This window comes from Pigmentiphaga litoralis (assembly GCF_013408655.1).
GTDB classification, from domain to species: domain Bacteria; phylum Pseudomonadota; class Gammaproteobacteria; order Burkholderiales; family Burkholderiaceae_B; genus Pigmentiphaga; species Pigmentiphaga litoralis_A.
The window spans coordinates 978427-1031874 of record NZ_JACCBP010000002.1 but is presented as its reverse complement, the minus strand read 5'-3'; the positions used below and the strand labels follow the sequence as shown (position 1 = coordinate 1031874).

The following is a 53448-nucleotide window of genomic DNA, read 5'->3' as shown; positions in this document are numbered from 1 at the left end:
TTCGACTTGCATGTGTAAGGCATGCCGCTAGCGTTCAATCTGAGCCAGGATCAAACTCTTCAGTTTAATCTCTAACTATTTGTGTACTACGAGGTTAAGTCGTGAAACTCTTCCCCGCGGCACGTTCGCTGCGTACTCTCAAAGAACTTGAAGGTTGGATATGATCCTTCCTACAAATTTACTTCTATGAGCACTTGATTTCATTGGGCTAGTCGCTTGCGCAATCCGAGGATCGCACCGCTCAACACGCGCACTGGCTTCAAGTGCCCACACTTATCGGCTGTTTAATTTTTAAAGAACGGGTACTGCGGTATTCGGTGTTGCTAACTTCGGTACTGCAAATCTTGTACTGCTGAACCACTTGCTTTGCTGCGTCGCCGACTCAACTTTCGTTTCGTCGTTTGCTGCAGCAAGCCTGCTATTCTAAACCATCTTTTCGCGTCGTGCAAGTCGCCTTGCTTTGCTGCGTGCGCCGCGTGTTTCGCTGCGCTGGCTCGTTTACTTCCTAGTGCGTTGCCGTTGAATTTCTTCATCAGCACAGAAGCGAGATTATGAAGGAGTTTTTTACGCTTGTCAAACCGTTGAAACATTCAAAGTTCGGAAAATCAAACTGCGAACACTCAACTACCAGACATCTTCATTACCGCACTGCTGCTCTTCAGAACCCGCTGCACCGCTGCTGCCTAGGCAGATCGCGTTGCGTTTTGCGTTTGTTCCGTCGAGCCAATGAATATAGCACGGAAAAATTCCGGCTTGCAAGCGGACCGGAACAAATTTCGTTGGCGCCATATATCAAGCGCCCGACGCCGAAAGCAGCACGCCATCTGAAGGATGCCATCGGGTCCTTAGAGCCATCAGCTCCTTATATATAGGCAGAGCACACCCGCGCGGATGACCTTCCCGGCCACTGCAGACACCGCACAGTTGTAATCGCTTCCAATTATCCGCAAAAGTCACTGCTGAGCTGGCCCAGGTAAATCTCGCAAAATCTCCTGAACGCCTTTATTTACGCCGCTTTGTAATTCCTTCCGCGAACGCTCACGCGTGCGCGAGGCACCGGACCACGTCACGCAAGTCAGAAAAGTTCCCGGCGTTTTGCCACAGTTTCCCAGCGTACGGACTCATCCTCAGCTCATCCTTGCGAAAGATCGCTGCAGTGCGGCATTCCATGTGGCACGGTCGTTGCTCCACAGGGTCAAGGAGTCGCCGCCCGGACGGCTCCAGTCACAAACAACAACACGGACTCTTCTTATGACAACCATCGTCAACAACGACCGCGGCCCCAGAATCTCCTTGGGCGCCATCTTCGCAGGCGTCAGCCTGTCGCTCGTCTCCTACCTGATCCTGAGCGTGCTTGGCACAGCGATCGGCGCAGGCGCCATCGAACCGCTGGAAGAAGGCAATCCGGTGCAAGGCATGGGTATGGGCACCGGCATCTGGCTGCTGCTGACGACGGTGATCTCGATTGCCATCGGCGCCTACTTTGCGGGCCGTTCGTCGCGTTCGCAAGGCAGCCTGCACGGCGTGCTGTCGTGGGCGATCACGACGATGCTGACGATCTGGCTGCTGACGTCGATTGCCGGCGGCATCTTCGGCGCGGCGGGCAGCATTCTGGGCAAGGGTCTGTCGATCGCAGGTGAAGGCGCCATGCGTGCCGCTCCCGCCGTCGCCGATACCGTCAAGGATCAGCTGCGCAAGAACGGTGTCGACATCGACATGGGCAGCATCCAGTCGGAACTCGACACGCTGCTGCGTCAGACCGGCAAGGCCGAACTGAACCCCGAGCGCCTGCAGGACAAGGCACAACAGGCTGCGCAAGACGGTCAGAACACCGCGCAGAACGCCGCCACGCAACCGCAATCGGCCGACAACGACCTGTCTGCCTGGTGGAATCGTGTGAAGAGCCAAGCCGCGCCGGCCCTGAACGCCGCCGACAAGGAAGCCCTGGTCAACATCATCCAGGCCCGTACCGGCAAGTCGCGTGAAGAGTCGCAGCGTATTGCCGACAACTACGAGCAGACGTATAACCAGACCATGGCCAAGATCGAAGAAGCCAAGAAGCAGGCCGAGCAGAAGGCGCGTGAAGCGGCTGATGCAACCGCCCGTGCCGTGTCGCAAGGCGCATGGTGGACCCTGGCTACCCTCATCATCGGCATGCTGATCGCCGGTGGCGCTGGCGCCGCAGGCTTCAAGCGTCGTCCGCTGGCCTACCGCGACGACGTCGTTGCCGGTGGTACGACGGTGGTCCGTCCGTAATACGCAATAGATAGGCACTGCCTTAAGGAAATACCTTAAGGCACTACGCCAAGGCAGTACCCCGGACCCCGAAACAGAGACGCCGGCATACGGCGCGAGCCAGGGGCCCGTTGGCCAGTCGTCGCACCCTGCGACGGCTGGCTTTTGCACACCAGGTCCACCGAACCTGCTGACGATGCGATCCGCAGTACTGCATGACCTGCCGGCACGGCCGGTGGATGACACGAACAGCGACGTTCCTTGCGAGTCTCGCGAATGGCTCCGTCGCCCTATGGAGACAGCCATGACCGAGAAAACCGCCAGCCATCCGGCACCTGCTGCGACGGCAACTCCCCTCCCCCCACTGAATCAACGCAATGTGCGCCCGACTGCGCAGGTGTCCCCGCGCGTCCCGCAGCGCACCCCTGCCCCGGTGCGCCGTGGCGCCGCCGCGGACGCAACCGCGTCTTCCAAGCCAAGGAAGGGCCCACCCAAATAAGGGGGAACCCGCCCGGCTCGAGACCAGCCGGCTGCGGCTGCACGCCGTGGCCGACCTGATGCGTTACCGGTACAACAGCCGCCGCACTTCATCGACTTCCTGCTGCAGCAGCGGAACGATGTCCTGCTGACGTGCGGGCGTCATGCGGCTGGAAATGGCTGCGACGGTCAATGCGGCGACGGGCACGCCCAGCTGGTTCACGATCGGCAGTCCCATTGCGGTGACGCCGGGTACCGCCTTTTCGCCGATCAGCGCATATCGCTGCGTGCGCCCCGCCGCGACCGACTGACGCAAGTCATCGGCATCGAAGTCACCATAGGCGCCAAGGCGCGGGCGCACCGCCGCAATGATTTCTTCGACTTCGGCCGGCGTCATGCTCAATAGCAATGCCAGGCCGCCTGCATTCACGCCCAGCGGTTGACGGCTTCCGACCGGCACGACGGGGGTCTGGATGGGATAGTGCCCGGGCACACTGCTGACACAGATCGCGTCGTTGCCGCGCCGGATGAACAGGAACGAGGTGTCGCCGGTGGCGCGCGCCAGGCGTTGCAAGGACGGGGCGCACAGATCGACCAGATTGAAGTGATGCGCGGCGGCCAGGCCCAGTTCGAAGGTCAGTGACCCGAGCCGGTACCGTTTGCTGCGCGTATCCCGCACCAGCAGGCCTTCTTCGACCAGGGTCTTGAGCATGCGGTGCGCCGTGGGCCGCTCGAGTTCGCACAGGTCGGCCACTTCGACAAAGCGCAGGCCGACATCGCGATGCACGGCCAGGACTTTCAGTACACGGACGACCCGGCGGATGCCCTGGGTGCCGTCGGCGGCGGCGCGTGCCGCGGGCTTTTCTACAGGCTGGATCGAGCTCAAGACCAGTATTTCCAGATAGTGGACATTTTGACAGGCATCGTTGACACGACTGATGCGTGCGCGGAGGATGGATTAACAGAATCCGTCCCCCCATTATCCACATACTGGACATTCGATGCAGCCACGCGACCGTCTGCCTTATTCGCCCATCATTGACCGCCCCCGTTTGACCCCGCCCGATGGCGCGCGCGTCATCGTGTGGCCCATCGTCAACGTGGAAGACTGGCAGATCGAGCGGGCCATGCCGCGCCAGGTACTGCCCCCACCAACCGGCATCACGACTCTGCCCGATATCCCCAACTGGGCCTGGCATGAGTACGGGATGCGTGTCGGCTTCTGGCGGCTGAAGGCCGCCCTGGACCGGCGCGGCATCGTGCCGACGCTGTCGATCAACGGCAATGTCTGCAACCGCTACCCGCGCGTGGCGCAGGAAGCGCACGACGCCGGCTGGGAGTTCATGGGCCATGCGTTCACGCAGATGCCGACCCACCAGGTCGAAGACCAGGCGGCCATGATCCGGCAGACCGTGGAAACGATCGAAGGATTTACCGGCAAGAAGCCGGTGGGCTGGCTCGGACCCGGACTGACGCAGACCTACGACTCGGTGGACCTGCTGCATGACGCCGGCATCCGCTACATCGGCGACTGGTGCCTGGACGACCAACCCTGCCGGCTGCAGGCCGGGTCGGGCGAGATGGTCGCCATGCCGTACTCGGTCGAACTCAACGACATTCCGATGATGGCCGTGCAGCATCACCGGTCGGACGTGCTGCTCGAACGCATCAAGGATTCCTTTGACCGCCTGTATATGGAGGGCGGGGACCATGTGCGCGTGATGGGCATTGCGGTCCATCCTTTCCTGAGCGGCGTGCCGCATCGGATCAAGTATTTCGAACAGGCGCTCGATTACATCCAAGGGCATTCCAACGTGGCGTTCATGACCGGTGCGCAGATCCTGGACTGGTTCAACACGCAGGAGCAGGCATGAACAGCAAGACGTCGGGCGGCGCCCAATTCCTGAACATGCGCCTGCTGGCCCAGAACGACCTGGGCGGATATGGCGGTGTGGGCGAAGGCGTGGCGATGCAGGTCCTGCCTGGCGGCCGCCGCGTGCTGTGGATGGCGCATGAAAGCGCGCCGAAAAACTTTACGGCGGTGGATGTGACCGAGCCGCGTTCGCCCAAGGTGATCGCGCAGACCGACCTGCCCCATGCATCGATGCGGTCCAATTCGCTGGAGATCTCGGGCAACCTGATGGCGGTGGCGTATCAGGTCAGCAAACCAGGCCTGGCCCCTGCCGGGTTCGAGATGTTCGATATCAGCGTGCCGGAGCATCCCCGGTCGATCGGGCACTTCGATGCGTCCGGTCCGACCTCGCGCGGCGCGCATGCCGTGTGGTTTGTCGACGGCGAAACCGTGCATATGACGTGCAGCGATCCGTCGCTGACGCCGCGCAATCCGAAAGACGACCAGATCTACCGGATCGTTGACGTTCGCAACCCGACCAAGCCCGAGGCCATCGGCCGCTGGTGGCTGCCGGGAACCATGGAAGGCGACGACGCGCCGCCGCCCAAACGGCTGGCGCCCGACCTGGACTCCGGGTTTCGCGCGCACAACACCAACGTGTACCCCGATCGTCCGGACCGCTGCTACCTGGGCTACATCGATGGCGGCGCGTTTGTGATGGATATCTCGGACAAGCGCAATCCGAAGCCGATCTCGAGCTTTCGCAACTCGCCGCCGTTCAAAGGCTTCACGCACACGCTGATGCCGCTGTTCGGCCGCAACCTGATGGTGCTGACCGACGAGTGCGTGCAGGACAACGGCGGCGACTGGCCCAAGCTGGTGTGGCTGCTTGATGGCAGCGACGAAACCAACCTGGTCAGCATCTCGACCCTGCCCGCGCCGCCCGTGGATGTGTTCAAGCGGCGCGGTGGCCGGTTCGGCGCGCACAACATCCACGAGAATCCGCCGGTTGCCGGCGCGTTCAAGTCCGAAGAACTGATCATCGGCACGTTCTTCAATGGTGGCGTGCGGGCCTACGACATCAGCGACCCGTATCAGCCGCGCGAGGTGGCGTACTTCGTGCCGCCGGCGCCGGCCAATTCGCCGGTGGGCGCGATCCAGCTGAACGATCTGTTCGTGGATGACCGCGGCATCGTGTTCACGGTCGACCGGCACACGGGCGGCCTGTACGTGATCGAAATGACGGTGTGATGCCATGACGTCGCCCATGCCCAAGGATGCGCGTGTCCCGGTGATTGTCGTGTCGGGATTTCTCGGCAGCGGCAAGACCACGCTGCTGAAAAAAGTGCTGGCGACGCCCGAGCTGTCGGACTCGCTGATGATCGTCAATGAGATAGGCGAGATCGGCATCGATCACCATCTGCTGGAAAAGTCGGACGACCGCACGGTGCTGCTGGATAACGGCTGCCTGTGCTGCCAGCTGCGCGGCGACCTGCAGGAGCTGCTGGTGGACATCACGCTGCGCCGCCGGCGCGGCGAGCTGCCCGGCTTTGACCGGGTGATCGTCGAGACCAGCGGACTGGCCGATCCGGGGCCGGTGGCACAGACCTTGTATAGCGACGCGCCGCTTGCGCGGGATTATCGGCTGGCCCACGTCGTGGCGCTGGTCGATGCGAACAATGCCGAGGGCCGCCGTGCGGCGCCCGTGATCGCCTCGCGCCAGGTGGCTGCCGCCGACCTGGTGATCGTGACGAAAACGGACCTGGCAACGCAGGACCAGGTCGCCGAAAGCCTGGACTGGATAAACACGATCAACGGATTTGCCAGGCGCGAGATCGCGTCGCACGGTGACATCGATATTGCCCTGCTTGCAGGGGTATCGCCTTTCGCCTGGCAAGAACCCACGGAGACAGAACAAGGAGGGTATCTCGGGTCCTTACTCACGCCCCATCCCAGGGACGTGACGAGCTTCACTCTGACATTCAACGAACCCCTGCCTCGCGAGCTGTTCCAGGATTTCCTCGACATCCTGGTGCGCCTGCGGGGAGCGGACCTGCTGCGCGTCAAAGGCATCCTGCATTTCGAGGGCGAAGCCGCCCCCGTCCTGGTCCAGGGTGTCTGCCATGTGTTCGACAAGCACGTGGCGCTGGCCAAGGGCGCGTCTGCCCCTGACCAGTCGACGCTCGTCTTCATTGTCCGGGCGCTTGCGCGCAAGGACATCGAATCGCTTTGGCTTTCGCTGCTTTCGCTGTCACGTTGACTCGTAATCCACATCCGTCTCCGGAGGTTCCATGTCTGCCCGTCGCTACACTGCCACCCTGGCAACCACCACTGCCGCCTGCGCGGTCGCCCTGATCGCCGTCTCGTCCGCCTGGGCACAGACGTCCTACCCCACCAAACCGATCCGCCTGGTCGTCGGCTTTACCGCCGGCGGCATCTCGGACGTGATCGCACGGTCCATCGCCGTCAAGTTGTCGAGCGAGCTTGGGCAACAGGTCTATGTCGAGAATCGTCCGGGCGCCGGCACGACCATCGCGTCGGACCTGATCGCGCGTGCCGAGCCCGATGGCTATACCTTGATGCTGCAGGACGTCACCACCCACGCCATCAACGCCACGCTGTATCCCAAGCTGTCGTATGACACCGTCAAGAGCTTCACGCCGGTGGCGATGGTGGCCTCGACGCCCCTGATGCTGGTGGTCAACCCCAGTTCGCCGGTCAAGAACGTCAATGAACTCATCAGCATGCTGAAGGCCAAGCCGGGCGGGTATTCGTACGGGTCGTCCGGCAACGGCACGATCGTCCACCTGACCAGCGAGATGTTCAACAACGCCGCCAAGGTCGACGCGGTGCATGTGCCCTACAAGGGCAGTGCGCCCGCCACGCAGGCCATTCTGGGCGGCGAAGTCGCCTTCGTTTTCAGCAGCATGCCGCCCGCCATTGCCGCGATGAAAGGCAACCGGCTGCGCGCGCTGGCCGTGACCACACCCAAGCGCGTAGACACCGCGCCCGATGTGCCGACCATGATCGAAGCCGGCGTGCCGAACTTTGAAGTGGTGCTTTACAACGGGATCATGGGACCAGCCAACATGCCGGCCGACGTGGTGCAGAAACTGAATGCCGCCTTGGCCAAGGTCGTGGCCACGCCCGAGATCAAGACCCTTTACGAGAGCCTGGGCGCCGACGCGGTGACGATGTCGCCGAACGACTTCGGCACGCTGCTCAATCGTGAAGTCGTGAAGTACGGCCCCATCGTGAAGGCGACGGGCGCCCGTGTGCAGTAAGGGACACGCAGCAACCCAAAAGGAAAACGGATGACACGCAAGCCGCTGCTGCCGCAGCATTCTCGTTACGACTACGTTCCCCTGCCCGAGCGCAAGGACTACGCATGGCCGGAAGGCAAGCGGCTGGCGTTCTGCCTGACCACGAACATCGAGTGGTTCGCGTTCGGCGCAGGCATGGGCCACGATCCGGCCAAGACCGGCGAGCCGCAGACGCACCGCAATTATTCGTGGCGCGACTACGGCAACCGGATCGGCATCTGGCGCCTGTTCGACCTGCTGGATGAACTGGGCCTGCCGGCCGCGCACAACTGCAACAGCCTGGTCTATGACTACGCGCCGCAGATCATGGATGCGCTGCGGGCGCGGGGCGATGAAGTGGTCGCCCATGGCCGCAGCAATGCCGAAAACCTGCGCGGCCTGTGGGAGCCGGACGAAGAACGGATCCTGCGCGAGATTACCGAAACCATCACCCAGCGTGAGGGCGCGGCGCCCAAGGGCTGGATGGGATCGGGCGCGTACGAGACGTCGAACACGCTGGATCTGCTGAAGGAGATCGGCTACGAATACGTGATGGACTGGCCGATGGACGATCAGCCGGTGTGGCTGCGCACCAAGCATGGCCCGCTGCTGTCGGTGCCCTACCCGATCGAGTTGAACGACTCGCAGGTGGTGATCCATCGCAAGCAGGATGCGGGCGACTTCTGCCAGATGATCATCGAGCAGTTCGATGAAATGCTGGAGCAGTCGGTCAAACATCCGCTGGTCATGAACGTGTCGGTGCATCCGTATGTGTTCGGCCAGCCGTTCCGCCTGCGCATGCTGCGACGCGCGCTGAAGCATTGCGTGGATCACGTGGGCCGCGATGCGGTGTGGTGGACCCGGCCGCGTGACGTGGCGGCGCATTGCATGGCCCTGCCGCCGGGCGTCGTGCCGTGATCAATAATGTGAAAATTATGTGAAGTCCCCGACAAGGCGCCCCCGGCGCCTTGTATAACGTCATGGATACGCGACACTTCGTCGCCTCGGGCCTGAACCCGTTGCCGGCGCCAGCGATGTCTTCCATGAAATTCGGTATTACCTCCAAGTTGTTCGTCGTCATCCTGGCGACCTGCATCCTGATCGCCTTCGCGATGGCAGGCGCCTTGCGCTGGAGCTTCGAACGCGGCTTTGTCGACTACCTGCGCGAGCGGGAAGCCGAACGGGCTACCAGCCTGAGCCTGGTCCTGGCCGATGCCTACCGCGAGCACGGCGACTGGGAATTCCTGCGCAACAACCCGCCGCGCTGGCGTCGCGTGCTGAGCGCGCCCGGCCGCAATGTCGAACGCGCAGAGTCAACGCAGCAGGACGATTACGGTCCCCCGCCGCCCCCGCCGCCGCGCTTCACGCTGCTTGATGCCGATCACAAGGTGGTCGTGGGGCAGCAGCCCGGGCAGCCTATTGCCTCGCAATTTCCCATCGTGGTGGACCGGCAGGCCGTGGGCTGGCTGGCCGCGCCGCCGATCCGCGCGCGCAACAACAGCGATGCCGATGACCGCTTCCAGGAGCAGCAACTGCTGGCCACCTGGATCATCGGCGGCATTTCCTTGCTGGTGGCCGCGCTGGTCAGCATCCTGCTGGCGCGCGGCTTTCTGGCGCCCGTGCGCCGCATGGCAGGCGCAACGCATCGGCTGGCCGCGGGCGATTACGGCACGCGGGTCGATACCCGGTCGTCGGACGAACTGGGCCAGCTCGCGCAGGACTTCAACCACCTGGCGAGCGCGCTGGAGCGCAACGAAGAACTGCGGCGGAACATGGTGGCCGACATCTCGCATGAACTGCGCACGCCGCTGGCCGTGCTGCGGGGCGAGCTGGAAGCCGTGGAAGATGGCGTGCGCGCCATGTCGCCGCAGACCATCGCATCCTTGCAGGCCGAGGTCACCTTATTGAGCAAGCTCATTGATGACCTGCACGAGCTGTCGCTGGCCGACGTGGGCGCGCTGACCTACCGCATGACTCGTCTGGATGTGGGGGCGCTGTTGCGGCAGACCGCCGGCATGTTCCAGGACCGGATGGCGCGCAAGTCCCTGGGCATGCAGATTGAATTGCCCGCCGGCCTGCCGCCCATCCAGGGTGATGCGCAGCGGCTGACGCAGCTGTTCACCAACCTGATCGAAAATTCGGTGCGGTACACGGATCCGAACGGCATGCTGCAGATCACGGCGCATGCGGCGGGTTCGGAGGTGATCATTGTTCTGCAGGACACTGCGCCGGGTGTTCCGGCTGACATGCTGCCCCGCCTGTTCGAACGTTTCTTTCGCGTGGAATCGTCGCGCAACCGGCAACATGGCGGATCGGGCCTGGGCCTGGCGATCTGCCAGCGCATTGTCGAAGCGCATGACGGCCGGATCGAGGCCTTGCCGTCCGAGCTGGGCGGCCTGCAATTGCGCCTGACGTTTCCCGCATCCCTTTCCCTGGATTGACCCATGGCTACCATCGTCATTGTCGAAGATGAACCCAAGCTCGGCGCCTTGCTGGGCGATTACCTGAAGGCCGCCGGCTACGAAACGCACTGGGTGGCGGACGGGCTGGAGGCCTTGCCCGCGATCAAGCGCCATGCGCCCGACATGGTGTTGCTGGACCTGATGCTGCCCGGCAAGGACGGCCTGGAAATCTGCCGCGAATTGCGGGTGTTTTCAGAGGTGCCGGTGATCATGCTGACCGCGCGGATCGAAGAGATCGACCGCTTGCTGGGCCTGGAACTGGGCGCCGACGACTACATCTGCAAACCCTTCAGTCCGCGCGAAGTGGTGGCGCGGGTCAAAGCCATCCTGCGCCGCACGCGCGGCGCGGCGGCCCACGCGGCGCAGGAAGCCACCGGTCTGCATATCGATGAGGCGGGCTATTCGGTCAGCCTGGATGGCCACGACATTGACGTGACACCCGTGGAATTCCGGCTGCTGCGCGCGCTGGCGTCCAGCCCGGGCAAGATCTTTTCGCGCGATCGCCTGCTGGATCAGCTGTATGACGATCACCGCGTGGTGACCGACCGAACCGTCGACAGCCACATCAAGAACCTGCGGCGCAAACTGGAAGTATGGCGGCCGGACCAGGATGTGATCCGGTCGATCTATGGCGTGGGGTACCGGCTCGAGCTGTGACGCACCTGCTGCGTCATTTGCGCAGGTCGCTCCAGTCAGCCGCGTAGGCCGACAACGCTGCCGCCACCCACATCACGAACACGCCGATCCAGATCGTGTTGCTGCCGCCCGGCTGCTGCTTCATCAGCGCGTAGACCGTGCATCCCACTGCAATGAGGATGAGATACGGCGCGCGTCGGCGCGCATAACTCGCGCGGGTGTCGTCCGGCGATCGCCGGGGGTCCTTGAACAGTCCCATGTCTTGCTCCAAATGATTCGGTGGCATTTTACGAAGATCTGGCGGCAGCGCGCGACTTGGGGGGATCGGGGCGCTGGGGTTAACCCGCGGACCCGCGCAAAGGAGCCGCCGGAGTCGAGGTCAGCCCAGCGGCGCCAGCCGGGTGGCCAGGAAGCTGACGAATTCCTGGACAAGTCCTGGCAGGCTGCGGCCGGCCAGGGTCTGGATCTCGATGTCACGCTGCGCCATGCCGCGTTCCCGTACGGGCACCGCAGCCAGCGTGCCGGCGGACATGCGGTGGCTGACGGCGACCCGCCCTGACAGGGTGATGGCATCGCTGTTGGCCACGAAGTCATACACCGCCGACGCACTGTTGCTGCACAGGGCCGGCACGATGGCGATGGCGCGCGCGCTGCAGGCAATATCGAAGAGCTGCCGGATGGTGGTGCTGACCGGCGGCAAGGCCAGCGGATACGCCGCCATCTGCTGCAGCGTGACCCGTTCGGCGCCCGACAACGGGTGCGTGGGCCGCATGACCGCCATGATCGCCGAGCGCTGGCTGTATTCCACCTTGATGTCTTTTTCGGCGACCCGGGCGAAGGTCAGCCCGACGTCGGCATCGCCTTCGCGCAGGCGGCGCGATACGTCGAAGGTTTCGCCGACATCCAGCTCGAACTGCACGCCCGGGTAGCGCTTCTGGAAGTCGAGCATGGCGCGCGGCACGAATTCCATCGCCATGCCTTCGGTGCTGCAAAGCCGGATCAGCCCGGTCTTCAGTCCACTGAGGGCCTGGATTTCCTTGGCGACCCGATCAGCATCCTGTGCCGCCTTGTAGGCGTAGGCAGCGAGCACTTCGCCCGCCGAACTGGGCACCATGCCGCGAGCATGGCGCTCGAACAGCGCCGCGCCCAGGTGTTCTTCCAGCGTGGCGATCTGCCGGCTGATGGCCGATGCGCCGACATTGAGCCGTTCGGATGCGGCAGTGATCGAACCGCAGCGCACGACTTCGAGGAAGTAGCGCACGCCCGTTTCCTGCAGGGGACGAGAATCCATGACAGCGACCGGTAAAGACGATGAGGCCTGACGATGAGGCGTGACTGGCCAGCCAGGCGTCGTGACAGCGTACACCTGTCACCGGCGCATGGCTGCCTTCTTCTCATCAGTCCATCGAGATCGCGCCGCGCTGCGCCACGGCGGTGAACTGCGCGATTTCGGCGTTGACCTTGTCGCGGAAGGCGTCGCGCCCCAGCATGACCGGCTCGAAGCCATTGGTGGTGAAGACCTTGCGGACCTCGGCGTCTTGCATCACGTCTTCGGTCGCCTTGCGGATCGTGTCGATGATGGGCGCGGGCGTCGATGCCGGAGCCACGAAGCCATACCAGCCGACCAGGCCGGCACTGGGGGGCAGGCCGGCTTCCTTGAGCGTCGGGACGTTCGGCAACTGCGGCATGCGGTGGTCACCCGACACGGCAAAGGCTTTCATGCGGCCGGCGTTGACGTGCGGCGCGGCCGACGCCACGGTGTCGACGGCCCAGTCCAGTTCGCCGCCAATCAGGGCCGTGGTGAGCTGCGCGCTGCCCTTGTAGGGCACCGCCAGCATGGTCGCGCCGATAGTCTGCGCGAACATTTCACCGGCCAGGTGCGGGGCCGACCCGGCGCCAAAGGTGCCGTAGGTGACGCCGCCCTTGCTGCTCTGGGCCTTGGCCAGGGCGACCAGGTCCGCCAGCGACGTGGCGGCCAGGTCGGGCTTGCCCACCAGCACCGACGGCGCCAGCGCGACGATGCCGATCTGCTCGAAGCTGGCGAGCGGCTTGTAGGGCAGGTCTTTTTTCAGGGCCGGCAGAACCGAATAGGTGCTGGAACCGGAGATCATCAACGTGTAGCCATCGGGCGCGGCGCGGGCCACGGCCTGTGCGCCGATCACGGTCGCGGCGCCCGGACGGTTTTCAACGATGACGGTCTGACCCAGCTTGTCGCCCAGCTTTTGCGCCAGCACACGCGCCACGGCATCGGTGCCACCGCCCGGCGGGAACGGGACAACGATCTTGATGGGATGGTCGGGATAGGCGGCGTGGGCCTGCGCGGTGACCAGGACGGACAACGCGGCGGCAAGGGTACAGACGATGCGGTGCATGGCGGTTCCAGGATGAAGAAGGGCGAAAGCCGGATTCAATCAGTGTGCTGATGAAAAGATCTTGGGGCGGACGGTGGGGCGTGGGGGCGTGCCTGTCAGGCCGGATGCATGGGGGCCCTGTCAGGCCGCAAGGCGCCGTCGCGCCGCGCCCTCGCGCAGGCCTGCGCCCGCGTCCCCCAGGTCCCAGAACAGGCCGGCCATCATGGCCAGCCCTTCGCGGGTCACGCTTTCAAGCAGGTGTTCATTGGGCGCGTGCTGGGCGCACGCAGGATAGGAATGCGGCACCCAGAGCGTGGGCAGACCGAGTTCGTCAGCAAACACATCATTGGGCAAGGAGCCGCCCAGGTTGGGCAGCAGCACCGGGGCCTGGCCGGTAGTGGCCGTGACCGACTGCGCGGCCCACTGCACCCACGGGTCTTGCGGATCGAGCCGCGTCGCGCCTGCCCGGGCGCCGATCGTGATCTGCACCATCGGAAACCCGGCGGCGTCCAGATGCGCGCGCACGTGCTGCTCCAGCTGCTGCCAGTCGGTGCCGACCACGAAGCGCAACTGACACCACGCGCTGGCCCTGGCCGGAATGGCGTTGACGGGCTTGGCGGGCTGGCCGGCATCCAGGGTCAGGATTTCCAGCGTGTTCCAGCCGAACACCTGCTGCGCGGCATTCAGGCCTGGTTCGCCCCAGGTCGGATCCACGACCGGATCATCGGCGCCCGTCCCGACCTGCAGATCGCGGACCGCGCGGTCCACCGTGTCGGGCATGGCGGGCGGACGCAGCGCGTCGATGACGATGCGGCCACGCGCGTCGACCAGACTGGCCAGCGCATGCGTCAGCACGATCGCGGGGTTTTCGAGCAGCCCGCCCCAGTTGCCCGAGTGGTAGGCCCGATCGCGCGAGGCCACGCGCAGTTCGAAGTTGACGGCGCCACGCGACCCCATGAACAGGGTCGGCCGTTCGGCGGCCAGGCGGGGCCCGTCGCTGGCGATCAGCAGGTCGGCTGACAAGCGCGAACGCTGGGCGCGGCAGAATTCGAGCAGGCCCGGCGAGCCGGCTTCTTCGCCCATCTCGAGCAGGATCCGGACGTTGTAGCCCAGCCGGCCCTGGCGCGCGTCGATCGCGGCCTGCAGCGCGGCGAATACGATCGAGTGCTGCCCCTTGTTGTCGGCAGTGCCGCGGCCGAACCAGCGGCCGGCGTCGTGCACCAGCGTCCAGGGGTCCAGGCCATCGCGCCAGGATGCGGCCTGCCCGCGGACCACGTCGCCGTGGCCATAGAGCAGCACCGTCGGCAGGGTGCTGTCCTCGATACGGTCCGCCACCAGGAAGGGCAGATCGCGTCCGGTGGGGTTCGGATAGGTGGTGCAGACGAAGCCCATGGCGGACAAGGCCGGGGCAATGTCATCGGTCAGATAGGCATGCAGGACCGGCGCCTGACCGGCTTCTTCGCTCTCGGTCGCCATGGCGACACGGCGGCCCAGGACCTCGGCAAAGTCCCCGGAGTCAAGATGATGCAGGGCATGCTGGATGGCGGATTGGCGGGTCACGGGCAGGGTCCTTCTGAATTCGACGGGCCACTTTATTACCGGAACAGCCTTTCTACAATTGGAATTAATCGATGCCAGGTTTGCTTTTTATGCAAACCTTGGCGATCGTCTGCCGGGGTGGTCGGGATGACCCGGATGCTTTCAGGGCAAGGCCGGCCGGCCCTCGAACAGCGCGGTCCAATCGATGCGTTGGATCAACGCGCCCACCGCCCCGCCTGCCGCGCCGGGCGGCTTGCTGCGCGACGTGGCCAGTACCAGGCGGTTGCGCAAGGCCGGGCTGCCGATGGGCGCCCACGCCAGATCGGCCGCACGCGCGGTGGCCGACAGGGTGCTTCGCGGCAGCACGGTATAGCCCTGCCCTTCCGCCGCCATCCGCAGTTGCGTGTGCACGGCGTCGACCTCGGCCACGATATCGAGCGCGACATCTTGCGTGCGGCAGGCCGCTTCAACAACGGTCCGGATGGCATTGGGCCGGCTCGGCAGGATCATGGGATAGCGCCCCAGGTCCGCCACCGGGATGGCCGCGGGCAGCCGATCGCCATCGGGCGGATGGCCTACCAGCACCATTTCTTCGCGGAACAGCGGCACGCAGTCCAGCTGCGACGTGGCCGGCGGATCGTAGAGCAGCGCCAGATCGAGCCGGCCGGCCAGCAGGGCTTCGCGCAACTGGGCGCTCAGGGCTTCGACCACATTGATGGCGACCTGTGGGTCCGAATCGCGAAAGGCGCGCAGCAGCACGGGCGTCAGGCAGTGCGCCACGCGCGGCGGCAGCCCGATGCTGACGCGCCCCGCGCCGGTGTCGATCACGGCGCGCACGTCGCGCTTGACCTGTTCGGCATGCGCCAGTAGCGCCTGGCCGTGCGCCAGCATGCGCTGTCCAGCCTCGGTCGGGACCACGCCGCGGCCATGCCGATGAAGCAGCCGGCAGCCCAGTTCCGCCTCGAGCAGGCTGACCTGGCGGCTGAGCGCCGGCTGGGTGACCCCAAGCACGTGGGCGGCGCGGGAAAAGCTGCACAGGTCGGCCACCTGCACGAAATAGGCTATCTGCTGAAGGTCCATGACCCGAAGGATATAACGAAACCTGATAGCAGAAACCCCCTGGGTCGGCTTGTTCGGCCCGGTCAAAGCGCGCAGGATTCGCATCATCCGGCCGCCTTGCGTCCGACTCGCCTTCTTGCGGAGACTGCCTTGCCCCGTTCCACCCACCTTGTCAAAATCCTTGGCCGCGCGCTGGATGCCGATGCGCTGCGCCAGTTGTCGTCGCGGCTCGTGGCCGCGCTGGGCGTCAATCCCATTAAGGATGCGCTGGCCTCCACGCAGTCGGATGACACCTATCTGATCCTGGACCGGGCCGATATCGATCCGGCCCTGTTTGAAGGGCTGCGCACCGAGACGGTCGAATTGACCGAGACCACCGTGCTGCCTGGCAAGTCGGCCGGCCAGCCCGCGCCCTTCCACTACATTGTCGAGACCGACATTGCGCCCGATGCCGAGGGCGACATGAACGCCTGGTACGAGCAGGAACACCTGCCGGGCCTGGCGGCCGTGGAAGGCAATGTGCTGTCGCGGCGGCTGGTGGCGGCCCAGGGCTCGCCGCGCTACTACGCCTGCTACGACCTGGTGGATCCGTCGGCCCGCCAGACCGCTGCGTGGACGGCGGTTACCGCCACGCCCTGGAGCAGCCGCGTGCGCCCCAGCTTCCGCAACACGCGGCGCACGATCTTTGCGCGCCTGCCGCTGGCGTCTGCTTCTGCTTCTGCTTCTTCCTCCGATCCCCGCACCGAGAGCGACCGTCCATGACCGCACCTGCCACCGACACCTCCGCGCTTGCCCGTGCCCGCATCGTCCGTATCGAGACGATCCCGTTGCGCGTCAAGCTGGACCGCGCCGCGACCGGATCGACGTTGAAACTGACGCATCGCTGCACGATCGTGACCCGCATCCACACCGACGCGGGCGTGATCGGCGAATGCTTCGTCGGCAATGACGAGGAACTGCAGCCCGCGATCATCAAGCTCATCCACACCGAACTCGAACCCCTGCTGGTCGGGCAACGCGTGGCCGCGATCGAAGATCTGTGGGCCCTGACCCGCAAGGCCACCGAACCGTTCCTGCGGGATCGGCGCGTGGCCCTGCGCGCGCAGGCGCACATCGATGCCGCCTTGCATGATGCCGTGGGCAAACTGCTGGGCGTGCCGCTGCATGTGTTGTGGGGGGGCGCAAAAACGCGCGTGCCGGTCGTGGCGCTGGGCGGCTACTACCGCACCACCGGCGACCTGGAAGGGCTGACCGACGAAGTGGCCGAGCTGAAGGCCTTCGGCATTCATGGCCTGAAGTTGAAGCTGGGGGGCAAGACGCCCGCCGAAGATGCGGAGCGCGCGCGCACCGTGCGCCGCGCGGGCGGTTCGGACTTTACGTTGGCGGTGGATGCCAATCAGGGCTGGAACCGGCAGCAGGCGCTGCAATTCATTTCGATGACCCGCGACCTGGACCTGGCCTGGTTCGAAGAACCCTGCCACTGGGACAACGACCGGTCGGACATGGCCATGGTGCGCGCGATCAGCGGCGTGCCGATCGCGGCCGGCCAGAGCGAACTGTCGCGCTTCGGCTGCCGTGACCTGATGGTGGCGAATGCCATCGATATCTGCAACTTTGATGCGGGCTGGGGGGGCGGCCCGACCGAATGGCGTCGGGTGGCGGCCATGGCGTCGGCCTTTGGCGTCAGCGTGCTGCAGCATCTGGAACCGCAGATCGGCCTGATGATGTCGGCCGGGGTCGGCAACGGCATGTTTGCCGAAGTCATGCTGCCGTGGCGCGACCCGTTCTTTTATCAGCTGATCGGCAATCAGAAAGCGCGGCCTTTCGAGGACGGGTACTACACCCTGCCCGACGGTCCGGGCTGGGGCATGGAGTTCGACCTCGATTACCTGGAGTCGGCGCGCCGCAAGGACTGACCGCGCGCCCTACTTGCCGAATTCCAGCGCGACCTGGGACTGTTGGGCGATCTTGTCCCACCGCGCCAGTTCGCTCTGGTTGGTGGCAAGGAAAGCCGGCGCGTCTTGGGGCCGCGGCTCGAACCCCGCCGCTTCGATGCGCGCCATCATGTCGGGTTGGGCCAGGCCTTCGGCAATGTCGCGGCCCAGTTGCGCAACCAATGCGGCCGGCATTTTAGACGGCCCGTAGATACCCAGCCAGCTGGTGACGGCAAAGTCGGCGACGCCGGCTTCGGCCATGGTGGGCACGTCGGGCAACTGCTTGGTGCGATAGGGACTGGTCACGGCCAACGCCTTGAGCTTGCCGGCTTTCAGCAGCGGCACCAGGGGCGGCAGATTGGAGAAACAGAAGTCCAGGTTGCCGTTGGCCGTGTCGATCAGGGCTTCGCTGCTGCCCTTGTACGGCGCATGCATCAACGCGACGCCCGTGGTCGAACCGAACAGTTCGCTGGTCAGATGCGCCGAGGATCCCAATCCGTTGGTGCCGTAGCTGAGCGGCGCCTTGGCCGCCTTGGCCCGCGCGATCAGGTCCTTGACCGAGTTGGCCGGATAGTTGCTGGACACCACCAACACGTTGACGAATTCAGCGACCTGCGCGATCGGCACGAAGGACTTGACCACGTCGAGCGGCAGGTTGCGCACCGTGACCGGCGGAATGACATTGCCGCCCAGGCCGCCCGTGATCAGGGTGTAGCCGTCGGCAGGCAAGCCTGCCACGTACTGCTGACCGATCACGCCGCTGGCGCCCGGACGATTCTCGATGATGACGGGCTGGCCATACTTGCGGTTCAGGATGTCGCCCACCAGGCGCGCCGCCACGTCGGTCACGCCGCCAGGCGGGTACTGCACGACGATCCGTATCGGACGGGACGGATAGACGTCCTGCGCGACTGCCGATGCCATCCAGGGCATCGGCGCCATGAGACCCATTGCCTTCAATACTGTTCGACGATCCATATTGCCTCGAAGTCTTTGAAAAACGTTGCGGGGGGCGTCTCCTCACGCCTGGTCTTGTCGGGCGGCACATGCATCATTCATGGGGTCGGGGCGGCGTCCTCCGCGGTCGGCATGGGGAAACGAAAGCCCTGCCTGACCAGCGTGGCGGCCACGGTGGTGTAGGTCGGGACGGCGTATCGGCTGGAGATGGCATCGGACCAATTCTGCGCATCGGGGCGGCCCAGGGCCTGCGAGTAATCCTGCATCCGCGCATCGAGCGCATCGATGGTGTCGGGCAATGCGTGGTCGCGGTAGACCTCGTCGTGCCAGGAGGCAGCCAGATCGAACCGGGGCTTGGGCAGGGTCGAACGAGTCTCGACATGGCCCATGCAGATGCCGGCCATCGGCACCACCAGCGGCGGCAGTTCGAGCAGGTCGACCACGTCCTGCATCTGGCGGCGCACCCCGCCGATCGGACAGACATCGAGCCCGAGCGCACGCGCCGCCGTCATCATGGTGGCCATGACGATGCCGGTGTCGACGCCGCCAATCAGCAGGCTGTTGACGTTGTCGTGCACGACCTGCTCGCGTCCCTGCTTGCGGGCGGCCAGCGCGGTCTTGTGAAAGTCCATGAGCAGCACGACAAAGACCGGGGTCCGGGCGATCCAGGTCTGATTGCCGCAGTATTGCGCCAGCCTGGCCCGCTTGTCGGCATCGCGAACGACGACCCACGACACGTTCTGCGCGTTGTTCCAGGTAGGCGAACGGCGTGCGGCATCGAACACTTTTTCGAGCGTGTCGTCGGACACCGGCTGACCGGTGAAATCGCGTTCGCTGCGATGCGCACGCAGCAGATCCAGGACATCACACGCTTCTTGCATCGTTCGGCTCCGTAGACTGGTTTATATGATAATCATACAATTACAGCGTTATCAATGACTGCCGCGCTTGGAGATCTGCAATGTCCGCCACCCTTCCCTTCACCCACGTTCCCGTCCCCGGCAGCCGATCACCCATCAGCCGCGCGGTGGGCGTTCCGCCCGGCGCCACCACCTGGTACCTGAGCGGCCAGATGCCTTCCGTCATCGATCCCGCCGCGCCGCCCGACAGCCGCGCTGCCTACGGCGATACCTATCGCCAGACCTTGAGCACGCTCAAACGCCTGGATGGCATCCTTGCCGGCATGGACCTGTCGATGCGCGACGTAGTGCATATGCGCGCAAGCCTGGTCGCCGACCCGGAGCTCGGCAAGATGGACTTCGACGGTTTCAACGCCGCCTGGGCCGAGTTCTTTGCCGGGCAGGACAGCGCCTGGCCCGCGCGCATGGTGCTGCAGATCGCGGGGCTGGTGAATCCGGCCTGGTTGCTGGAACTCGAGGTGATCGCGGCGAAGTGACGGCCGCGGCTTGGGCAGGTTCCTTGAACCTGCTCCGGAATCCTGCATCGGCCGCGTCCCCCGCGCCATGTGACAAACATAGGCGCGGCGCGCAGGCCCGTCGATACATCGTGAGCCATACCCGGTATGGCTGACACGCATGATCGCGGCCGGCAGGGGCGCGACGCTTGCCGGGCCTGAACCGTTGACGCCGTCCGAACTCATGCAATATCATTTGTTGCATGAAAAGAGACAGCCGATTGTCGGGCGTGTTGCACGTACTGCTGCACATGGCCCAAAGCCCCACTCCCGTCACGTCCGAAGCCATGGCCCACATGATGTGCACGCATGCCGTGGTCGTGCGCCGCGTCATGGCCGGCCTGCGCGACATGGGCTATGTCCGGTCCGAGAAGGGGCACGGCGGGGGCTGGTCACTGGCCTGCGATTTGAGCGCGCTCACGTTGCGGGACGTGTATGACGCCCTGGGCGCGCCCGAGCCGTTTGCGATGGGCCATCGCACCGAAGCGCCCGGCTGTCTGGTCGAACAGGCCGTGAATGCGGCGCTGGAAGACGCTTTCAAGGACGCCGAGGCGTTGCTGCTCGAACGCTTCGCGCAGGTGCCGCTGTCGGCGCTGGCCGACGACTTCGGGCGCCGCCTGGCCCTTCACCACGGGAATCCGGGAGATCACCACCATGCACCATGACGCCATCATCGTGGGCGGCAGCTATGCCGGCCTGTCAGCCGCGATTCAACTGGGGCGCGCGGGCCGCAAGGTCTGCATCGTCGACACCGGCTTGCCCCGCAACCGGTTCGCTACCGCATCGCACGGCTTCTTTGGCCACGACGGCCAGGCGCCAGCCGAGATGCTGAGCCGGGCTCGCGAACAGGTGCTGGCGTATCCGACCGTGTCGTTTGTGCAGGATGAAGCGATCAAGGCCGAGGGTCAGGACGGGCAGTTCACGCTGCGCATGGCGTCAGGCGTGCAGCGCACTGCCAGCAAGTTGCTGTTGGCCTTTGGCGTGTCGGACGAACTGCCGCCGATTGAAGGGATGACCGAGCGCTGGGGCCAGAGCGTGCTGCATTGCCCCTATTGCCACGGCTATGAATACGGCGGCAACGCGCTGGGCGTGATCGGGCGATCAGTCCACGCGGCGCAGCACGCGGTGCTGATTGCGGAATGGGGCCCGACCACCCTGTTTCTGGACGGCCAGGATGCCCTGGATGCGGATGGCCGCGCCCTGCTCGCAGCCCGAGGTGTCGCGATTGAACCAGCGCCTATTCGTGCCCTGCAAGGCGACGCCCCGGCATTGAGCGGCGTCGCATTGGCAGACGGGCGCACGGTGCCGATCGAGGCTTTGTATCTTGCGCCCGTGACCCGCCTGAACAGCCCGATCGCGGCGCAATTGGGATGCGAGCTTGCGGACAGCATGTTCGGTCCGATCATCGCGACCGATGCCATGAAGATGACCACGGTGCCCGGCGTCTTCGCCGCAGGGGACGCGGCGCGGGCACCGCACAACGCCACGTGGGCGTCGGCGGATGGGGTCACGGCAGGCACGGCATTGCACCGCGCCCTGGTGTTCGGAACAGCCTGAGCGGCGCGTTCAACCGCAGGTGAAGTTGGCCGCGTCGTCGATGCTGCCGGTGCCCGAATACTTCGCTTCCTTGGGATACGCGCAGATGGGCCGCGTGCGGTTCACGACCTGGTTCGCGACCCGGCTGGCCGGCAAGGCGTCGGGGGCGACGCCGCTTTCCACCCAGGTGTCGAGTGCGGTCAGCCAGTCGACGGTCGACGTGCCGGTGCCGCCGCCGCAGTGGCCCATGCCCGGGACGAGGAACAGCCGCGCAAAGCTGGCCACCTGGGCGGGCGAGCCTTGGGCCTGGGCCAGGCGATCGAAGTAGGCGATGGTGTCGATCGGGTTGACGACGGGATCGGCCCAGCCGTTATAGACCAGCAGCTTGCCGCCGCGTGCCTTGAAGGCGGAGACGTCGGTGCTGAGCTGGTCCACCAGGGGACCGACAGTGGTGCGTGCCGTGGCCATGCCCTGGTCGAAGTCGAAGGTCCACCAGTTCCAATTCGGATCGTTGAAGACCCAGTAGCGCCAGTAGTCGGCACGGGTGGGTTCGGTGGTGCCCCAGTACGAGGCCCAGCCGGATTCACTGCCGACGGGCCAGCCCGGGTAGACCTGTTCGCCGGTGCGCAGGTTGCGCGCGCCCGAATACATTTTCTGCATGGCGCTGACTTGCGGCGCGGTCAGGCAGTTGGCGTTGTCGGCGCCAGTGCATTGCAGGCTGGCGACGTTAAACACATCGGGCGTGCATCGGCGGGGGTCACTGATGACGCCGTCGGTCACGCCGTCTTTGGCATCGCAAGCCGCGACGGCCTGGCGCGTCACAAGCTGGATCTTGGCGTTGGTCAGGATGGGCGTGGTGTTGTCGTTCTGCGCGTGGTTGGCCAGGAACTGCCACATGAAGCCCGCGTTCAATGCGGTGCGGTTGTTGCCCGGTGCGCCAGCGATCACGCCGTCGAAGTCGGCGGGGTAGCGCTGCACTTCGGCATAGCCCTGGTGGCCGCCGGTGGAGCAGCCCTGGTAGTAGGACCGCGCGATGGTCTTGCCTTGCACGGCGGTGATCGCGGGTTTGGCGGCCTGGGTGATTGCGTGGATGGACCGGGTGCCCCAGTCGCGGATCTTTTCGGGGTGGCCGATGCCGAATTTGAGGTCATTGGGATCGGCGCTCTGGTGGCCGGTGTCGCCGCCGACCGTGGCGTAACCGCGGCCCAGGGCGGCCACCATGTCGCCGTAGCTCAACGCCGGGCTGTAGCCGCCGTTGCCGGTGACCACGACCTTGCCGTTCCAGGCAGTGGCCTTGGGGACCCACACTTCGAAGTTGATGAGCGAGTCGCTGGTGGGGGCGGACCGGCCTTGCAGGCGGCAGAAAGCCGGCACGGTATAGCTGGCGGTGCCGGTCGGAACAAAGGGGCCGGCAGCGACTTCGGTTGCCGCGGTAATGGTCGCATCGGGCAGCGCCATGCCGACCATGCTGGCGCAACTCATGGCGACAGGTGGCGGCGTCGTGCCTGCATTCGCGTCATCGTCGTCGCCCCCGCACGCCGCAACGATCAGCGGGGCGCCAAGGATGAGCACACCGGCGCGCAGGCCGGAATGCAGACGGCGATGAAGGGCAGGAGCCCGGGACCGGCCACCGCCGGGGGAACAAGGCTTGGACGCACGCATGATTCTGTCTCCGTGGAATGTCTGGATCTGCTGACTGGGTCAGCTAGTTGTTTTGATCAACCGGATAATGGACTTTATCAACGGTATGCCAGAGACTCTATTGCGGGGCGGCGCGACTGGGCCAATCGATTATTCGGATGGATTCACTTGTTTTGCGGATGGGTCCATCCTGGACAGGCTCGTCTGTGAACACGCGTTACATCGGTTTCCGGCCGTGGCATGGCGGGGGTGCGCCGCCCCGAGCCGGGCGGACTCGCGTAGACTTGGGGCATTCGCACGTCGGAACAGCCTCGTTCCGCCGGCGTTTCAACAGGAGAGCACCATGACCCACGCCAGCTTCGGCTTCATGTACGCTACCGCCGCCACGCTCGACGTCGTCCGTGGCAAGACCACCCACCGGAAGAACCCGGGCAAGCGCGGCAAGCAAGGCGGATCCGTCACCCGCGGCGCCTGATAGGCACAGGGGCGGCGGCATCCGGCTTCACCAGCGATAGCTTGCCGTCCCCATCACCGTCAAACGGTCCCCATATCGGCATGTACCCGAGCAATACAGGTACTGCTTGTCGAACAGATTCTGCGCCCGCATGCCCAACTGCCAGTGGGCGTCCAGGTCGTACGTGAAGGTCGCGTCCACCAGCGTGTAGCCCGGTGTACGGCGCTCCGATGCACTGGCCGCCGTGGTCAGCGGTCCCAGATACCGCACCCCCGCCGCCACGCGCGCCGCAGGTAATCCCAACATTCCCAGACGATAGTCCGCCCAGACCGACGCGGTGTGACGTGGCACGCCTTGCGTCGCGGTCCCGACCACGGCCGGATCCGTGTCGGCGGTCGTGCGGGCATCCGTGTAGTTGTAGGCCGCAATCACTTGCAGGCCGGGCGCCAGGGTCGCCCGTGCTTCCAGCTCCAGACCCCGGCTGCGGACCTTGCCGCGCTGCACGTCGTACCGGCTATCGGCCGGATCGTCAGTCACCACATTCTTTTGCGTCAGCTGATAAAGCGCGGCGCTGAGCAGCGTTTTCGATCCGACCGGCTGGTAGCGCACACCGGCTTCGAACTGTTCGCCAACCGTCGGCTTGAAAGGACCTGTGCCCGGCCGGGCCGAGCCGCTGGTGGTCGGAAAGAAGGACTGGCTGAAGCTGACGTACGGTGCAACACCGTTGTCGAAGGTGCGCACCAGCCCGAGCCGGCCCGAGAACTTGCGGTCATCCTGATCGGTGCGAGCGCCCGTCTGGTACACGGTGGTCTTGCTGTCGGCCCAGTCGTAGCGGCCGCCGGCCACCAGCACCCACTTGTCGTCGAACTTGAACTGCCCCTGCGCATACACGCCCTTTTGCAGGCTGACGAGTTCCGACCCCGAATCCACCGACGTGACGGTGGGCAGACGGGACATCGAAGGACCATTGAGCGGCAAGGCCGGCGCGTTGCCGGTGAACCGGTGCGCGCTGTAGTCCTTGCGATAGACATCGACCCCGCCGAGCAACGTCGATTCCCACAGCCCGCTGCGGCCCGTCCATTGGACGTTCGTATCGCTGGTGGTGCCACGTGAGTCGTCAAAGCGCGTGTCGTAGCGGCGGGCCAGAGACGAACCGCTGATCGTGCGCGGCGTCAGGTAGCGGTAGTCGACATCGGACCGATACGCGCGCAAGGCATGGCGCAGCAGCACGCCGGACGCAAAGCGGTGTTCGGCCACGTAGCCCGCGGTGGTCATGCGGCCGTCGTAGTTGTCGTAGTCGCGCTCGCCCGTGAATTGCCGGTAGCCGATCTTGGGACCGGGCCGGCTGCTGAAGATCGTCGTGTTGTAGTCCATGGGCGCGACCAGCCGCGTGTCGATCTTCTGGTAGCTGGTCAGCAGCGTGATGGACGTGGCCGCGGACGGGCGCCACGTCAACGCCGGCGCGATGTACAGCTTGTTGTCTTGCACCGGGTCGACCTGCGTATCGCTGCGGCGGACCAGCGCGGTCAGCCGGTACGTGAGCGAGCCGTCGTCATTCAGGCGGCCGCCGTGGTCGGTGCTCAGTTGCTTGCGGCCATGACTGCCCAGTTGCAGATTGATTTCATGCAAGGGGTCCGCCGTGGGACGCTTGCTGACCGTGTTGATCAGGCCACCGGGCGACAGCTGCCCATACAGGACCGACGATGCACCGCGCAGCAGTTCCACCCGTTCAAGGCCGTAAGGTTCCTGGCCGCCATCGAACTGCGCGGCCTGCAACTTCATGCCGTCGCGCAGGATGCTGCCCGTGCGTGCGCCGGCATCGAAGCCGCGCACGTTGTAGTCGTCGGTCAGTCGTGCAAAGCCATTGGGCTGCGCGACGATGCTTGGCACATAGCCCACCGCATCCGACAGCGAATCGCTTTTGCGCAGCGCCATTTCGTCGGCACCGACAACCGAGATGGACTGCGGGGTTTCGAGCAGCGGCGTGTCGGTCTTGGTGGCCGTGGCGCTGCGGCGCGCGACGTAGCCGGACACGGGTCCGTAGGCGTCTTCGGCTGGCGCGCTGACGGACACTTCACGCAATTGCGACGGCGCGACTTCAAGGGTGAGCGTGCTGCCGCGGCGATGCACGACCAGGCCGGCGCCGCGCACCAGATCGCTCAAGGCGGCGTCGATCGACAGCGTGCCCTGCACCGCGCGACCGTTGCGTCCGTCAACCAATGCCGGCGCGTAGACGAGCTGGGCGCCGGACTGACGGCTGAACAAGGCCAGCGCGGCCGGCAGCGGCAAGGCCGGGATGTCGAAGGTGGCGGTGCGGGATGGCGATGCGATCGCGGTCGTGCCGAAGGCGGATGCCGGCGATGCCAGCGGGGCGGCGACGCGATCGGCTGCGACGGCATCCGCCGTGGCTGCCATGGTCTGGGCAGTTGGCCACAGCGTGATCGCCAGCAACCAGGCGGTCGATGCGCCTGCGCGCGGCGAAAGGGAATTCAGGGAAGACTTCATGGGGTTCCATCGTCGTGGGAGGGGTCCTTCCTACAACGCATCAGCCCTTGCCCATCCTGAAGCTTTTTTTGCCTGCGGCCGCGAACACGGTCAGCGCCCCGGCCGGGTCACCTGCCACCGGCCATCCGCCAGGGTCGCCGCCACCGGCAGGATGCGCGGCAAGGCAGCCAGGAAGTCGTCGACCTTGTCGGTCCGCACCTGGCCCGACAGGCGCAATGGCGACACCGCGGCGTCCAGGTCCACCGTCTGCGCAACATAGCGCCGCAGCCGATCGATGACATCGTCAAGCGGTTGGTTGTCGAACGCCACCATTCCGTGCCGCCACGACGCGGCCTCCGACACGTGATCGTGGCGCTCGATGGATGCGGCCGGCGGGCGGCGATCGTCATGGGGCAGCACGCGCAGGCGCTGGGCCGCCGTCAGTTCCTGGCGGGGCCAGCGCCCTTTTCCGGTAGGCTCGACGGCGACGCGTCCGGATTCGACCTCGATACGTACCGCGTCGGACGGTTCCCGTTCGACACCGAAGCGGGTGCCAAGCACGGTGACCCGCACCCCGTCGTGTTGGCGGGCGACATCGACCTGGAAGGGCCGCGCGGGCTCGGGCGTGACCTCGAAAAACGCCGCACCGGCAAGCAGAGACACGACCCGCCGGCTGCCGTAATACGTGACGTCGACCCGCGACGCGGCATCGAGCGTCAGCACCGAGCCATCGGGCAGCACATGGCGCGCGCGCTGGGCGTGCTGCGTGGCATAGGCATCCTGCCACTGCGGCGTGGCGTAGGCGGCCCAACGCCACAGGGCCGCACCGCCCAGGCCGAACGCGCCCAAGCCCAACAAGGCCGACAAGGACTGCCGCCTTCCTTGCCGCGGCATGTGGGACACAGCGGACCGGCTGCCGTGCCACCGATGCATGGCGGCTTCGACCCGGTCCATGGCAAGCATCATGTCCCGCTCGATCAGGTTGCGCGACACGCCAAATTCGCGCGCCAGATCGGACTGGTCTTCACCATGCACCTTGTTGCGCAGGAAGACCTGCCGCGCGCGGTCGGGCAGTCCGGCCAGCGCGCCGTCGACCGCGCCGATCGCCTGGCGGTACATGAGGGACTCGGCTTCGTCGGGCGATGCGGCCAGCGTGGGCGCTGCATGGTGGTCGGCGTGACGCTGCACCGTCTGCTGATGGCGCAGCCGGTCAATGGCCAGGTGGCGCGCGCTGGTGAAGATGTAGGCGCGCGACTCCGACGGGCAGGTGGGCGGCGTCAGGCCATCGCGCTGCGCGAGTTCGGTCAGGCGGATCCAGGTGTCGTGGGCGATGGCGTTGGCTTCGTCTTGCGAACCGGTGCGCCGGGTCAGGAAGCGGACGAGATCCCGGTAGCACCCCAGGAAGGCGACAAGCAAAGGAGAAGGCGTCGGGGCGGAAGGCAGCAGCATGACAGGGGCGTCGAAGCGCACGGCAACAGGCAACCCGCGACGGTACCACAATTGCGAATGAGGTTCATTCTCAATATTCGGGGAGATGACGGTCTGGGGGGCACCGTGCGGGTGTCACTGTGCTGGCTTCACCGTGCAGGCGTCACCGCTGCATTCACGCCTTGTGCCGGATCGCGGCAATCACCAGCGCCAGCGCGCGCGACGAATGGCGTCGGCTGGGGTAGTAGGCGTGCAGGCCGGGAAAGCTGGGGCAGAAGGCTTCCATGACACTGATCAGGCGGCCATCCTGCACGGCGGGGCCCGCCAGGTCTTCCGGAACGAAAGCCAGGCCGCAGCCGCTCAGCGCGGCGTTCAGGATCTGGTAGGCGCTGTTGAACATGCATTGGCCGCGCACCCGCACTTCGACATCGCGGCCGTTGTCGCGCAGTTCCCAGGCGTACACGCCCCCGCTGCTGGACAGGCGCAAGGTGATGCAGTTGTGCCGGTGCAGGTCGGCAATGGACGCCGGCACAGGGCGGTCGCCGAAGTAGCCGGGCGACCCGACGATCATCATGCGGACATCGGCCGTCAGGCGCACGGCGATCATGTCCTTTTCGACCTGGTCGCCAAAACGCACGCCAATGTCATACCGCTCGGCGGCGATGTCGACCAGCCGGTAGTCCGACGTGATCTCGACATGCAGATCGGGATAGGCCGGCAGGATGGGCGCCAGGCGGGGCCACAGCACGGTGTCGATCACGTGGTCGATGGCAGTGATCCGGATGGTGCCGGCCGGCTTGTCGCCCAGGTCGCTGATCGCCGCGATTTCGGCTTCGACCTCGTCCAGACGCGGCGCGACGTTCTGCAGCAGCCGTTCGCCCGCTTCGGTTGGCGACACGCTCCGGGTGGTGCGGATCAACAGGCGCACGCCCATCCTCGCTTCCAGCCCGCGGACGATGTGGCTGAGCGCGGATTGCGTCATGCCGAGCTTGGCGGCGGCGCGCGTGAAGCTGCGTTCCCGGGCGACGGCGAAAAAAACGAGAAGGTCGTCGAGCTTGGCGCGAGCCATGAAGGATCCGGCAGGATTATCGGATTTTCATGATAGCTCGCGCTTAACGGAACTGCCTATTGATGATTGCGGTTCATAGGCCCGACGAATTCAGAAGGGATCGGATAGGACACGGCGGGCATACCATGGAGGCCTTGATACGGGTTTTCCCGCACGCCATGCGGCGTCGTTAGTCCATGCCTTTGGTTGCACCGTGCGGCTGCTTCGTATGACTTCTGCGTGTGGCTGCGGCGTTTGACTGCTGTGCATCGCTGCTGCGTGTCACTGCCGGACGCCGGTCCCCGTCTGCATTTCCTGTCTTCTCATTCCTTGATTCCCATGACCCCTTCCACTGCCACCCATCACGCGGGGCCTGAACCGACGACTGCGCCCTTGGCCGCTGCGTCGTCGCCCTCCGCCACCGCCACCGCCACGCCCTGGGCCGCGGTTGGCTCCATGGCCATGTGCGTCGCCCTGCTGATCGCGTCCGAATTCATGCCGGTCAGCCTGCTGACGCCCATTGCCACCGACCTGCATGCGACCCAGGGCATGGCCGGCCAGGCGATCTCGGTATCGGGGCTGTTTGCCGTGGTGACGAGCCTGTTCATTGCGACGATCGCCAGCCGCTTCGACCGCCGCCACGTCCTGCTGGCATTGACGGTCGTCATGCTGGCGTCCTTGCTGCTGATCGCGTCGGCCACCAACTTTGCCGTGTTCATGGCGGCGCGCGCCCTGCTCGGCATCACCGTTGGCGGCTTCTGGGCCCTGTCGACCGCGACCATCATGCGGCTGGTGCCCGACGCCGCTGTCCCCAAGGCGCTGGGGCTGCTGTACACCGGTAACGCCGTGGCCGCGGCGTTCGCGGCGCCAATCGGCAGCTATGTGGGCGGCCTGATTGGCTGGCGCGGCGTGTTCTGGGCGATGACGCCTTTCGTGGTGGCCAACCTGATCTGGCAGTGGGCAAGCCTGCCGTCCCTGCCCCCGCAAGCGGCCACGCCCGTGCGCAAGGTGCTGGGCCTGCTGAAGCGGCCGCATGTAGCCTTTGCCATGCTCGGTGTGATGCTGACCTTTGCGGGCGCCTTCGCCAGCTTTACCTATTTCCGGCCATTCCTGGAAACGACCACCGGCGTGACCGTGACGCAGTTGTCATTGCTGTTGCTGTGCCTGGGCGCGGCGGGGTTCCTGGGGACATACAGCGCCAGCATGCTGATCGGACGTCACCTGTACGCGTTGATGCGCTGGCTGCCGCTGGCTTTGGCCGCGGTGACCCTGGCGATGCTGGTCGCGGGTCACTGGTTATGGGCTGTCGGTGGACTGATGGTTGCGTGGGGCACGCTGAATTCGGCGATCCCGGTGTGCTGGTCGACCTGGCTGTCGAAGGGTGTCGCGGACGACCCGGAGAGTGGGGGCGGCCTGATGGTCGCGGCGATTCAGCTGGCGATCATGCTGGGCGGCGGACTGGGTGGGCTGCTGCTGGACGGGATGTCGATTACGGCGACGTTCGTAGGCAGCGCGGTGCTGCTGGTGGCCGCGTCGGTGAGTGTGGGGAACGGGAAACGGATCCGGCCGGCGGAGTGATGCGGTCTGCAGCCACCGCGTGTCCCTTGCCTGCTATTTCGCTTTCGCGCGGCTGGTCTTTCTGGCTGCGCCGGGTTTTGCGGCGTCCTTGCCCATCGGCATCCCGAAGGCGTTGACCTGCTCCATCCACGACAGGCCGTCGACATAGGCCAGGAAGTGCCGCAGATAGCCGGGCGACAGTTCGCGCATCATCAGCAGTGACCGGTGCACAAGGTGACTGGAGTTGAGCGGGCCGGCGTTTTCCGGGACGCGTTCCAGCGACTGGCGTACCTGCCGGTTGGTGCTGACCTTCGACAACGCATCACGGAAGTAGTCGATCTCGGGCAGTTCGGGATAGGTGGCGCGTTGCAGCGCGACCTTGCGCAAGGTGCGGTGCGCGTCGGATTCGGCGGTCTGCTGCTGGATGTAGTTGAGCAGGTCCACCAAGGGGCGGCGCGCGGTGGGCAGTGCCGAAGCGGTGGCGGCAGCCGGTGCCGATCCCGCTGCAAGGGCTGTCGCTGCTCGAGCGACCGGATCAGCCGACGCACTGCCGGCCCCCGCCTGTGCCACCAATGTTTCATACGCCGCGATCAAGTCACGCAGCCTTGCATCCAGCACGCGCCGGGCGGCGCCGCCCTGCCCTGCCGCCCTGCGCGCCAGGGCTTCAATCAGATGGAAACGCAAGGGGTCGATACGGTCGGCGCCGTGCTCTCGCCAGTCGGCAAGCCGCGACGCAATGTCGAGTGCGGACGCATCCGGGTCCACCGTCATGCCAGGCGCTCGCTCATGCCTTCGCCCCGTCACTCACGCGCCGGCTTGGCCGCGTCGGCGGCGGCGGGCTTGCGGATCGGCGCGATTTCCACGCGGCGATTCTTGGCGCGGCTGGCTTCGTCGGTATTGGTGGTGACAGGCTGTTCGGATCCGAACGCCGCCGCAAACACCAACGACGGCGCGATGCCTTCTTCGATCAACGCGCGGGTGACCGTCAACGCGCGTTGCGCCGACAGTTCCCAGTTGTCGGCGAACCGGCGATTGGTTTCCTTGACCTGCTGATCGTCGGTAAAGCCGCTGACCATCAGCACTTCCTGACGCGCTTCCAGATAGATCGACAACGGGGCGATCAGCGTGCGCAGGACCTCGCGCCCTTCGGCCTGCAGCTGGGCGGAATTGATCGGGAAGAGCACGCTGCCGCTGATGCCGATGCGGCCGTTCACCAGCGTGACCCGGCCGGCCGCCAAAGGTCCGGCCAGCGCTTTTTCGAGGGCTTCGCGGCGCTGCGTTTCTTCCTGGCGCTGCTTGACCTCTCGTTCCAGCCGCGCCGACAGTTCCAGTTGCACGCCGATCACGCCGACCAGCACCAGCACGAAGGCGCCCAGCATGACCGACATCAGGTCGCCAAAGACGGCCCAGACCGGAACGCTGCTGTCGACGCCAGCGTCGATGTCGTCGTTCATGTCGCGGCTGCCCCGGCACGCTGGCCGGCCAATTGCTGGAGATCGTCAACGATCTGCTTTTGCGCCAGCATGCTGAGGTCGATGACTTCGCGGGCCTGGGCCACGTAGTAGGCCAGCTGTTCGTCGCTGCGCGTGGTGGTCTTTTCCAGCGCGGCTTCCAGGCGCTGCAGGTTGCCCACCAGCGACTCGTTCGATTGACTGAACAATTGGACAGCCGTGCCGAAGGCTTCGCCAAGGCTGGCGACTTCCAGGGCGCTGCCTGTGACCTGCGCGGCCACTTCGGTCAGTTTGCCGGTCTCGCTTTCGACCTGCTCCGTGAATCGGCTGCCCACGCGCTCCAGCATGTCGGACGAGGTCGTGACCAAGGCATCGACCGCCGTGCGTTGTTCCGTGGATGCATGGTTGACGGCGTCAAGCAGTGTGCCCAGCGTTTCGAGCAGGCGGCTGCGTTCTTCGAGCATGACGTTGTCGCGGGCCATGCTGTCGGACAGCTTCTGGCGCACTTCGGTGATGACGTCGGCCGCGGCTTTGGGCGCCTCGGACGCCGCCTGCACCAGGCGCGCCATTTCGGCGATCGTCTCGCTGGCATGGGCCTTGGTGTCGGCGGTGATGTCGCGCGCCGTCTGTGCCAGGGCATCGCAGATGTCGCGCTGCTGACGCGTGACCTGATCGCCGGCCTGTGCCCATTCCTGGCGCAGCGTGGTGACCATGTCGGTCAGCGAACCGGTCCAGGCAGCCAGGCGCTGCTGGTCCTGCCCGGCCAATTCGGCCTGCAGGGCGGCGGCGGCCTTGGGGGCCTCGGCCGCGACCTGCACCAGGCGATCGATCTCGGCCAGGGTGGTGGTGGCGTGCGCCTGCGTCTGTTCGGCCATCTCGCGCGCGGTCGTGGTGATCGCGTCGTACATGGCTTGCTGACGGTCGGTCGTATGCGTGCCCGCCTGCTCCCATTCGTCGCGCAGCGTCGTCGCCATGGCGGCCAACGACGCGGTCCAGGCCGACAGGCGCTGCTGGTCTTGCGCAGCCAGTTCGGCCTGCAAAGCGGCGGCGGCCTTGGGGGCGTCGGCCGCAACCTGCACCAGGCGATCGATCTCGGCCAACGTGGTGCTGGCGTGGGTCTTGGCCTGGTCTGTCATGTCACGCGTGGTTTGCGCAATCGCGTCGTACATGGCCTGCTGGCGAGTGGTGGTGTGCGTGCCGGCCTGCTGCCATTCTTCGCGCAGCGTGGCGGCCATCTCGGCCAGCGATGCGGTCCAGGCGGCCAGGCGCTGCTGGTCCTGCGCGGCCAGTTCGGATTGCAGGGCGGCTGCGGCTTGCGGCGCCGCCGCGGCCACGTCGACGAGGCGGTTGATTTCCGCAAGCGTCTTGCTGGCGTGGGCCTGCGTCTGCTCGGCCATTTCGCGCGCGGTGGTGGCGATCGCGTCGTACATGGCCTGCTGGCGGTCAGTCGTGTGCGTGCCGGCCTGCTGCCATTCTTCGCGCAGGGTGGCGGCCATGTCGGCTAGCGACTCGGTCCAGGCGGCCAGGCGTTGCTGATCCTGAGCGGCCAGCTCGGCCTGCAAAGCGGCGGCAGCCTTGGGCGCATCGGCCGCGACGTCGACCAGGCGTGTGATTTCCGCCAGCGTCGTGGCGGTGTGCGCCTGCGTCTGTTCGGCGATTTCGCGCGCGGTCAGCGCCAGCACATCGCATACGTCCTGCTGACGGCTGGCCGACGATGCGCCTGCCTGTTGCCATTCTTCGCGCAGGCCGGTGGCCATGGCCGCAAGCGAGGCAGTCCAGGCGGCCAGACGTTGCTGGTCTTGCGCGGCCAGGTCGGCCTGCAAGGCGGCGGCGGCATTGGGGGCCGCAGCGGCCACCTGCACCAGCCTTTCGATTTCCGCCAGGGTGGTCTGGCTATGGGCGCGGGCTTCCTGCGTCATGTCGCGCGCCGCCGCGGCCAGTGCATCAACGATGTCCTGCTGGCGGGTAGCCGTGACCGATCCGGCCTGTTGCCATTCGGCGCGCAGCGTGGCGGCCATCTCCGCCAAAGAGGTGGTCCAGGCCGTGAGACGCTGCGCGTCCTGCTCGGCCAGTTCGGACTGCAGAGCCAGGGCGGCCTTGGGCGCATCGGCAGCGGCCTGCACCAGGCGGTCGATCTCGGCAAGGGTGGCGGTGGCGTGGGTTTGCGTCTGGGCGGCGATGGTGCGGGCCGTCTCGGCCAGCGCATCGCAGATCTGCTGCTGATGGCCTGCCGATGCCGCGCCCACGTCCTTCCATTCGTCGCGCAAGGACCCGGCCAATTGATCGAGCGCACCGGTCCAGGCGGACAGGCGCTGCGCGTCTTGCGTGGCCAATTCGGTCCGCAACTGGTCGTGTGACGTGCTCAGCGTACTGACCAATGAAGCCGCCTGCTGCGCAAAGCCGGCCGATGCCGCGGTCAACGCCAACTGGTTGTCTTCCGCAAGCTTCTTGCTGGCGACCGACTGATGCGCCAGGGCCGTTTCCCACTTGGCCGCCACGGTGTCGGCCACGCCGTCCATGCGTGCGGCGACCTCATCCAGCAGCCGGGAGGACCGGGTGTCGAACGTACCGGCAAAGGCGTCAAGCGACTGACGCAGGTCGGCGGTCAGCGCTTCGCTGGCCTGCCGCTGCTCGGCCACGGCGCCTTTCCAGATATCGGCCACGGTCGCCGTCGACGTTTCGAATCGGGTCGACAGCCCATCCAGCTGGCGTTGCACGGCCTGCGTGACGGACTCGTGCAGCACCGCCGTTTCGCGGGCGACACTGGCCATGGTGGCCTCGACCGCGGGCTGGATGGCCGCGCCGGCGGAGCGCACCCCTTCGACCACACTGTCTTTCAGGCTCTGTTCGACCGACGCGGCCAGGCGCGTGTAGGCCGCATCGGCCTTGCCATGGAACACGTCCTGCTGGGCGACCAGGCGATCATTCAAGGCCTGCGTCTGCTGCGTGATGGTCGTCATCATGGCCTCGAGCCGGTCGACCACGGTCGGCATCAGGTCCGCCTGTCGCTGCAGCAGCTTGAAGCTTTCTTCCCGTCGATGCGTGAGCGAAAACGCGCGCAGCGACCCGGCCAGCAGGCCGTCCAGCGACCGCGCGGCCTGGATGCGTTCGCGGCGGCACAGCGCCGCGATCAGGCCCAGCATGGCCGACGTGGCGACACCCGCGACCGACGTGCCGAACGCAAAACCCAGGCCCTTGACCGGTTCGGCCAGCGACGCGCGGATGGCTTCCAGGTCGGTTGAACTTTCGAGCGCGAGGCCGGTGCCACGCAGCGTGGCGACCATGCCCAGGAAGGTGCCCAGCATGCCCAGCAGCACCAGCAGGCCGACCAGATAGGGCGTCAGGGTGGGCGCGGGCAGACCGGTGCGCTCGCCTTCCACCCGCAGCCGCACGGCATTGCGCAAGGTGGGATGCACGGTGTCGATCCAGTCGCCCAGCCGGCCGGGGGCTTCCTTGAGCCCGGCGATCGCGCGCGTCAGGGTGCCCGTGGCCATCTGATAGCGGTACAGCTCGAGCGCGCCCAAGAGGTAGACGGCAACGATCAACAGCGTGACGGCCAGCGCCAGGGGGTTCGCGGTCAGGTAACCGGCACCGATCCAGCCTGCAACCGCCAGGCCCACCACAAACACTACATACGGAATAAATCGGGTCATGACGTCCTGGTCAACCGCCCCGAAGCGCCTCCAGCAGCGCTTCGATCGGTTCTAAACGGATTTCCAATTCGGCGAGCAACACGCTCTGCATATCCTGGCGGAACACGTCCAGCCAGGGGCCGACGGTAAACATCGGCTTGCCGACAGCCTTTTTCGGGTCGGAACCCTGGGCCTCGGCAGCCGCGGCCGCGTTCGCCACGCTCAAGGCCACGTCCGGCGCCACGTCCGGTTCCGGGCCGGCCGCGACCTGCCCTGCCCGCCGCACGCGGTCGAAATGCGGTTCGAGCAGACCGGGAATGCCGGCAAGCAAGGTCCGCTCGCGTGCGCCCAGCGCCTGTTCCATGGCCGCGTCCACCACCGCCAGCCGGTTCAGGGCGGGCGACGACGCGGCCAGCACGCCCCGCAAACGACGGCGCAGACCCCCGATATTCGTCTCCATGGTCTGCTGGAGCGTCGAATACCGCTGGCGATGCGTCGCGTACTGGACGAGTTCGGCCGCCTGGACTTCGGGCTGCGCCGGCGCCCGGCGCTGGCCTCGCGGCCCCGCCTGGGCCCGTGCCGACGCCGCGCTTTTGCCGGTAATGGCGTTTTCCAGTGCGGTTTTCACGCGCGCGCACTCGCGCTCCTCGGCGCTGTAAGCGGCGGGAAGCACAGGCGTTGCCGCGACCGGCGCCCCACTCAGGGCGCCCGACAGGGCAATCGCGTCGGTCCAGGCAAGCCAGCCACCCAGCTTATCGGGTGGCGACAACGGACTGGCGGGTACGTCGGCGTCGGTCAGGCGGGCCAGCAGACGAATCAGCTTGGGGCCGCCGAAACCCGTGCGCCGTGGCGGTTCTTGCACCATAAAACCCGGGTCAAAGACCGAGGAGTTTACCCTTTTGGCGCGGTTTGCCGGAACTTGGGGGCGGCGCACCCGCTACGCGCGGGGTGTCCGCGGGGTGTCCATGGGGTGTCCACGGGGCGCAACCGAGGTAAGCGCCCCCTGTCGCGCTCAGGCTGGCAGGGCGATCCGGTTGCGCATGGCGTCCCACCGGCCCTGCAGGGCGCAGCGGGTGTTGTGCACGATGATGGGCAACACCTGGTCGGCATAACGATCGGATTCGCCGCCCAGATGGGGGGTGATCAGCAGGCGGGGCACGTCCCACAAGGGGTCGTCGGCCGGCAGCGGTTCCCGCTCGAACACGTCCAGCGCCGCGCCTGCAAGCCGCCCGCCGGTCAAGGCGTCAACCAGCGCCGCGGTGTCGCATAGCCCGGCCCGGGCCACGTTGATGAAGCACGCTGTGGGCTTCATGGCTGCGAAGACGGATGCGTCGACCATCCCTTTCGTGGTGTCGTCCAGTGGCGCCAGGGCCACCAGCATGTCGGCCTGCGCCGCCCCATCGAGCAGGTCGGATCGGGCCAACACCATGTCGAACTCCGGCAGCTCGCGCACCGTGGCGGTCACGGCCACCGTGCGCATGCCCAGCGCCCGGCAGCGCGTGGCGAGTGCGCGGGCGATCAAGCCGGTGCCAAGGATGACCACGGTCTTGCCATGCAGCAAGGGCTGCGGCCGGCGCTTCCACAGGTGGGCGCGCTGGTTGTCGATCAGGGATGGAAAGTCGCGCGCCAGGGAAAGCATCAGCATCAGGGTCAGTTCGGAGACGGCCGGACCGTGCACGCCGTGGGAGGATGTCATGACCAGTCCCGCCGGCAGGTTGGGTAGCGACACGATGCCGTCGACGCCCGATGACAGCGCATGCAGCCAGCGCAGATGTGGCAATTGCGTGATCAGAGCGGGGGTCAAGGCGCTGGCGAACCCCATGACGGCGGTGGCGGCTTCGGCGCCTTCGGGAAGAGGCTGACCGGGCGTGGCCGCGAGCACGGTCACGGTCGCGGTCGCAGGAGGGCGAGTGACGGGCGCGGTCGCGGTCGCGGGCGGACCAGCGACGGGCACGGCGGGCGCGGGCACGGTGGGCACGGCGGTCGCGTCGGGGCGGGCAGCGTCCGTCCCGGGCTGCGCAAGCGCCTCCATCAACTGCGCCGCGTAGTACGCCGCGTCGGCGTTGACGATCAGCAGGGTCTGGTTGCCGGGTGCGAGCGACGCAGGACCTTGGGCATCATCCGTTGGCGAGTGGGCAGACATGGGGGCCGACAAGGAAGCCGACATGTGAGCCCACACGGTGGCAGACGCGGGGGCCGGAACATCCATCGGCGTCGTCATCCCCACCTCAATCCGTCTTGATGTTGGCGGCCGTCACCAGGGGCGCGTAGGCCTTTTGTTCGGCCACGATGCGCTGGGTGACCGCGTCGGGAGACGAGGCGGTCGCCTCTTGCCCCAAGGCCGCCAGGGCGGCCTTGGCCTCGGGCGTGGCCAGCCACTTGGCCGACAGTTCGCCGACCTTGGCGACCACCGACGACGGCGTGCGGGCCGGTGCGTACAACGCAAACCACGTCTCGACCTCGTAACCCGGATAGCCCAGCTCGGCCACCGTGGGCACCTCGGGGAACATGGGCGAGCGCTGCGCGGCGGTCGATGCCAGGATCTTGATGCGCCCCGACCTGGCGAAACCGCCGAGGGTGGCCAGGTCGATCATCGTCAGTGGCGTGCGCCCCGACACGACGTCGCCCAGGGCAGGCGCGAACCCTTTGTACGGCACATGGGTCATTTGCACGCCGGCGCGCTGGGCCAGCAGTTCCATGCCGATGTGGGCCGACGCGCCAATGCCGTTCGACGCATACGCGACCGCGCCGGGCCTGGTGCGCGCCAGGGTCAGCACGTCGGCCAGGGTGTCGGCGCCCAACGACGACGACACCGCCACCAGGTAGGGCCCCTTGGACAGCATGCCGATCGGCGAGAAATCCTTGAACGGGTCATAAGGCAGCGGCGTGCTGGCCGTGAGCGGCAGCAGCGACATGGTGGACCCGCCCGTCATCAACAGGGTGTAGCCGTCGGGGGCGGCCCGCGCCACGGTCTGCGCGGCGATGACGGTGTTGCCGCCCGCCTTGGATTCCACCACAACGGGCTGGCCCAGGTCTTTTTCCAGTTGCACGGCCAGCAGGCGCGCGACACCGTCGGCGCCGCCACCGGGCGCGAAGGGGATGATGATGCGGATCGGGCGGTCGGGCCAGGTCTGGGCGGCAGCGGGGGATGTCGCGAGAGCGGCCGCCGCGAGCCAGGTGGCAGCCAGGAGGGTCGCGAAACATGTCGGCGCCAGGGTGGCCGACCGTGGCGTTGCCGAACGCTGCTTGGTTGATGCCCGGTCGGTTGAAGCGAACGTCCTGGCGCGCAGACGGGCCAGCGGCGCGAAAGTCTTGAACATGGTGTCTCCTCGTCGGGCCAGTGGTCTGGCCTCGATCTCGTTATGCGTCGTCGCGGCGAGTGGTCCCGTCGCGGGTCCTGCGTCCAGTGCGGTCAGGCCGCCGTGACCGCGCCTACTGCCGGAACGACGGGTCCAGCCGGTCCATGCGGCGCAGCAGCGCGGGCCATTCCATGTGGCCGAGCGGGCTGATCGACCCGTCGGCCCGCGGCTGCCCGGGTTCGCGAAAGCTGTTGCTGGCGATGCGGGTGGCCAGTTCGGGCGATCCATAGGTCAGCTTCTGCCCGCTGGCCAGCGCATCGACCTGGGCCTGCATCGCCATTTCCAGGTGCCACATCATGGCAAAGGCCTGCCCGATCGTCTTGCCCGCCACCAGCGTGCCGTGATTGCGCAGAATCATGACCGGCTTGTCGCCGATGTCGCGCACCAGCCGTTCGCGCTCGCCCAACTGATTGGCCAGGCCTTCGCTGTCGTGATAGCCGATCTTGCCGTGGAAGAGCATGGCGTGTTGCGTGAGCGGGAGCAGTCCGCATTCCATGGCTGACACGGCCATGCCGGCGCGGGTGTGAGCGTGGATGACGCATTGGGCATCGGGCCGGCCGCCATGGATGGCGCTGTGGATCACGAAGCCGGCGCGGTGGATCGGGTGCGGCGTCGGGCTGACGACGTTGCCGTCCAGGTCGATCTTGACGAGGTTGGATGCGGTGATCTCGTCGAACATCAGTCCGAACGGGTTGAGCAGGAAGTGTTCTTCGGCGCCCGGCACCCGGGCCGAGATGTGGGTGTAGATCAGGTCGGTCCACCCGTAGTGCGCATGCAGCCGGTAACAGGCGGCCAGGTCGACCCGGGTCTGCCATTCTTCGGCGCTGATGGATGACGCGACGGCGTCGGGGCGGATGTAGACGGGGTTCTCGGCTTTCATCGGACGTCTCCAGGTGATGAGTATGCTGATGTTCTGTGTGCTGAATATGAGCGTGCTGAATGTGCGTGTGCTGAACACGCGGGGGCCCGACGTGTCGGGCTGGGGGCCAGCGCATGCCGCCCCGGGAATGCGCCCATTGAACCGCCGGACACTATCGATTCCAATCGAAAAAAACTGCAGCACCCTACAAGAAAGCTTCAATGTCGATAGAAAGCCAGCTCAGCCTCAAGCAACTTCGCGCCTTCGTGGCCGTCTACCGGTCGGGCAAGCTGAGCCTGGCGGCCACCCGGCTGTCGGTGACGGAGTCGGCGGTCAGCACCATGCTGCGCCAGATCGAAGCCACGCTGAACCTGGCGCTGTTCGATCGCACGTCGCGCGCCTTGACGCCGACCCAGGCGGCGCACGACACCATTGCGGTCGCCGAACGCATCCTGCAGGACGTGGCGCGTCTGGGCAGCCACTTCGAAGCGCTGAGCGACCTGCGGCGGGGCCGGGTCCACATCGTCGTGACGGCGACCGTGGCCGCGGTGCTGATGCCGGCCGTGGTGCGCCGCTTCAGCGCCGTCTACCCCGACGTCAAGATCATTCTGGACGACTGCGCCCCCGATCAATTCCTGACGCGGGTGGCGGCCGACCATGTCGATTTCGGGATCGGCACGCCCGAGTCCGATGATCCCCAGCTGGAGCTTGTGCCCTTGCTGCACGACCACCTGTGCCTGGTGTGCGCCGACGATCACCCGCTGGCCGGCCGCGACGACGTGACCTGGGCCGACGTGGCGCCCTACCCCCTGATCGCGGTGCGGACGGGCCTGGGCTACGGCATGCGCCGCAAGCTGGATGCGGCGGCCGACCATGCCGGCGTGCGGCTGATCATCGGCCATGAAGTGAACTTCCTGTCGTCCGCGCTGTGGATGACGGCAGGCGGCCTGGGCGTGACGATCTGGGCGTCGTCCCTGGTCGCCAAAACGCAGCACGACAATCTGTGGCGATGCCGCCTGACATCGCCGCGGGTGCCCATGGACATCTCGTACGTGAACACCAGAGGCCGGACCCTGTCCCCCGCCGCCGAGGGTTTCCTGAAGGTGACGCGCGAAGTGTTCGCGGAAGTGATCACCCTGTAGGCAGGACGCGTCGATCGCAACACCCGTCGATCGCAGCATCCAGGGGATCGTTGATGGAGTCCACCAACGTGTTGATGGAGTCCGCCAACGAGTTGATGGATTCCAGCAAGTCGTTGCCGACGTCCCCTATTCTTCAAGCGTGGACGTTTCCCCATCGGTGCGTTCCGACATGCGAATCACGCTGACCTGTCCGTCGGACTCGATGTAGGCGCGCTGCACTTCGTCGAGCCGGCCAATGCCCAGCAGGCGCAGTTGCGCCATCAGCTCGGTGCGCGTGACGTGTTCCTGCCGCATGCCGCGCGCCACGATCCGCCCGTTCCTGACCAGCAGCACGCGGCGCGGTTCCAGCCACTTGCGCAGCAGCGGCGAGCTGTAGCCCAGACGGTCGACCACGACGCTCCACCCGACGATGGTCGCCACCACGATGATGCCGTCCCCCACCGACGTGGAGTCGCCCGCCATCGCATTGCCTGCGGCGTCCGCCACCAGCACAAGCACCAGGAAGTCGGCAACGCCCATCGACCCGACATCGCGCCGGCCGGCCAGACGCAACAGAATGAACAGCGCCCAATAGATCGCCGTGCCCCGCGTAAACATTTCTACAAAGCCTGCATCAAGCGCCAAGATGTCCTGGATGTCTTCCACGTCTTCCTCATGAAGTGCGTTGAACGACCCCGCTGCAAGGGGCCGTTGATGCACCATCTGTCGCAAAGTTCGTGCGCGAACGGATGTCACCGAAATCTCATGGTCACGAAAGTAACCAAACGCTCGCACGGCCAATCCACCCAAGAGCCGCGCCAGCATTGGCTCTGCGGCAGGAAGCGTCCGACCGAATCATGCGAGAAACGCGCCTTTCGCACCTTTGGTTTCATGAAACCGCTTCATAGTCCCATGCACTTCCGGCTACCTAATCAAATGCGTGCGCGACAGTTAGGATGGATGCACCGCCAGCGTGGGATACCGCTGCGTGTTTTTGCCCGCATGTGTCGCCTCGCGGCCCCATTGGAACGACGGCTTGCGGAGCCGTCCGTTCATCACGAACAACAAAGGATTTCCCCATGGAAAAAATCGACGACCTGAACACGGGCCGGCGCAACGTGCTGATCGCAGGCGCGGCGTCGGCAGCGGCTGTCAGCATGCCGCTGACCGGCCACGCGCAGGCGACGGGCGCGAACAAGCGCCCTGCGCCGGCCCCTGGCTCGGCCGCCAATGGCGCACCGGTGCCTGCCTCGGTCTCGCTCAAGGTGAACGGCAAGGCGCGTACGCTCAATGTCGAAACGCGCACGTCACTGCTCGACGCCCTGCGCGAACACCTGATGCTGACCGGCACCAAGAAGGGCTGCGACCACGGTCAATGCGGCGCCTGTACGGTCATCGTCAACGGGCAGCGCATCAACTCGTGCCTGACGCTGGCCGTCATGCATGATGGCGACGAGGTCACGACGATCGAAGGCCTGGGCACGCCCGGCAAGATGCATCCGATGCAAGCCGCGTTCGTCAAACACGACGGCTACCAGTGCGGCTACTGCACGCCTGGCCAGATCTGTTCGGCCGTGTCGGTGCTGGACGAAATGAAGCGCGGCATTCCCAGCCACGTGACGACCGACCTGAACGCGCGCCCCCTGCTGAGCGCCGATGAAATGCGTGAACGCATGAGCGGCAACATCTGCCGCTGCGGGGCCTATTCGAACATTGTCGATGCGATGACCGACGTCGCAGGGAGCGCCGCATGAAAGCCTTCACATACGAACGCGCCACGTCGCCTGCCGCCGCCGCGGCTGCGGCCGCCGCCACGCCGGGCGCCAAGTTCATTGCGGGCGGCACCAATCTGCTCGATCTGATGAAGCTGCAGATCGAAACGCCGGTGCACCTGATCGACGTGAACCGCCTGGGTGTGGACGAGATCACCGCGACCCCTGAAGGCGGCCTGCGCATCGGCGCCCTGGTCCGCAATACCGACCTGGCTGCCAACGACCGCGTGCGCCGCGACTATGCGCTGCTGTCGCGCGCGCTGCTGGCGGGTGCATCGGGTCAGTTGCGCAACAAGGCCACGACGGCCGGCAACCTGCTGCAACGCACGCGCTGCCCTTACTTCTATGACACCAACCAAGCCTGCAACAAACGCCAGCCTGGCAGCGGCTGTTCGGCCATTGGTGGTGTGACGCGCCAGCTGGGTGTGGTCGGCACCAGCGACGCCTGTATCGCCACGCACCCCAGCGACATGGCCATTGCCATGCGCGCGCTGGATGCCGTGGTCGACACCGTCAAGCCCGACGGTTCGCAGCGCCGCATCCCGATCGTTGACTTTCACAAGCTTCCGGGCAACACCCCGCATATCGAAAATGCGCTGGAAGCCGGCGAGTTCATCACGTCGGTCACCCTGCCCCAGCCCGTGGGCGGCGTGCAGGTCTATCGCAAGGTGCGCGACCGCGCGTCCTATGCCTTTGCCTTGATTTCGGTGGGCGCGATCGTTCAGCGTGATGGCTCGGGCCGTGTCGCCGTGGGCGGTGTCGCTCCCAAGCCCTGGCGCGTGGACGCCGCCGACGCGCAACTGCCGCAAGGCGCGCAAGCCGTGGCCGCGCAGTTGTTTGCCAACGCGCGTCCCACCCAGGACAACACTTTCAAACTGAAGCTGGTCGAACGCACGCTGCAATCCGTGCTGACGGAAGCGAGGGTCTGACCATGAAATTCGATACTCCCGCAACGACCAATCCCATCGACCAGTTGAAGGTCGTGGGCAAGCCGACCGACCGGATCGACGGCCCGTTCAAGACCACCGGCAGCGCACCGTATGCGTACGAGTGGCATGACAGCATGCGCAACCAGGCCTATGGCTATGTGGTGGGCGCAGGCATTGCGAAAGGCCGCATCACGCGCATGGACCTGGCCGCCGCCAAGGCCGCGCCGGGCGTGCTGACGATCATTACCGCCGACAACGCGGGCAAGCTGGAAAAGGGTGACTACAACGTCGCCAAGCTGCTGGGCGGACCTGAGGTCGACCACTATCACCAGGCAATTGCCCTGGTGGTGGCCGAGACCTTCGAGCAGGCACGCGCCGCGGCCTACCTGATCAAAGTGGACTACGCCGCGTCCGCCGGCAAGTTTGACCTGGAAGCCGAAAAGGCATCGGCGACCAAGCCGTCGCCCAAACAAAGCGAAAAGCCCGACACGGCCGTCGGCAACTTTGCGTCGGCGTTTGATGCGGCCCCCGTCAAGCTCGACGCCACCTATCACACGCCCGATCACTCGCACGCAATGATGGAACCGCACGCGTCGATCGCCGTGTGGCAAGGCAGCAAGCTGACGGTCTACACGTCCAACCAGATGATCGCGTGGGGCGCCGGCGACGTGGCCAAGACCCTGGGCCTGAAGAAAGACGATGTGCGCCTGATCTCGCCCTACATTGGCGGCGGCTTTGGCGGCAAGCTGTTCGTGCGCGCCGACGCCATTCTGGCCGCGCTGGGCGCACGCGCCGTCAAGCGTCCGGTCAAGGTCGCGCTGACACGCCCCCTGATGGGCAACAACACCACGCACCGCCCGGCCACCATCCAGCGCATCCGTATCGGCACGACACCCGACGGCAAGATCACTGCCATCGGTCACGAGACCTGGTCAGGCAACCTGGAAGGCGGATCGCCCGAAGAAGCCGTGCAACAGACCCGCCTGCTGTATGCCGGCGCCGACCGCATGACCCAGACGCGCCTGGCCTTGCTGGACTTGCCCGAGGGCAACGCCATGCGCGCGCCCGGCGAAGCGCCTGGCCTGATGGCGCTGGAAATCGCGATCGATGAAATGGCCGAAAAGGTCAACATGGACCCGGTGGCCTTCCGTGTACTGAACGATACGCAGGTCGACCCTGAAGACCCGAAGCGTCCGTTCTCGCAACGCCAGTTGAACGAATGCATGCGCATTGGCGCCGAGCAGTTCGGCTGGAGCAAACGCAGCGCCAAGCCGGCCACCCTGCGCGACGGCCGCTGGCTGGTCGGCATGGGCGTGGCATCGGCCTTCCGGAACAACCTGACGATGACGTCGGGCGCACGCGTGCGGCTGGACAAGCGCGGCATCGTCACCGTTGAGACCGACATGACCGACATCGGCACGGGCACCTACACCATCATCGCGCAGACCGCCGCCGAAATGATGGGCCTGCCCCTCGACAAGGTCATGGTGCGCCTGGGGGATTCCAGCTTCCCGGTGTCCGCCGGATCGGGCGGCCAATGGGGCGCCAACAGTTCGACCGCCGGCGTGTACGCCGCATGCGTCAAGCTGCGCGAAGCCGTCGCCCGCAAGCTGGGCCTGGACCCCGCCACGGCGGAATTCGTGGACGGCCAGGTGCGTGCCGGCGGCCGCAGCCAGTCGCTGGCCACGGCCGCACGGTCAGCCGACATCGTTGCCGAAGACAAGATCGAATTCGGCGACCTGAGCAAGAAGATGCAGCAGTCCACCTTCGGCGCCCACTACGTGGAAGTCGGCGTGGACATGGCCACCGCCGAAGTCCGCATCCGCCGCATGCTGGCCGTGTGCGCGGCTGGCCGCATCATCAACCCCAAGTCGGCGCGCAGCCAGGTGATTGGTGCAATGACAATGGGTGCCGGCGCGGCGCTGATGGAAGAACTGGCCGTAGACACGCGCCGGGGCTTTTTTGTGAACCACGATCTGGCCGGGTACGAAGTGCCGGTGCATGCCGACATTCCGCATCAGGACGTGATCTTCCTGGACGAGACCGATCCCCAGTCGTCGCCCATGAAGGCCAAGGGCGTGGGCGAGCTGGGCATCTGCGGCGTAGGCGCTGCCGTGGCCAACGCGATCTACAACGCGACGGGCATCCGGGTGCGGGAGTACCCGATCACGCTGGACAAGTTGCTGGACAAGATGCCGGCGATGGCGTGATCAGCTTGAGGTAATGCTCGGACGCGATTGAGCATGGAAAAGGCCGCAGCGGAGACGCCGCGGCCTTTTTTTTATTGCTGAGGCGTCGAAGCAAATCCAACATTGCCCTGGATGATGTCGCGCAGCATGATGCCGTGTTCGAGCCGATAGATGTCGCTATGCGACCCGCCGCTGGTGCCGAACGCGTTTTCAGAGATGAGGTCCGAGGCGTCGACGTAGGTCACGCGTGTCGATCCGGCACGCTGCAGCGTCACTTCGCCGGCAGCGCTTGCCTTTGCGCAACGGACGTGGCTTTGCTGTGGCGTGCCAGCGCCGCACACTGAGTCAAAACTCTTTGCATCACCGGCGTACAGGCCCCAGACGGGCAACGGCACGGCCTGGTCCCTTTTCGATGCCGTCATCACGAAACGATCCACGGTGCTGCAGTGATTGCGATAGACCATGTTGCTTGACCTGTCGAACGCGCCAAGCAGGCGTTCAGACAGATAGGCTGGCTGCAGATTGACGACCGTATCGATGCGTTGCAATGCCATGGGCTGATCGCCATCTTGCTTCACGATGACCGGGCCAACGCACGCCGCCACGGATGCCGCCTTGGCGCCGAAGCTGTGGCCCACCACGACAACTGGCAACGTCGTGCCCGGGCTCGCCGCATTTTGTGCGGCAGGCAATGTTCCATGCAGCAGTTGCCCAAGCCATGACAAACCGACTTCGTCCGCGTCCTCGGCTTTGGTGGGGAAGCTGACGATCTTGATGGCCGGGTCGATCCAGGCGCTGCTCCATTGGCTAGGCCATGTCACGGTGATGACCAGCGGGTGGAAGCCGGCGACGGTGCCTGCAGCCGCCGTAGCGCGATAGGCCCGCCACAGATTCCAGGTGATGGAATTGACGTTCCGGACCGCCTCTTCCTGCACGGTGTTCCATCCCATCACGATCACCAGGATGTGCGAGTACGGTTTCTGTGCTTCAGCCGTTGCGTGCAGGGCGCCAGGCGACCGTGCGTCCTTGATGCGATTTCCGAGGTTGGCCTGGAGAGCCCCGAGGGCCTCCCAGCTGTTGCTGTAGGCGTTCGCCGGGTGGAGCGGTACGTGCGGTGGATGGAATGGGGAAATGAGCTGTCGCTCGGCCGGTTGGCCCGGCTGCACATAGGCATTGAAGACGGTGCAATTGTCGTTGATGCGCGCATCCGCCGAGTGGCGAATGATATGCGTGATGGCCATGACCTTGCCGTCGTTGAACTTGCGGTCCAGCGCGCTGGCGCCGATGTTGACGTTGTCCGTTTTTTTGATGCGCACCGAATGGTCAGCCGGCCGCTTCACCTTCTCGATCCCGACCAGGTAACCATCGAACCGGGGCGTCAATTCAAAGGGATAGTAAAGCGCGCTGTGGAACTGGTGCGTGATGGGCCCGTCCGTTCCAAGTGCCTGTTCTTCGTTGGCGAGCCTGCGGCTGTTGGCGCAAGCGCTCAGCAAGAGCAGGAGGGATAGGACTGCGATGAGGTGCTTCATGGAGGGGCCTTTGCGCGGGCGATACGCATGACGGTTGGCGATCTGAGGCCAAGAACCTACGCGCGCCACCCCGCCGGGCATAGACGAGACTCTACGTAGAGAGGCTGCAGATCGCAGGCGGCGCCGCCATCGTGAAGGCGAAATCGAGCGGGTCGGGCTACCGCGCCGGCCGCAACCAGCACGCCGGCTGCGTGGCCGCGGGCCCGCCGCACTGCCGGTACTTGACCGCGTACCAGGCCGCGCCGGCGGTGCGGTAGCGGTTCGAACTATTGGTGTCGCTGCGCCACACGTCGTCTTCCAGCTTGTCATTTCAGGCGCCCGCCGTGGCGGGTGGGCCGAGCTTGCCGAGTTGCGCGGCGGTGCGCCCCGGGCCGACCAGCGTGCTGCCGTTGAGCGCGATCATGCGCAGGGCGGCGTCCCTGACCGCGGCGGGGTAGCTGGTGGTGCTGTCGCCGGTACGGGGCACGGCAGTGCCGTTGGTGACGGCAATTCGGCTGCGCGCCAGATTGCGCAGGTTGTATTCGACAAGGTCGATGCCGTTGTTGCGCAGCCAGTGGCCCCAATAGAACTCGGCAAACTCGGACACCTTGGCATTGTCGTAGCCAAGGTCCCGGACCAGGTACACCAGGGACCGATAGCGGTCGTCCTGGAACGCTGCCAAGGCGACGCGCGGCGGCAGCGCGGATGGGGCGATGCCCTTGCCGTTGGCGTCGCGCAGCCAGGCGTAGCCGGCGCTGGTCATCCGTTTCCAGAAGTCGGCGGTGTCCCGAGTCGCGCTGTAGTTCGCCACGACGCGCACCCACACGGGCAGCTTGGGGCCGCCGTCGGCCAATTCATTCAGCGTGGTGAACGTGTGATGCCCGTCGGTCAGATAGAGTGCGCCTTGCGGGCCGATCACGACGGTCTTGAGCGAGCCCGCCGCAGCCGACCCGGCAGCCGGTGCAGGCCCTGTGCAACGATAGGTCGACGGGTCGATCAGCCTGACGGCTCGAGGCGTGTAGGCAGCGGGGTCGGCGCCGGTCTGGCCCATGTCGGCGCAGTAATCGTCGACCCGTTCAAACTCGGTGCGAAACAGGTAGCGCGAGTAGTTGTCGGTGTCATCGTCGCCCAGGTAGCCGGCGGCGGTGGGGGCGTAGCGGGTGAAGTCAGGTTGCTTGCGGCCCAGCTGGGCGTAGATCTGGTCGTAGCCGACCACGGCCTGCGTCGGGCGCAGCTGGCCGATGCTGACCTGGAACACGTCACCTGGCCTGGCGGACAGGTAGGGTGATGGCGTCGCCGCCGGTGCTGCGGCCTGGCTGGCGTGGCCGGCCACGCACCCGGCCAGCGCAGCCGCGGCGCTCGCGGCTTTGATCCAATGGAAAGTGTGCCGCATGGCGTTCTGCACCGGACAAGGAAAAAGCCATGGTCGCATAGTTCCCTCCTTACCCCGCCTTGACCTCGCGCAGCAGGCCTTTGGTCATAAGCGAGTCGTAGCCCGGCACCACCCGCACATCAATCACGCAGACTTTGCCCGCCTGGACATCCGCAATGGCTTGGGCCATCACCGTTGCAAGCTCCGCCGCATCGTGCACCGGTCCATACCCGACAGCACCTTGCGCACGCGCGATGCCGGCGATGTCGATGTCGGGGTCACCGATGTGCTGGGCGACGGCCTTGTTCTCGGTCGTGCGCGAGCGGGTGCGCGCCACTTTTTCCTGATGCAATTCGTCGTTGAAATAGCCCAGATTGTTGGCGACCACGAAAAGCACGGGCACCTTGTAGCGGGCGGCGGTCCAGATGGCGCTGACGCCCATCATGTAGTCGCCGTCTCCGATCACGGCCAAGGGCAGGCGTCCGGTCCCTTGCAATGCCAGGGCGCAACCGACCGACATGCCTGGCCCGGAGCCGAGGCCTGCGCCGCCGTCCTTGCCCAGGAAATCCAGGGGATGCCGAAAATGCCAGGCGTTGCCGGGCCAGCCGAGCGGCGTGCGCAGCAGCGAAACGTCGTGGTCCAGGGTCGCTGTGCGCAAGACCGACGCCAGGACCTGCAAGCTGATGGGGACCGCACCAGGATCGGCCGGCGCGGCCACGGGCACCGGTGAGTAGGCAGCACGTGTCCTGGCGGCAAAACACCCTTCCTGGTCATCGAGCCGCAGCAGCGCATCGACCAGGGCGTCGGGTTCACACAGCAGATGCGTTTCCACCGGGGGCAAGGATTGATGATCCATGCTCCAGCCCTTGTGCGAGTATTGATCGGGCGAACAATGGACGACGCGCGCCGTGACGGCGCCCTTGGCCGACGCGACCTTGAGCGCACCGCCCAGGTCCAGCCAGTCCAGGCTCAGCACGACATCGGCATCGCGCAGCAGGCCAATGCCGTCGTCGCCCATGAAAAACGCAGGGGGTGCGACGTGCAGCGGATGGTCGGTCGGGAAGACGGCAGGCAGCTTCAGGTCGGACATGACCTTGGCGCCAAGGCGTTCGCACAAGTCGACGCGTTTGGCCCAGGCCGCTTCGTCGCGCGACGAACGCCCGGCCATCACCACCGGTCGCTGGGCCGCAGCAAGCCAGGCCGCGATCTGCCGCACGCTGGCCGGGTCGGGGTAGGGCGTGACGGGCTGGCTGTAGCCGGAGATGTCGGGCGGGCTGACGCCGGCATCGAGCCGGGCTTCTTGCAGGGACACGTCGAAGCACACGTACACCGGCCCGCGCGGCGCGGTATTGGCAATCATGGTTGCACGTATCAACGATTCGGCCGCGGCCGGCAAGGAGGCAGGCTGGTCGTCCCACTTGATGAAGTCGCGCACCAGCGCACCCTGGTCGCGTGACGTGTGGATCCAGTCGATCCACGGGCGGCGCTGCGCCGCATCGACCGGACCGGTGGCGCCGATCACCACCATGGGCACCCGGTCGCACCACGCGTTGAAGATGCCCATCGACGCGTGCATCAACCCCACATTGCTGTGGACCACCACGCCCATGGGCTTGCCGGTGACCTTGGCATAGCCATGCGCGATCGAGACCGCGTGGTCTTCGTGCAGGCACAGCAGCATCTGCGGATCGTCGTTGCCCAGGTAATTGACCAGGCTGTCGTGCAGACCACGCAGGCTGGCGCCCGGGTTGATGCTCAGGTACTTCAGGTCCAGTTGGCGAATGATGTCGGCCAGGTAATCGCTGCCCCATTCCAGGGCGACCGACTCGTCGACGACCGGTTTTTCCACGTTCATGCTGTTCCTTCGATTCGATGGGACGCCGTTGCGGCGGCCGTCAGGGTTTGTTGCCGCTCGGCACGTCCGCCGCCTGCAGGTAGGGCAACCAGTGCGTGATTTCCGTGCCCACATAGCGGGTGAACGTCGCGGCATCCCAGTCTTCGGTCACCATGTTCTGCTGGCGCAGTTCACGCTGGATCTCGGGCGTGCGCATGGCCTGCCGCACCGCCGCGTTGAGCTTGGTGGTCACGGCCGGGTCCATGCCCGCCGGTCCGGACAAGGAAAACCAGGTTGTTCCCGTCAGCTTCGGATAGCCCTGCTCGGTAAAGGTCGGGACATCCGGAAAGTCGTCCAGCCGCTTGTCGGCTGTCAATGCGATCGCGCGGATACGGCCGGACTTGATGCCGGCGGTGGCGCTGCTCAAGGTAATGAACGCGGCCTGGATCTGGTTGGCGATCAGGTCGGTCACGGCGGCGTTGGCGCCCTTGTAGGCCACGTGCACCATCTTCAGCTTGGTGGTGTCCTTGAACGCGTCACCGATCAAGGAACCATGCGTGCCCTGCCCTGGCGATCCCCAGCTGACGCCGTTCGGCAGGCCGCGTGCGTAGGTGATGAAGCCGGCCAGATCCTTGACCGGGCTGTCGGCATTGACGATCAACGCCGCGGGCGGGCCACCCAGAAACGCAATGTGCGTGAAGTCCTTGAGCGGGTCGAAGGCATTGGGGTTCTGCAAAGGCGCGATCACATGCGACCCGATGCCGGACACGACCAGCGTGTAGCCATCCGGCTCGGCGCGCGCCACCGCCTGCGACCCGATAAAGCCGGCTGCGCCCGCACGATTTTCGACCACCACGGTCTGGTTCAAGGACCCGGTCAACGACTGCGCCAGCGCGCGGCCCAGGGTGTCGGCGCTGCCGCCGGGCGGATAGGGAACGATCAGGCGGATCTGCTTGCGAGGCCACGCCGCGTCGGCGGCAAAGGCAGTTGCCGTGGCGGCCGTGGACAGCACGCCTGCCATGACCAGACCGGCGACACAGGAAACGAAGCGCGTCATGAAGACCTCATTCAGGGGATAGGGTCAGGACTCGTAGCCCGGCAGGACCTGAGCATCGATCACACACAACGCGCCCCCGCGAACGCGTGCGATCGCGTCCGGCATGGCCGCATTGAGTTCTGCCGCGGTGCGCACGGTCGGGCCGGCATGCGCCCCTTGTGCGCGGGCGATCGCGGGGATGTCGATGGCGGGATCCGTCATGGTCTGCGCGATCGCCTTGTTCTCGGTCGTGCGGCCGCGGCGGCGGGCGATGCGTTCCTGGTGGATCTCGTCGTTGAAATAGGTACTGTTGTTGGCGACAACGACCAGGAGCGGCAGGCGGTAGCGCGCGGCGGTCCAGAAGGCGCTGGCGCTGAACATGAAATCGCCATCGCCAATCACGGCCAGCGGCAGCCGGCCGCTGCCCTGCAGCGCCAGCGCGGCGCCTATCGCCATGCCCGGACCCGAGCCGATCCCCGCGCCGCCATCCTTGCCCAGGAAGTCCAGCGGGGCGTCGTAGTCCCACACTTCGTTGGACCAGCCCAGCGGCACTTTGATGAGAGAGGTAAGGATGTTTTTGGTGGTGTCGCGCAGCACCTGAGCGAGCACGCGGATGCTCAATGCCGCGTCGTCTGAAGGTGCGGGATCGACCTTGCGCACGCGCGCCGGTATTGGCTGACGTTCCCGCTTTTGGAACCGCGGCGACGCGTCATCGAAGGCCAGCAAGGCATCCACCAGCGCTTCCGGCTCGCACAGGAAATGCAGATCCGCCCGCAGCAAAGCCTGATGGTCCATGCTCCAGCCCCGGTGCGAATACTGCTCGGGAGAACAGTTCACGATGGCCGCCGTGACGGCTGCGCCGCGCTCGCCCACGACCTTGACCGTGCCCGCCGGATCCAGCCAGTCCAGCGCCAGGATCACGTCGGCATCGCGCAAGGCCTGCGCGCCATCCTGGCCGACCGTGAACGGCACGTGCAAGGGGTGACGTGTCGGAAACGCGGCCGCCTGCTTCAGGTCGGTGATCACCGTGGCGCCCAACCGTTCGGCCAACGCCACGCGGCGAGTCCAGGCATCGGGGTGGCGGGACAAGCGCCCCGCCAGGATCACCGGCCGCTTGGCGCGGGCCAGCAGTTGCGCCACCCGCTGGACCGCATCCGGGTCCGGGTAGGCCGCCACCGGTTGCGCGAACCGGGCCGGGTCGGGCAACGGCAACGCGGGATCGCAGGCCTGTTCCTGCAGCGACACGTCAAAGCACAGATAGACCGGGCCTTGCGGCGCGGTGGTCGCGATCCGCTGCGCCCGCAGCGCCGCTTCGCCCGCCGCCTGCAAGGACGCGGGCTGGTCGTCCCACTTGATGAAGTCGCGCACCAGCTTGCCCTGGTCGCGCGCGGTATGCAGCCAGTCGATCCAGGGCCGGCGCTGCGCGGCGTCGACCGGGCCGGTGGCGCCGACGATGACCATCGGCACCCGGTCGCACCACGCGTTGTAGATCGCCATCGACGCATGCATCAGCCCGACGTTGCTGTGCACGGCCACCGCCATGGGCGTGCCAGTGACCTTGGCATAGCCGTGCGCGATGGCGATGGCGTGCTCTTCATGCAGGCACAGCAGCAACTGGGGATCGTCATTGCCCAGGTAGTTGACCAGGCTGTCATGCAGGCCACGCAGGCTGGCGCCCGGATTGATCGCCAGGTAGTTGAGGTCGAGCTGGCGGATCAGGTCGGCCAGATAGTCGCTGCCCCACTGCCTTTCCGACGCCAGGGCGCCGACCGGTCGTTCAATGTTCATGCAGGGTTCCTTCACGGCTTGGCGTCGGCCTGCGCGGGCGCCACATACGGTTTCCAATGCTGGATTTCGGACCGCACATAGGCATTGAAAGCTGGCACGTCCATGTCCAGCGTTTCCATGTTCTGGCGGCGCATCTCGGCCACGATCTCGGGCGACCGCAACGCGCGCCGGACTTCGGTGTTCAGCCGTTCCACGATCGCGGGCGGCATATTCGCCGGCCCGGACAATGAAA

General features: G+C 66.0%; 45 protein-coding genes and 1 rRNA gene (1 of these 46 only partly in view). 19 read left to right on the top strand and 27 right to left on the bottom strand.

What is annotated here, in order from left to right; all coding sequences use genetic code 11:
* Positions 1 to 66, bottom strand: a 16S ribosomal RNA gene (locus HD883_RS24535); the annotation flags it as partial.
* A 1185-nt stretch (positions 67 to 1251) separates the two neighbouring features.
* Here HD883_RS24535 and HD883_RS24530 point away from each other — a divergent pair.
* Positions 1252 to 2256 (top strand): hypothetical protein, encoded by a 1005-nt coding sequence (locus HD883_RS24530; RefSeq protein ID WP_179589696.1) that lies wholly within the window; start codon positions 1252 to 1254, stop codon positions 2254 to 2256.
* Between the two features lie 541 nt (positions 2257 to 2797).
* Here HD883_RS24530 and HD883_RS24525 read toward each other — a convergent pair.
* Complete coding sequence (locus HD883_RS24525) at positions 2798 to 3598, bottom strand: IclR family transcriptional regulator (protein ID WP_218863593.1); 801 nt, start codon at positions 3596 to 3598, stop codon at positions 2798 to 2800.
* Between the two features lie 115 nt (positions 3599 to 3713).
* Between HD883_RS24525 and HD883_RS24520 the strand changes: the two genes are divergently transcribed.
* The 7 genes from HD883_RS24520 to HD883_RS24490 all read left to right on the top strand — a co-directional run bounded on the left by HD883_RS24520 (position 3714) and on the right by HD883_RS24490 (position 10985).
* Positions 3714 to 4586 (top strand): polysaccharide deacetylase family protein, encoded by an 873-nt coding sequence (locus HD883_RS24520; protein WP_179589695.1) that lies wholly within the window; start codon positions 3714 to 3716, stop codon positions 4584 to 4586.
* Entirely contained in the window at positions 4583 to 5815 is a 1233-nt protein-coding gene (locus HD883_RS24515) for an LVIVD repeat-containing protein (RefSeq protein ID WP_218863591.1), read from the top strand. Before HD883_RS24520 ends, HD883_RS24515 begins: the two co-directional genes overlap by 4 nt.
* A gap of 16 nt (positions 5816 to 5831) precedes the next feature.
* On the top strand, positions 5832 to 6824 hold the full coding sequence (locus HD883_RS24510; RefSeq protein WP_179589694.1) for a CobW family GTP-binding protein: 993 nt from the start codon (positions 5832 to 5834) through the stop codon (positions 6822 to 6824).
* Positions 6825 to 6855: 31 nt separating this feature from the next.
* Positions 6856 to 7848 (top strand): Bug family tripartite tricarboxylate transporter substrate binding protein, encoded by a 993-nt coding sequence (locus tag HD883_RS24505; RefSeq protein WP_179589693.1) that lies wholly within the window; start codon positions 6856 to 6858, stop codon positions 7846 to 7848.
* A gap of 30 nt (positions 7849 to 7878) precedes the next feature.
* Positions 7879 to 8784 carry a polysaccharide deacetylase family protein gene (locus HD883_RS24500; protein ID WP_179589692.1) on the top strand — a complete coding sequence of 302 codons (906 nt, stop codon included), beginning with the start codon at positions 7879 to 7881 and terminating at the stop codon, positions 8782 to 8784.
* Between the two features lie 62 nt (positions 8785 to 8846).
* Positions 8847 to 10307 carry a sensor histidine kinase efflux regulator BaeS gene (baeS, locus tag HD883_RS24495; protein WP_306456328.1) on the top strand — a complete coding sequence of 487 codons (1461 nt, stop codon included), beginning with the start codon at positions 8847 to 8849 and terminating at the stop codon, positions 10305 to 10307.
* A gap of 3 nt (positions 10308 to 10310) precedes the next feature.
* Positions 10311 to 10985, top strand: coding sequence for a response regulator (locus HD883_RS24490; protein ID WP_179589691.1), 675 nt, complete (start codon positions 10311 to 10313; stop codon positions 10983 to 10985).
* A gap of 13 nt (positions 10986 to 10998) precedes the next feature.
* Here the strand turns inward: HD883_RS24490 and HD883_RS24485 are convergent, their stop codons facing one another.
* From HD883_RS24485 to HD883_RS24465, 5 genes are all read right to left on the bottom strand, one after another.
* The gene (locus HD883_RS24485) at positions 10999 to 11223 is read right to left on the bottom strand and encodes a hypothetical protein (RefSeq protein WP_179589690.1); all 225 of its coding nucleotides are present in this window, start codon (positions 11221 to 11223) and stop codon (positions 10999 to 11001) included.
* 120 nt (positions 11224 to 11343) lie between these two features.
* The gene (locus tag HD883_RS24480; protein WP_179589689.1) at positions 11344 to 12255 is read right to left on the bottom strand and encodes a LysR family transcriptional regulator; all 912 of its coding nucleotides are present in this window, start codon (positions 12253 to 12255) and stop codon (positions 11344 to 11346) included.
* Between the two features lie 106 nt (positions 12256 to 12361).
* Positions 12362 to 13336 carry a Bug family tripartite tricarboxylate transporter substrate binding protein gene (locus tag HD883_RS24475; RefSeq protein WP_179589687.1) on the bottom strand — a complete coding sequence of 325 codons (975 nt, stop codon included), beginning with the start codon at positions 13334 to 13336 and terminating at the stop codon, positions 12362 to 12364.
* 120 nt (positions 13337 to 13456) lie between these two features.
* Positions 13457 to 14875: a M20 family metallopeptidase gene (locus tag HD883_RS24470; protein WP_179589685.1), complete on the bottom strand. Its 1419-nt coding sequence runs from the start codon at positions 14873 to 14875 to the stop codon at positions 13457 to 13459.
* Positions 14876 to 15016: 141 nt separating this feature from the next.
* Positions 15017 to 15934 (bottom strand): LysR family transcriptional regulator, encoded by a 918-nt coding sequence (locus tag HD883_RS24465; RefSeq protein WP_179589683.1) that lies wholly within the window; start codon positions 15932 to 15934, stop codon positions 15017 to 15019.
* 129 nt (positions 15935 to 16063) lie between these two features.
* Here HD883_RS24465 and HD883_RS24460 point away from each other — a divergent pair, with 129 nt between their 5' ends.
* Together HD883_RS24460 and HD883_RS24455 are read left to right on the top strand one after the other, a co-directional pair.
* A complete protein-coding gene (locus tag HD883_RS24460; protein ID WP_179589681.1) occupies positions 16064 to 16675 on the top strand; it encodes a DUF4286 family protein in 612 nt (203 codons plus the stop codon).
* The gene (locus HD883_RS24455) at positions 16672 to 17829 is read left to right on the top strand and encodes a mandelate racemase/muconate lactonizing enzyme family protein (protein WP_179589679.1); all 1158 of its coding nucleotides are present in this window, start codon (positions 16672 to 16674) and stop codon (positions 17827 to 17829) included. The genes HD883_RS24460 and HD883_RS24455 overlap by 4 nt, the downstream gene beginning before the upstream one ends.
* Positions 17830 to 17838: 9 nt before the next feature.
* On the opposite strand, the gene HD883_RS24450 is transcribed toward HD883_RS24455, so the two are convergent.
* Together HD883_RS24450 and HD883_RS24445 are read right to left on the bottom strand one after the other, a co-directional pair.
* Positions 17839 to 18789 carry a Bug family tripartite tricarboxylate transporter substrate binding protein gene (locus HD883_RS24450; RefSeq protein WP_257022625.1) on the bottom strand — a complete coding sequence of 317 codons (951 nt, stop codon included), beginning with the start codon at positions 18787 to 18789 and terminating at the stop codon, positions 17839 to 17841.
* A 113-nt stretch (positions 18790 to 18902) separates the two neighbouring features.
* Positions 18903 to 19685, bottom strand: coding sequence for a nitroreductase family protein (locus tag HD883_RS24445; protein WP_179589674.1), 783 nt, complete (start codon positions 19683 to 19685; stop codon positions 18903 to 18905).
* Positions 19686 to 19765: 80 nt separating this feature from the next.
* Here HD883_RS24445 and HD883_RS24440 point away from each other — a divergent pair, with 80 nt between their 5' ends.
* The 3 genes from HD883_RS24440 to HD883_RS24430 all read left to right on the top strand — a co-directional run bounded on the left by HD883_RS24440 (position 19766) and on the right by HD883_RS24430 (position 21775).
* On the top strand, positions 19766 to 20200 hold the full coding sequence (locus HD883_RS24440) for a RidA family protein (protein WP_179589672.1): 435 nt from the start codon (positions 19766 to 19768) through the stop codon (positions 20198 to 20200).
* Between the two features lie 221 nt (positions 20201 to 20421).
* Positions 20422 to 20883 carry an Rrf2 family transcriptional regulator gene (locus tag HD883_RS24435; protein ID WP_179589670.1) on the top strand — a complete coding sequence of 154 codons (462 nt, stop codon included), beginning with the start codon at positions 20422 to 20424 and terminating at the stop codon, positions 20881 to 20883.
* A complete protein-coding gene (locus HD883_RS24430; protein WP_179589668.1) occupies positions 20873 to 21775 on the top strand; it encodes an NAD(P)/FAD-dependent oxidoreductase in 903 nt (300 codons plus the stop codon). The genes HD883_RS24435 and HD883_RS24430 overlap by 11 nt, the downstream gene beginning before the upstream one ends.
* Positions 21776 to 21784: 9 nt before the next feature.
* Here the strand turns inward: HD883_RS24430 and HD883_RS24425 are convergent, their stop codons facing one another.
* A complete protein-coding gene (locus HD883_RS24425) occupies positions 21785 to 23416 on the bottom strand; it encodes a tannase/feruloyl esterase family alpha/beta hydrolase (RefSeq protein ID WP_179589667.1) in 1632 nt (543 codons plus the stop codon).
* Positions 23417 to 23738: 322 nt separating this feature from the next.
* Between HD883_RS24425 and HD883_RS27855 the strand changes: the two genes are divergently transcribed.
* Positions 23739 to 23870 carry a hypothetical protein gene (locus HD883_RS27855; protein WP_257022624.1) on the top strand — a complete coding sequence of 44 codons (132 nt, stop codon included), beginning with the start codon at positions 23739 to 23741 and terminating at the stop codon, positions 23868 to 23870.
* A 27-nt stretch (positions 23871 to 23897) separates the two neighbouring features.
* Here HD883_RS27855 and HD883_RS24420 read toward each other — a convergent pair whose 3' ends face one another.
* The 3 genes from HD883_RS24420 to HD883_RS24410 form a co-directional block, all read right to left on the bottom strand.
* Entirely contained in the window at positions 23898 to 26354 is a 2457-nt protein-coding gene (locus tag HD883_RS24420; protein WP_179589666.1) for a TonB-dependent siderophore receptor, read from the bottom strand.
* A gap of 90 nt (positions 26355 to 26444) precedes the next feature.
* Positions 26445 to 27782 (bottom strand): sigma-70 family RNA polymerase sigma factor, encoded by a 1338-nt coding sequence (locus HD883_RS24415; protein WP_179589665.1) that lies wholly within the window; start codon positions 27780 to 27782, stop codon positions 26445 to 26447.
* Positions 27783 to 27936: 154 nt separating this feature from the next.
* On the bottom strand, positions 27937 to 28830 hold the full coding sequence (locus tag HD883_RS24410; protein WP_179589664.1) for a LysR family transcriptional regulator: 894 nt from the start codon (positions 28828 to 28830) through the stop codon (positions 27937 to 27939).
* Positions 28831 to 29148: 318 nt separating this feature from the next.
* On the opposite strand from HD883_RS24410, the gene HD883_RS24405 reads away from it, so the two are divergent.
* A complete protein-coding gene (locus HD883_RS24405) occupies positions 29149 to 30387 on the top strand; it encodes an MFS transporter (RefSeq protein WP_179589663.1) in 1239 nt (412 codons plus the stop codon).
* Positions 30388 to 30420: 33 nt separating this feature from the next.
* Here the strand turns inward: HD883_RS24405 and HD883_RS24400 are convergent, their stop codons facing one another.
* The 7 genes from HD883_RS24400 to HD883_RS24370 form a co-directional block, all read right to left on the bottom strand.
* A complete protein-coding gene (locus tag HD883_RS24400; protein ID WP_179589662.1) occupies positions 30421 to 31137 on the bottom strand; it encodes a DUF2894 domain-containing protein in 717 nt (238 codons plus the stop codon).
* A gap of 29 nt (positions 31138 to 31166) precedes the next feature.
* Positions 31167 to 31820 (bottom strand): OmpA family protein, encoded by a 654-nt coding sequence (locus HD883_RS24395; protein ID WP_179589661.1) that lies wholly within the window; start codon positions 31818 to 31820, stop codon positions 31167 to 31169.
* A complete protein-coding gene (locus tag HD883_RS24390; protein WP_179589659.1) occupies positions 31817 to 35470 on the bottom strand; it encodes a DUF802 domain-containing protein in 3654 nt (1217 codons plus the stop codon). The genes HD883_RS24395 and HD883_RS24390 overlap by 4 nt, the downstream gene beginning before the upstream one ends.
* Positions 35471 to 35480: 10 nt before the next feature.
* Positions 35481 to 36314 (bottom strand): DUF3348 domain-containing protein, encoded by an 834-nt coding sequence (locus tag HD883_RS24385; RefSeq protein ID WP_218863587.1) that lies wholly within the window; start codon positions 36312 to 36314, stop codon positions 35481 to 35483.
* Between the two features lie 147 nt (positions 36315 to 36461).
* Positions 36462 to 37616 carry a D-2-hydroxyacid dehydrogenase gene (locus tag HD883_RS24380; RefSeq protein WP_179589657.1) on the bottom strand — a complete coding sequence of 385 codons (1155 nt, stop codon included), beginning with the start codon at positions 37614 to 37616 and terminating at the stop codon, positions 36462 to 36464.
* Positions 37617 to 37677: 61 nt separating this feature from the next.
* On the bottom strand, positions 37678 to 38769 hold the full coding sequence (locus HD883_RS24375) for a Bug family tripartite tricarboxylate transporter substrate binding protein (protein WP_179589655.1): 1092 nt from the start codon (positions 38767 to 38769) through the stop codon (positions 37678 to 37680).
* Between the two features lie 112 nt (positions 38770 to 38881).
* Positions 38882 to 39688, bottom strand: a complete 807-nt coding sequence (locus HD883_RS24370; protein WP_179589653.1) for a class II aldolase/adducin family protein — start codon at positions 39686 to 39688, stop codon at positions 38882 to 38884.
* A gap of 200 nt (positions 39689 to 39888) precedes the next feature.
* On the opposite strand from HD883_RS24370, the gene HD883_RS24365 reads away from it, so the two are divergent.
* Positions 39889 to 40809: a LysR family transcriptional regulator gene (locus HD883_RS24365; RefSeq protein WP_179589651.1), complete on the top strand. Its 921-nt coding sequence runs from the start codon at positions 39889 to 39891 to the stop codon at positions 40807 to 40809.
* 126 nt (positions 40810 to 40935) lie between these two features.
* On the opposite strand, the gene HD883_RS24360 is transcribed toward HD883_RS24365, so the two are convergent.
* The gene (locus HD883_RS24360; RefSeq protein WP_373563460.1) at positions 40936 to 41454 is read right to left on the bottom strand and encodes a DUF421 domain-containing protein; all 519 of its coding nucleotides are present in this window, start codon (positions 41452 to 41454) and stop codon (positions 40936 to 40938) included.
* A 413-nt stretch (positions 41455 to 41867) separates the two neighbouring features.
* On the opposite strand from HD883_RS24360, the gene paoA reads away from it, so the two are divergent.
* From paoA to paoC, 3 genes are read left to right on the top strand one after another with little or no spacing between them, the layout of a single operon-like run.
* The gene (paoA, locus tag HD883_RS24355) at positions 41868 to 42542 is read left to right on the top strand and encodes an aldehyde dehydrogenase iron-sulfur subunit PaoA (protein ID WP_179589649.1); all 675 of its coding nucleotides are present in this window, start codon (positions 41868 to 41870) and stop codon (positions 42540 to 42542) included.
* On the top strand, positions 42539 to 43489 hold the full coding sequence (locus tag HD883_RS24350) for an FAD binding domain-containing protein (RefSeq protein ID WP_179589647.1): 951 nt from the start codon (positions 42539 to 42541) through the stop codon (positions 43487 to 43489). Before paoA ends, HD883_RS24350 begins: the two co-directional genes overlap by 4 nt.
* Positions 43490 to 43491: 2 nt before the next feature.
* Positions 43492 to 45699: an aldehyde oxidoreductase molybdenum-binding subunit PaoC gene (paoC, locus tag HD883_RS24345; protein ID WP_179589645.1), complete on the top strand. Its 2208-nt coding sequence runs from the start codon at positions 43492 to 43494 to the stop codon at positions 45697 to 45699.
* A gap of 71 nt (positions 45700 to 45770) precedes the next feature.
* Here paoC and HD883_RS24340 read toward each other — a convergent pair whose 3' ends face one another.
* From HD883_RS24340 to HD883_RS24315, 6 genes are all read right to left on the bottom strand, one after another.
* Positions 45771 to 47207: a hypothetical protein gene (locus tag HD883_RS24340; RefSeq protein WP_179589643.1), complete on the bottom strand. Its 1437-nt coding sequence runs from the start codon at positions 47205 to 47207 to the stop codon at positions 45771 to 45773.
* 310 nt (positions 47208 to 47517) lie between these two features.
* The gene (locus HD883_RS24335) at positions 47518 to 48579 is read right to left on the bottom strand and encodes a ParB/Srx family N-terminal domain-containing protein (protein WP_179589640.1); all 1062 of its coding nucleotides are present in this window, start codon (positions 48577 to 48579) and stop codon (positions 47518 to 47520) included.
* A gap of 49 nt (positions 48580 to 48628) precedes the next feature.
* On the bottom strand, positions 48629 to 50413 hold the full coding sequence (locus tag HD883_RS24330; RefSeq protein ID WP_179589638.1) for a thiamine pyrophosphate-binding protein: 1785 nt from the start codon (positions 50411 to 50413) through the stop codon (positions 48629 to 48631).
* Positions 50414 to 50453: 40 nt separating this feature from the next.
* Positions 50454 to 51449, bottom strand: a complete 996-nt coding sequence (locus HD883_RS24325) for a tripartite tricarboxylate transporter substrate binding protein (RefSeq protein WP_179589636.1) — start codon at positions 51447 to 51449, stop codon at positions 50454 to 50456.
* A gap of 24 nt (positions 51450 to 51473) precedes the next feature.
* Positions 51474 to 53216, bottom strand: a complete 1743-nt coding sequence (locus HD883_RS24320; protein ID WP_179589634.1) for a thiamine pyrophosphate-binding protein — start codon at positions 53214 to 53216, stop codon at positions 51474 to 51476.
* 11 nt (positions 53217 to 53227) lie between these two features.
* Positions 53228 to 53448, bottom strand: partial view of a tripartite tricarboxylate transporter substrate binding protein gene (locus tag HD883_RS24315; protein WP_179589632.1) — the 3' portion only. Its footprint extends 793 nt past the window's final position; the window shows 221 of its 1014 coding nt (coding positions 794-1014); its start codon lies off the right edge, out of view; the stop codon is at positions 53228 to 53230.

What these genes read in the sequence shown, in the direction of transcription:
- HD883_RS24415 (WP_179589665.1), bottom strand. Translation starts at nt 27,782, where the DNA reads ATGCTGCTGCCTTCCGCCCCGACGCCTTCTCCTTTGCTTGTCGCCTTC.
- HD883_RS24480 (WP_179589689.1), bottom strand. Translation starts at nt 12,255, where the DNA reads ATGGATTCTCGTCCCCTGCAGGAAACGGGCGTGCGCTACTTCCTCGAA.
- HD883_RS24365 (WP_179589651.1), top strand. Translation starts at nt 39,889, where the DNA reads ATGTCGATAGAAAGCCAGCTCAGCCTCAAGCAACTTCGCGCCTTCGTG.
- HD883_RS24390 (WP_179589659.1), bottom strand. Translation starts at nt 35,470, where the DNA reads ATGACCCGATTTATTCCGTATGTAGTGTTTGTGGTGGGCCTGGCGGTT.
- HD883_RS24395 (WP_179589661.1), bottom strand. Translation starts at nt 31,820, where the DNA reads ATGAACGACGACATCGACGCTGGCGTCGACAGCAGCGTTCCGGTCTGG.
- HD883_RS24465 (WP_179589683.1), bottom strand. Translation starts at nt 15,934, where the DNA reads ATGGACCTTCAGCAGATAGCCTATTTCGTGCAGGTGGCCGACCTGTGC.
- HD883_RS24330 (WP_179589638.1), bottom strand. Translation starts at nt 50,413, where the DNA reads ATGAACGTGGAAAAACCGGTCGTCGACGAGTCGGTCGCCCTGGAATGG.
- HD883_RS24485 (WP_179589690.1), bottom strand. Translation starts at nt 11,223, where the DNA reads ATGGGACTGTTCAAGGACCCCCGGCGATCGCCGGACGACACCCGCGCG.
- HD883_RS24375 (WP_179589655.1), bottom strand. Translation starts at nt 38,769, where the DNA reads ATGTTCAAGACTTTCGCGCCGCTGGCCCGTCTGCGCGCCAGGACGTTC.
- HD883_RS24455 (WP_179589679.1), top strand. Translation starts at nt 16,672, where the DNA reads ATGACCGCACCTGCCACCGACACCTCCGCGCTTGCCCGTGCCCGCATC.
- HD883_RS24405 (WP_179589663.1), top strand. Translation starts at nt 29,149, where the DNA reads ATGACCCCTTCCACTGCCACCCATCACGCGGGGCCTGAACCGACGACT.
- HD883_RS24425 (WP_179589667.1), bottom strand. Translation starts at nt 23,416, where the DNA reads ATGCGTGCGTCCAAGCCTTGTTCCCCCGGCGGTGGCCGGTCCCGGGCT.
- HD883_RS24440 (WP_179589672.1), top strand. Translation starts at nt 19,766, where the DNA reads ATGTCCGCCACCCTTCCCTTCACCCACGTTCCCGTCCCCGGCAGCCGA.
- HD883_RS24335 (WP_179589640.1), bottom strand. Translation starts at nt 48,579, where the DNA reads ATGCGGCACACTTTCCATTGGATCAAAGCCGCGAGCGCCGCGGCTGCG.
- HD883_RS24370 (WP_179589653.1), bottom strand. Translation starts at nt 39,688, where the DNA reads ATGAAAGCCGAGAACCCCGTCTACATCCGCCCCGACGCCGTCGCGTCA.
- HD883_RS24320 (WP_179589634.1), bottom strand. Translation starts at nt 53,216, where the DNA reads ATGAACATTGAACGACCGGTCGGCGCCCTGGCGTCGGAAAGGCAGTGG.
- HD883_RS24430 (WP_179589668.1), top strand. Translation starts at nt 20,873, where the DNA reads ATGCACCATGACGCCATCATCGTGGGCGGCAGCTATGCCGGCCTGTCA.
- paoC (WP_179589645.1), top strand. Translation starts at nt 43,492, where the DNA reads ATGAAATTCGATACTCCCGCAACGACCAATCCCATCGACCAGTTGAAG.
- HD883_RS24505 (WP_179589693.1), top strand. Translation starts at nt 6,856, where the DNA reads ATGTCTGCCCGTCGCTACACTGCCACCCTGGCAACCACCACTGCCGCC.
- HD883_RS24385 (WP_218863587.1), bottom strand. Translation starts at nt 36,314, where the DNA reads ATGGTGCAAGAACCGCCACGGCGCACGGGTTTCGGCGGCCCCAAGCTG.
- HD883_RS24325 (WP_179589636.1), bottom strand. Translation starts at nt 51,449, where the DNA reads ATGACGCGCTTCGTTTCCTGTGTCGCCGGTCTGGTCATGGCAGGCGTG.
- HD883_RS24450 (WP_257022625.1), bottom strand. Translation starts at nt 18,789, where the DNA reads ATGGCGCCGATGCCCTGGATGGCATCGGCAGTCGCGCAGGACGTCTAT.
- HD883_RS24475 (WP_179589687.1), bottom strand. Translation starts at nt 13,336, where the DNA reads ATGCACCGCATCGTCTGTACCCTTGCCGCCGCGTTGTCCGTCCTGGTC.
- HD883_RS24515 (WP_218863591.1), top strand. Translation starts at nt 4,583, where the DNA reads ATGAACAGCAAGACGTCGGGCGGCGCCCAATTCCTGAACATGCGCCTG.
- HD883_RS24500 (WP_179589692.1), top strand. Translation starts at nt 7,879, where the DNA reads ATGACACGCAAGCCGCTGCTGCCGCAGCATTCTCGTTACGACTACGTT.
- HD883_RS24350 (WP_179589647.1), top strand. Translation starts at nt 42,539, where the DNA reads ATGAAAGCCTTCACATACGAACGCGCCACGTCGCCTGCCGCCGCCGCG.
- HD883_RS24490 (WP_179589691.1), top strand. Translation starts at nt 10,311, where the DNA reads ATGGCTACCATCGTCATTGTCGAAGATGAACCCAAGCTCGGCGCCTTG.
- HD883_RS24420 (WP_179589666.1), bottom strand. Translation starts at nt 26,354, where the DNA reads ATGAAGTCTTCCCTGAATTCCCTTTCGCCGCGCGCAGGCGCATCGACC.
- HD883_RS24410 (WP_179589664.1), bottom strand. Translation starts at nt 28,830, where the DNA reads ATGGCTCGCGCCAAGCTCGACGACCTTCTCGTTTTTTTCGCCGTCGCC.
- HD883_RS24530 (WP_179589696.1), top strand. Translation starts at nt 1,252, where the DNA reads ATGACAACCATCGTCAACAACGACCGCGGCCCCAGAATCTCCTTGGGC.
- baeS (WP_306456328.1), top strand. Translation starts at nt 8,847, where the DNA reads ATGGATACGCGACACTTCGTCGCCTCGGGCCTGAACCCGTTGCCGGCG.
- HD883_RS27855 (WP_257022624.1), top strand. Translation starts at nt 23,739, where the DNA reads ATGACCCACGCCAGCTTCGGCTTCATGTACGCTACCGCCGCCACGCTC.
- HD883_RS24510 (WP_179589694.1), top strand. Translation starts at nt 5,832, where the DNA reads ATGCCCAAGGATGCGCGTGTCCCGGTGATTGTCGTGTCGGGATTTCTC.
- HD883_RS24520 (WP_179589695.1), top strand. Translation starts at nt 3,714, where the DNA reads ATGCAGCCACGCGACCGTCTGCCTTATTCGCCCATCATTGACCGCCCC.
- HD883_RS24400 (WP_179589662.1), bottom strand. Translation starts at nt 31,137, where the DNA reads ATGACGGTGGACCCGGATGCGTCCGCACTCGACATTGCGTCGCGGCTT.
- HD883_RS24380 (WP_179589657.1), bottom strand. Translation starts at nt 37,616, where the DNA reads ATGTCGGCTTCCTTGTCGGCCCCCATGTCTGCCCACTCGCCAACGGAT.
- HD883_RS24445 (WP_179589674.1), bottom strand. Translation starts at nt 19,685, where the DNA reads ATGCAAGAAGCGTGTGATGTCCTGGATCTGCTGCGTGCGCATCGCAGC.
- HD883_RS24435 (WP_179589670.1), top strand. Translation starts at nt 20,422, where the DNA reads ATGAAAAGAGACAGCCGATTGTCGGGCGTGTTGCACGTACTGCTGCAC.
- paoA (WP_179589649.1), top strand. Translation starts at nt 41,868, where the DNA reads ATGGAAAAAATCGACGACCTGAACACGGGCCGGCGCAACGTGCTGATC.
- HD883_RS24340 (WP_179589643.1), bottom strand. Translation starts at nt 47,207, where the DNA reads ATGAAGCACCTCATCGCAGTCCTATCCCTCCTGCTCTTGCTGAGCGCT.